This window comes from Streptomyces sp. NPDC050997, from assembly GCF_040660135.1.
In the GTDB taxonomy this organism is placed as follows: Bacteria; Actinomycetota; Actinomycetes; order Streptomycetales; family Streptomycetaceae; genus Streptomyces.
The window spans coordinates 56,520-112,428 of the sequence record NZ_JBFAGK010000006.1 but is presented as its reverse complement, the minus strand read 5'-3'; the positions used below and the strand labels follow the sequence as shown (position 1 = coordinate 112,428).

At 70.6% G+C, this 55,909-nt stretch carries 55 protein-coding genes (2 of these 55 only partly in view); 27 read left to right on the top strand and 28 right to left on the bottom strand.

From position 1 onward, the window contains the following. The 5 genes from AB0H86_RS15715 to AB0H86_RS15695 all read right to left on the bottom strand — a co-directional run. Positions 1–531: the 5' portion of a S8 family serine peptidase gene (locus AB0H86_RS15715; protein WP_362438513.1), read on the bottom strand. Its footprint begins 2,706 nt before the window's first position; the window shows 531 of its 3,237 coding nt (coding positions 1–531); the start codon lies at positions 529–531; the stop codon falls past the left edge of the window. A gap of 326 nt (positions 532–857) precedes the next feature. Continuing rightward, positions 858–1,541 (bottom strand): ABC transporter ATP-binding protein, encoded by a 684-nt coding sequence (locus tag AB0H86_RS15710; RefSeq protein ID WP_362437558.1) that lies wholly within the window; start codon positions 1,539–1,541, stop codon positions 858–860. An 83-nt stretch (positions 1,542–1,624) separates the two neighbouring features. Further along, positions 1,625–3,121: an ABC transporter permease gene (locus tag AB0H86_RS15705; RefSeq protein ID WP_362437556.1), complete on the bottom strand. Its 1,497-nt coding sequence runs from the start codon at positions 3,119–3,121 to the stop codon at positions 1,625–1,627. A gap of 135 nt (positions 3,122–3,256) precedes the next feature. Beyond that, on the bottom strand, positions 3,257–4,507 hold the full coding sequence (locus AB0H86_RS15700; protein WP_362437554.1) for an Ig-like domain-containing protein: 1,251 nt from the start codon (positions 4,505–4,507) through the stop codon (positions 3,257–3,259). Between the two features lie 220 nt (positions 4,508–4,727). Continuing rightward, positions 4,728–5,072 (bottom strand): hypothetical protein, encoded by a 345-nt coding sequence (locus AB0H86_RS15695; RefSeq protein WP_362437552.1) that lies wholly within the window; start codon positions 5,070–5,072, stop codon positions 4,728–4,730. 130 nt (positions 5,073–5,202) lie between these two features. Between AB0H86_RS15695 and AB0H86_RS15690 the strand changes: the two genes are divergently transcribed. Both AB0H86_RS15690 and AB0H86_RS15685 read left to right on the top strand, forming a co-directional pair. Further along, entirely contained in the window at positions 5,203–5,496 is a 294-nt protein-coding gene (locus AB0H86_RS15690; protein ID WP_362438510.1) for an LPXTG cell wall anchor domain-containing protein, read from the top strand. Between the two features lie 42 nt (positions 5,497–5,538). Further along, complete coding sequence (locus AB0H86_RS15685) at positions 5,539–6,339, top strand: hypothetical protein (protein WP_362437550.1); 801 nt, start codon at positions 5,539–5,541, stop codon at positions 6,337–6,339. A 39-nt stretch (positions 6,340–6,378) separates the two neighbouring features. On the opposite strand, the gene AB0H86_RS15680 is transcribed toward AB0H86_RS15685, so the two are convergent. Continuing rightward, the gene (locus AB0H86_RS15680) at positions 6,379–7,599 is read right to left on the bottom strand and encodes a transposase (RefSeq protein WP_362437548.1); all 1,221 of its coding nucleotides are present in this window, start codon (positions 7,597–7,599) and stop codon (positions 6,379–6,381) included. A 365-nt stretch (positions 7,600–7,964) separates the two neighbouring features. On the opposite strand from AB0H86_RS15680, the gene AB0H86_RS15675 reads away from it, so the two are divergent. Both AB0H86_RS15675 and hutH read left to right on the top strand, forming a co-directional pair. After that, complete coding sequence (locus tag AB0H86_RS15675) at positions 7,965–9,110, top strand: sensor domain-containing diguanylate cyclase (protein WP_362437546.1); 1,146 nt, start codon at positions 7,965–7,967, stop codon at positions 9,108–9,110. A 135-nt stretch (positions 9,111–9,245) separates the two neighbouring features. Continuing rightward, positions 9,246–10,784 carry a histidine ammonia-lyase gene (gene hutH / locus AB0H86_RS15670; RefSeq protein WP_362438507.1) on the top strand — a complete coding sequence of 513 codons (1,539 nt, stop codon included), beginning with the start codon at positions 9,246–9,248 and terminating at the stop codon, positions 10,782–10,784. Positions 10,785–10,954: 170 nt separating this feature from the next. Here the strand turns inward: hutH and AB0H86_RS15665 are convergent, their stop codons facing one another. Further along, positions 10,955–11,755, bottom strand: a complete 801-nt coding sequence (locus AB0H86_RS15665; RefSeq protein WP_362437544.1) for an enoyl-CoA hydratase-related protein — start codon at positions 11,753–11,755, stop codon at positions 10,955–10,957. Between the two features lie 242 nt (positions 11,756–11,997). Here AB0H86_RS15665 and AB0H86_RS15660 point away from each other — a divergent pair, with 242 nt between their 5' ends. Continuing rightward, the gene (locus AB0H86_RS15660; protein ID WP_362437542.1) at positions 11,998–12,765 is read left to right on the top strand and encodes a hypothetical protein; all 768 of its coding nucleotides are present in this window, start codon (positions 11,998–12,000) and stop codon (positions 12,763–12,765) included. A gap of 109 nt (positions 12,766–12,874) precedes the next feature. Here AB0H86_RS15660 and AB0H86_RS15655 read toward each other — a convergent pair whose 3' ends face one another. Together AB0H86_RS15655 and AB0H86_RS15650 are read right to left on the bottom strand one after the other, a co-directional pair. Then, positions 12,875–14,038: an adenylate/guanylate cyclase domain-containing protein gene (locus AB0H86_RS15655; protein WP_362437540.1), complete on the bottom strand. Its 1,164-nt coding sequence runs from the start codon at positions 14,036–14,038 to the stop codon at positions 12,875–12,877. A gap of 240 nt (positions 14,039–14,278) precedes the next feature. Continuing rightward, positions 14,279–15,145: a biotin--[acetyl-CoA-carboxylase] ligase gene (locus tag AB0H86_RS15650; RefSeq protein ID WP_362437538.1), complete on the bottom strand. Its 867-nt coding sequence runs from the start codon at positions 15,143–15,145 to the stop codon at positions 14,279–14,281. 110 nt (positions 15,146–15,255) lie between these two features. Here AB0H86_RS15650 and AB0H86_RS15645 point away from each other — a divergent pair, with 110 nt between their 5' ends. The 4 genes from AB0H86_RS15645 (at position 15,256) to AB0H86_RS15630 (ending at position 18,040) form a co-directional block, all read left to right on the top strand. Next, entirely contained in the window at positions 15,256–16,866 is a 1,611-nt protein-coding gene (locus AB0H86_RS15645; protein WP_362437536.1) for an acyl-CoA carboxylase subunit beta, read from the top strand. A gap of 17 nt (positions 16,867–16,883) precedes the next feature. Continuing rightward, positions 16,884–17,093, top strand: a complete 210-nt coding sequence (locus AB0H86_RS15640) for an acyl-CoA carboxylase epsilon subunit (protein WP_362437534.1) — start codon at positions 16,884–16,886, stop codon at positions 17,091–17,093. A 162-nt stretch (positions 17,094–17,255) separates the two neighbouring features. Then, on the top strand, positions 17,256–17,384 hold the full coding sequence (locus AB0H86_RS15635) for a hypothetical protein (protein ID WP_362437532.1): 129 nt from the start codon (positions 17,256–17,258) through the stop codon (positions 17,382–17,384). A gap of 35 nt (positions 17,385–17,419) precedes the next feature. Next, entirely contained in the window at positions 17,420–18,040 is a 621-nt protein-coding gene (locus AB0H86_RS15630) for a nucleoside triphosphate pyrophosphatase (RefSeq protein WP_362437530.1), read from the top strand. A gap of 54 nt (positions 18,041–18,094) precedes the next feature. Here AB0H86_RS15630 and AB0H86_RS15625 read toward each other — a convergent pair whose 3' ends face one another. Further along, positions 18,095–18,586 carry a hypothetical protein gene (locus AB0H86_RS15625; protein WP_362438504.1) on the bottom strand — a complete coding sequence of 164 codons (492 nt, stop codon included), beginning with the start codon at positions 18,584–18,586 and terminating at the stop codon, positions 18,095–18,097. A 376-nt stretch (positions 18,587–18,962) separates the two neighbouring features. On the opposite strand from AB0H86_RS15625, the gene AB0H86_RS15620 reads away from it, so the two are divergent. Then, complete coding sequence (locus AB0H86_RS15620) at positions 18,963–20,735, top strand: biotin carboxylase N-terminal domain-containing protein (RefSeq protein ID WP_362437528.1); 1,773 nt, start codon at positions 18,963–18,965, stop codon at positions 20,733–20,735. 247 nt (positions 20,736–20,982) lie between these two features. Here the strand turns inward: AB0H86_RS15620 and AB0H86_RS15615 are convergent, their stop codons facing one another. Then, positions 20,983–21,945, bottom strand: coding sequence for a DeoR/GlpR family DNA-binding transcription regulator (locus AB0H86_RS15615; RefSeq protein WP_362437526.1), 963 nt, complete (start codon positions 21,943–21,945; stop codon positions 20,983–20,985). A 175-nt stretch (positions 21,946–22,120) separates the two neighbouring features. Next, positions 22,121–23,569: an NAD(P)H-quinone dehydrogenase gene (locus AB0H86_RS15610; RefSeq protein WP_362437524.1), complete on the bottom strand. Its 1,449-nt coding sequence runs from the start codon at positions 23,567–23,569 to the stop codon at positions 22,121–22,123. A gap of 129 nt (positions 23,570–23,698) precedes the next feature. Between AB0H86_RS15610 and AB0H86_RS15605 the strand changes: the two genes are divergently transcribed. The 3 genes from AB0H86_RS15605 to AB0H86_RS15595 all read left to right on the top strand — a co-directional run bounded on the left by AB0H86_RS15605 (position 23,699) and on the right by AB0H86_RS15595 (position 26,965). Next, complete coding sequence (locus tag AB0H86_RS15605; RefSeq protein WP_362437522.1) at positions 23,699–24,136, top strand: gamma-glutamylcyclotransferase; 438 nt, start codon at positions 23,699–23,701, stop codon at positions 24,134–24,136. Between the two features lie 128 nt (positions 24,137–24,264). Then, positions 24,265–25,089: a purine-nucleoside phosphorylase gene (locus tag AB0H86_RS15600; protein WP_362437520.1), complete on the top strand. Its 825-nt coding sequence runs from the start codon at positions 24,265–24,267 to the stop codon at positions 25,087–25,089. A gap of 241 nt (positions 25,090–25,330) precedes the next feature. Beyond that, positions 25,331–26,965 carry a phospho-sugar mutase gene (locus AB0H86_RS15595; protein ID WP_362437518.1) on the top strand — a complete coding sequence of 545 codons (1,635 nt, stop codon included), beginning with the start codon at positions 25,331–25,333 and terminating at the stop codon, positions 26,963–26,965. Positions 26,966–27,070: 105 nt separating this feature from the next. Here AB0H86_RS15595 and AB0H86_RS15590 read toward each other — a convergent pair whose 3' ends face one another. After that, complete coding sequence (locus AB0H86_RS15590) at positions 27,071–27,802, bottom strand: PH domain-containing protein (protein ID WP_362437516.1); 732 nt, start codon at positions 27,800–27,802, stop codon at positions 27,071–27,073. A gap of 417 nt (positions 27,803–28,219) precedes the next feature. On the opposite strand from AB0H86_RS15590, the gene deoC reads away from it, so the two are divergent. The 3 genes from deoC to AB0H86_RS15575 are packed head-to-tail and all read left to right on the top strand — an operon-like array spanning position 28,220 to position 31,543. Continuing rightward, complete coding sequence (gene deoC / locus AB0H86_RS15585; protein WP_362438501.1) at positions 28,220–29,173, top strand: deoxyribose-phosphate aldolase; 954 nt, start codon at positions 28,220–28,222, stop codon at positions 29,171–29,173. Positions 29,174–29,178: 5 nt separating this feature from the next. Beyond that, entirely contained in the window at positions 29,179–30,651 is a 1,473-nt protein-coding gene (locus AB0H86_RS15580; RefSeq protein ID WP_362437514.1) for an aldehyde dehydrogenase family protein, read from the top strand. Then, the gene (locus tag AB0H86_RS15575; RefSeq protein WP_362437512.1) at positions 30,644–31,543 is read left to right on the top strand and encodes an aldehyde dehydrogenase family protein; all 900 of its coding nucleotides are present in this window, start codon (positions 30,644–30,646) and stop codon (positions 31,541–31,543) included. The genes AB0H86_RS15580 and AB0H86_RS15575 overlap by 8 nt, the downstream gene beginning before the upstream one ends. 75 nt (positions 31,544–31,618) lie before the next feature. On the opposite strand, the gene AB0H86_RS15570 is transcribed toward AB0H86_RS15575, so the two are convergent. Next, positions 31,619–32,023: a hypothetical protein gene (locus tag AB0H86_RS15570; protein ID WP_362437510.1), complete on the bottom strand. Its 405-nt coding sequence runs from the start codon at positions 32,021–32,023 to the stop codon at positions 31,619–31,621. Between the two features lie 127 nt (positions 32,024–32,150). Between AB0H86_RS15570 and AB0H86_RS15565 the strand changes: the two genes are divergently transcribed. Next, positions 32,151–32,786, top strand: a complete 636-nt coding sequence (locus AB0H86_RS15565; protein WP_362437508.1) for a uridine kinase — start codon at positions 32,151–32,153, stop codon at positions 32,784–32,786. A 156-nt stretch (positions 32,787–32,942) separates the two neighbouring features. Here AB0H86_RS15565 and AB0H86_RS15560 read toward each other — a convergent pair whose 3' ends face one another. Further along, the gene (locus tag AB0H86_RS15560) at positions 32,943–33,722 is read right to left on the bottom strand and encodes a SigE family RNA polymerase sigma factor (protein ID WP_362437506.1); all 780 of its coding nucleotides are present in this window, start codon (positions 33,720–33,722) and stop codon (positions 32,943–32,945) included. A 255-nt stretch (positions 33,723–33,977) separates the two neighbouring features. Between AB0H86_RS15560 and afsQ1 the strand changes: the two genes are divergently transcribed. The 5 genes from afsQ1 (at position 33,978) to AB0H86_RS15535 (ending at position 37,782) form a co-directional block, all read left to right on the top strand. Next, positions 33,978–34,655, top strand: a complete 678-nt coding sequence (gene afsQ1, locus AB0H86_RS15555) for a two-component system response regulator AfsQ1 (protein WP_030682803.1) — start codon at positions 33,978–33,980, stop codon at positions 34,653–34,655. Continuing rightward, positions 34,652–36,214: a HAMP domain-containing sensor histidine kinase gene (locus tag AB0H86_RS15550; RefSeq protein ID WP_362437504.1), complete on the top strand. Its 1,563-nt coding sequence runs from the start codon at positions 34,652–34,654 to the stop codon at positions 36,212–36,214. The genes afsQ1 and AB0H86_RS15550 overlap by 4 nt, the downstream gene beginning before the upstream one ends. After that, entirely contained in the window at positions 36,214–36,816 is a 603-nt protein-coding gene (locus AB0H86_RS15545; protein WP_362437502.1) for a hypothetical protein, read from the top strand. Before AB0H86_RS15550 ends, AB0H86_RS15545 begins: the two co-directional genes overlap by 1 nt. 117 nt (positions 36,817–36,933) lie before the next feature. Further along, positions 36,934–37,485: a VanZ family protein gene (locus AB0H86_RS15540; protein WP_362437500.1), complete on the top strand. Its 552-nt coding sequence runs from the start codon at positions 36,934–36,936 to the stop codon at positions 37,483–37,485. A gap of 93 nt (positions 37,486–37,578) precedes the next feature. Next, a complete protein-coding gene (locus AB0H86_RS15535) occupies positions 37,579–37,782 on the top strand; it encodes a PspC domain-containing protein (RefSeq protein WP_362437498.1) in 204 nt (67 codons plus the stop codon). An 81-nt stretch (positions 37,783–37,863) separates the two neighbouring features. On the opposite strand, the gene AB0H86_RS15530 is transcribed toward AB0H86_RS15535, so the two are convergent. Further along, positions 37,864–38,196, bottom strand: coding sequence for an ATP-binding protein (locus tag AB0H86_RS15530; RefSeq protein WP_362437496.1), 333 nt, complete (start codon positions 38,194–38,196; stop codon positions 37,864–37,866). A gap of 139 nt (positions 38,197–38,335) precedes the next feature. After that, positions 38,336–39,499, bottom strand: a complete 1,164-nt coding sequence (locus AB0H86_RS15525) for an adenosine deaminase (protein ID WP_362437494.1) — start codon at positions 39,497–39,499, stop codon at positions 38,336–38,338. Positions 39,500–39,612: 113 nt separating this feature from the next. Between AB0H86_RS15525 and AB0H86_RS15520 the strand changes: the two genes are divergently transcribed. Then, a complete protein-coding gene (locus AB0H86_RS15520) occupies positions 39,613–40,374 on the top strand; it encodes a prolyl oligopeptidase family serine peptidase (protein WP_362437492.1) in 762 nt (253 codons plus the stop codon). Positions 40,375–40,475: 101 nt separating this feature from the next. Here the strand turns inward: AB0H86_RS15520 and AB0H86_RS15515 are convergent, their stop codons facing one another. Then, positions 40,476–41,438: a LysR family transcriptional regulator gene (locus AB0H86_RS15515; RefSeq protein ID WP_362437490.1), complete on the bottom strand. Its 963-nt coding sequence runs from the start codon at positions 41,436–41,438 to the stop codon at positions 40,476–40,478. A gap of 62 nt (positions 41,439–41,500) precedes the next feature. On the opposite strand from AB0H86_RS15515, the gene AB0H86_RS15510 reads away from it, so the two are divergent. After that, the gene (locus AB0H86_RS15510; protein ID WP_362437488.1) at positions 41,501–42,775 is read left to right on the top strand and encodes an MFS transporter; all 1,275 of its coding nucleotides are present in this window, start codon (positions 41,501–41,503) and stop codon (positions 42,773–42,775) included. 382 nt (positions 42,776–43,157) lie between these two features. After that, complete coding sequence (locus tag AB0H86_RS15505) at positions 43,158–44,168, top strand: sigma-70 family RNA polymerase sigma factor (RefSeq protein ID WP_362437486.1); 1,011 nt, start codon at positions 43,158–43,160, stop codon at positions 44,166–44,168. On the opposite strand, the gene AB0H86_RS15500 is transcribed toward AB0H86_RS15505, so the two are convergent. Further along, a complete protein-coding gene (locus AB0H86_RS15500; protein WP_362437484.1) occupies positions 44,052–44,438 on the bottom strand; it encodes an STAS domain-containing protein in 387 nt (128 codons plus the stop codon). The two genes, AB0H86_RS15505 and AB0H86_RS15500, sit on opposite strands and share 117 nt — an antisense overlap. 152 nt (positions 44,439–44,590) lie before the next feature. On the opposite strand from AB0H86_RS15500, the gene AB0H86_RS15495 reads away from it, so the two are divergent. Then, positions 44,591–45,514 (top strand): AEC family transporter, encoded by a 924-nt coding sequence (locus AB0H86_RS15495; protein WP_362437482.1) that lies wholly within the window; start codon positions 44,591–44,593, stop codon positions 45,512–45,514. Here AB0H86_RS15495 and AB0H86_RS15490 read toward each other — a convergent pair. From AB0H86_RS15490 to AB0H86_RS15455, 8 genes are all read right to left on the bottom strand, one after another. Then, entirely contained in the window at positions 45,418–46,095 is a 678-nt protein-coding gene (locus tag AB0H86_RS15490; RefSeq protein WP_362437480.1) for a Uma2 family endonuclease, read from the bottom strand. The genes AB0H86_RS15495 and AB0H86_RS15490 overlap by 97 nt on opposite strands. Before the next feature lie 75 nt (positions 46,096–46,170). After that, on the bottom strand, positions 46,171–47,448 hold the full coding sequence (locus AB0H86_RS15485; protein WP_362438498.1) for a thymidine phosphorylase: 1,278 nt from the start codon (positions 47,446–47,448) through the stop codon (positions 46,171–46,173). Between the two features lie 82 nt (positions 47,449–47,530). After that, positions 47,531–47,923 carry a cytidine deaminase gene (locus AB0H86_RS15480; RefSeq protein ID WP_362437479.1) on the bottom strand — a complete coding sequence of 131 codons (393 nt, stop codon included), beginning with the start codon at positions 47,921–47,923 and terminating at the stop codon, positions 47,531–47,533. Continuing rightward, positions 47,920–49,206 carry an ABC transporter permease gene (locus AB0H86_RS15475; protein ID WP_362437477.1) on the bottom strand — a complete coding sequence of 429 codons (1,287 nt, stop codon included), beginning with the start codon at positions 49,204–49,206 and terminating at the stop codon, positions 47,920–47,922. Before AB0H86_RS15475 ends, AB0H86_RS15480 begins: the two co-directional genes overlap by 4 nt. Continuing rightward, the gene (locus AB0H86_RS15470; RefSeq protein ID WP_362437475.1) at positions 49,206–50,333 is read right to left on the bottom strand and encodes an ABC transporter permease; all 1,128 of its coding nucleotides are present in this window, start codon (positions 50,331–50,333) and stop codon (positions 49,206–49,208) included. Before AB0H86_RS15470 ends, AB0H86_RS15475 begins: the two co-directional genes overlap by 1 nt. Further along, entirely contained in the window at positions 50,330–51,856 is a 1,527-nt protein-coding gene (locus AB0H86_RS15465) for an ABC transporter ATP-binding protein (protein WP_362438495.1), read from the bottom strand. Before AB0H86_RS15465 ends, AB0H86_RS15470 begins: the two co-directional genes overlap by 4 nt. Positions 51,857–52,051: 195 nt before the next feature. Beyond that, complete coding sequence (locus AB0H86_RS15460) at positions 52,052–53,113, bottom strand: BMP family ABC transporter substrate-binding protein (RefSeq protein WP_362437473.1); 1,062 nt, start codon at positions 53,111–53,113, stop codon at positions 52,052–52,054. Between the two features lie 296 nt (positions 53,114–53,409). Then, positions 53,410–54,633, bottom strand: coding sequence for an amidohydrolase (locus AB0H86_RS15455; protein ID WP_362437471.1), 1,224 nt, complete (start codon positions 54,631–54,633; stop codon positions 53,410–53,412). Between the two features lie 417 nt (positions 54,634–55,050). Here AB0H86_RS15455 and AB0H86_RS15450 point away from each other — a divergent pair, with 417 nt between their 5' ends. After that, on the top strand, positions 55,051–55,710 hold the full coding sequence (locus AB0H86_RS15450; protein WP_362437469.1) for a class I SAM-dependent methyltransferase: 660 nt from the start codon (positions 55,051–55,053) through the stop codon (positions 55,708–55,710). A 73-nt stretch (positions 55,711–55,783) separates the two neighbouring features. Here the strand turns inward: AB0H86_RS15450 and AB0H86_RS15445 are convergent, their stop codons facing one another. Further along, positions 55,784–55,909: the 3' end of a hypothetical protein gene (locus tag AB0H86_RS15445; RefSeq protein ID WP_362437467.1), read on the bottom strand. 963 nt of this gene lie beyond the right edge of the window; the window shows 126 of its 1,089 coding nt (coding positions 964–1,089); its start codon lies off the right edge, out of view — the gene reads right to left on this strand; the stop codon is at positions 55,784–55,786.

The following is a 55,909-nucleotide window of genomic DNA, read 5'->3' as shown; positions in this document are numbered from 1 at the left end:
CTTGTCGAGGGTGACCTTGCGGACGCCGTCGAGCCAGACGTGCGCGATGCCGGAGGCCGTCTTGTCGCCGTTGGTGACCGCGTCCCACAGGTCGGGCGCTTCCTGCTGCGGCGTCTGCACGGCGTCCGCGTTCAGGGACTTCAGGGTCCGGCGCAGGGTGCCCGCGTCACGCACATCGGCCTTGGTGGCGGCCGCGGCACCCCGGTAGCCGACGATGACCTTCAGGCCGTTCTTCTGGGAGGTGCGGGTCGCCGACTTGTTGAGCTCGGTGATGTCGAAGAGCCGCTCGTCGAGCTTGCCGGTGGCGACCAGCCGGGCCGCGTCGGCCGGTATCACGAGCGTGTGCCCGTTGGCCTTGCGGATCTGGACGGGTATGTGGCCGCGCCCCTTCGCCCGCTCCAGGCCGACCACGCGGCCCTTGGAGTCGACGGAGACACGGTCACCCGTGATGAGAGTGATGCGGTGGTGGGACGCGAGCGAGGCAGCGCCGGTCGCGCGCTGCTCGGGCTTCGCCGACGCCGGGCTGGTCATGCCGGCGGCGAGAGCGACGGCCGCGGCCGTGGCGACCGAGGCCGCGCACGCTCTTTTGACTTGTCTGCGCAAGATTCCCCCTTGCAGAAGGTCCGGGCGAATTCCCCGATTCACCCGGGCGGGGGTCATCTCGCACGCATGCGCGTACACCCCCCGAACACGCAGTATGCCGGGGGGTGATCAGACGCCTCAATACACAGGTGGCCGACAGGGACGGTCTGTTACACGATCGTCGGGAAAGCGGCCATCCCAGGCCACCCGAAACGCACCCGTCCGAACTCCCGCACAGGGAAGGAATGTTCAGAGAGGATGTTCAGGAGGGATGTTCAGCGGGCCGCGTTCTCCTTCACCGTGATCCGGCCCTTGCGGATCGTGGCCACGCGGGGGGCCTTCTTCGCGATCGAGGAATCGTGGGTGACCATGATGAAGGTCAGCCCGAACTCCTCCCACATGCGCTCGAGTACGTCCATGATCTCGTCGCGCATCGACTCGTCGAGGTTGCCGGTGGGCTCGTCGGCGAGCAGCACCTTCGGCTGCTTGACCAACGCGCGGGCGATGGCGACGCGTTGCTGCTGGCCGCCGGACATCTCGCCGGGCAGGTGCCCGAGCCGTTCGCCGAGCCCGACCGACCTGAGCGCCTCGGCGGCCCTCTCGCGCCGCTCCTTCCCCTTCACACCGAGGGGTACGAGGGCGGTCTCGACGTTCTCCTGCGCGGTGAGCGTCGGGATCAGGTTGAAGCTCTGGAAGACGAAGCCGATGTTCTCACTGCGCACCTTGGTGAGGCGGGCCTCGGAGAGCTTGGCCATGTCGGTGCCGTCGAGGACTACTTCACCGGAGGTCGGCCGGTCCAGCCCACCGAGCATCTGCAGGAGGGTGGACTTGCCGCCGCCGGTGGGGCCCTGGATGACGAGGCGGTCGCCGTCGGCGATGGTGAGGTCCACGCCGTCGAGGGCGTCGACGGTCTCCTTGCCTCGGGTGTAGCGCTTGGTGACGCTTCTGAGTTCGTACATGGTGGTTGCTCCTGGGTGGTTGGGGTGGCGCGGAGTGTCGTACGACCGCGAGTAGCGGGGGTGCCGCTACTCGACTCGTGCCGCTACTCCACGCGCCGCAGAGCGTCCGCCGGGCGCAGGCGTGACGCGCGCCAGCCGCCGAACGCGCCCGCGATCAGGCCGCCCGCGACCGCCAGGCCGACCGCGATCGCCACCGTCGTGGCGTTCACCGGTGCGGTCAGGGCCACGTCGAGGGTCTTCGCCGCCGCCTGTCGGCCGCCGCCACCGAAGCCGCCGCCCCCGCCGGGTCCGCCGGGTCCGCCGGTGCCGCCACCGCCGCCCCCGCCCAACTGCGCCTGCAGCGTGGGGCTGATGGCCGTCACCACATACGCTCCCGCGAGGCCGAGGGCGATGCCCAGCGCGCCGCCCAGCAGCCCGTTGACCATCGCCTCACCGACGACCTGCCGGGTCACCCGGCCCGACTTCCAGCCCAGCGCCTTCAACGTGCCGAACTCCCGCACCCGGCGCGACACCGCCGAGGAGGTCAGCAGCCCGGCGACCAGGAACGCGGCGATCAGCACGGCGATGGAGAGCCACTTGCCCACGCTCGTCGCCAGCGAGGACGCCGTGGACAGCGAGCCGGACACCGTGTCAGCGAGATCCGCCGAGGTCGTCACGGTCGTACCCGAGATGTTCTGCTGGATCTCGGACTTGACGTTGTCGATGCGCTGCGAGTCGGTCGCCTGCACATAGATGGTGGTGACCTTGTTCTTCGAGTCGCTGAGCGTCTGCGCCTGTTGGAGCGGGAGATAGACGTCGGCGGCCGCGTCACCGCTGTCGGCGGTCGCGATGCCGATGACCTTGTACTTGACGCTCTTCGCGGTGAGCGTGCTGCCGACCTTGAGCTTCTTCTCCTTGGCGTAGGCCGAGTCGAGGACCGCGACCTTGGCGTTCGTCTCGCTCGACGTGAACGTACGACCGCTGGTGATCTTGGAGGAGGTCAGCGGGCCGAGGGCCGGCTTGGTGACATCGGTGCCGTAGACGGAGTAGCTGTTGACGTCGAAGTCGGCGCCGCCGCCCTGCACCTCGCCCTGCGGCTGACCGCCGCCGCCGCCGTTGGCACCCGGCGCACCGCCCTGCCCGTTGCCGCCCTGCGCGTTGCCGCCCTCGCCGTTCTGCTGGAACTGGCCGCGGGTGAACTGGCCGCTGACCTTGACGACCTGGAGGCTCAGGCCGCCGACCGCGTCCGAGACACCGGTCTGCTTGCCGACCTTGGTGACGGTCGCCGTCGACAGGGTCTGGAAGCCCTGCACCATCACGCGGTCGGTGCTCTGTTCGGCGTCGGAGTCGCTGTCCTGCGCGTCGAACCGGAAGCGCGGCCGGTCGGAGGCGCTCGCCTGCGGCTGGGCGGCCTTGGTGACCGTCATGTCCGTGCCCAGGCCGTACAGCGACTGGAGGACCTTGTCCTGGGCCTTCCCCATGCCGGACGACACGGAGTTGACGACGATGACCAGCGCGATGCCCAGCGCGAGTCCGGAGGCGACGACGAGCGCCGCTTTTCTACGGCGGCGCAGCTCGCGCCTCAGGTAGGTGAAGAACATGGCCGCAAACTAGGTACACCGCGTGATGACTGAATAAGGCGGACATAAGAGAAGGATGAGAAGGCTGTGATTCGCCCCGGAAACACCGATGCCGCCCCTGAGGGCGGCATCGGAAAGCTGTGAACTCCGGGTCGGTCAGACCGCCGAACCGGCCTTCCAGTCGGCCCAGTTCAGGTTCCAGCCGTTGAGGCCGTTGTCCGGGGCGACGGTCTTGTCGCCGGTGTTCTGGACGATCACGACGTCACCGACGATCGAGTGGCTGTACATCCACGCGGCGGGCGTGTTCGGGTCGTTGGCACCCTTGGTGTCCGACAGGCCCACACAGCCGTGGCTGGTGTTCACGCTGCCGAAGATGGACTTGGCGCCCCAGTAGTTGCCGTGCATGAAGGTGCCGGAGCTCGTCAGACGGATGGCGTGCGGCACGTCCTTGATGTCGTACTCGCCCTTGCCGTCGTCGTCGGTGAAGCCCACGGTCGCGCCGTTCATGCGCGTCTCCTTGAACTTCTCCTGCATCACCATGATGCCTTCGTACGTCTTGTTGTCCGGCGAACCGGCCGAGATCGGGATCGTCTTGACGGTCTTGCCGTCCTGCGTGATCTTCATCTGCTTGGTCTTGGCGTCGACGTACGAGACCTGGTTGCGGCCGATCTTGAAGGTGACCGTCTTCTGCTGGACGCCGTAGAGACCGGAGGCGCCCTCGACACCGTCGAGCGCGAGCTTCAGCGTGACGGTGGAGTTCTCCTTCCAGTACTCGTCGGGCCGGCAGTCCATGCGCTGGGCGTTGAACCAGTGGCAGACGACTTCCTGGCCGCTGGTGGTGGAGACGGTGATGCCCTTCTGGACGGCCGCCTTGTTGGTGATCTCCTTGTCGAAGTTGATCGACACGGGCATACCGACGCCGACGGTGGAGCCGTCGTCCGGGGTGAAGGTGCCGATGAAGCTGTTCTTCGGGGAGACCGTGGTGAAGGAGGCGTTCTCGTGGGCGACGCGCCCGTCGGAGTCCTTCGCCTCGGCCGTCAGCTTGTAGGTGGTCGACCGCTCCAGCTGGGCGCTGGGCTTCCAGCTGGTCTTGTCCGCGGATATCTCACCGCTGACCTCGGTGCCCTCGGAGGTCGTCATCGCCACGTCGGTGAGCGTGCCCTTGCTGACCTTGACGGCGGCGGAGTTGTTGATGGACGCGTTGTCCGAGCCGTCCTTGGGTGTGATGGCGATCTGGGCCTCGGAGGCCTTCTTGGCCGCCGCCTCGTCGACCTTGGACTGCGAACTGTCGCCTCCGTCGCTTCCGGAGGCGTCGTCGCCGCCACTGGAACACGCCGAGAGCACGAGCACTCCGCCGAGCAGTGCGGACGCCATCGTCAGGCCCCTGCGCCGCTTGCTGACCGTCATCACACGCTTCTCCATCGTTGCCGAATCCCCTGAACCCCGAGAGTCCCCGTCAATCAAACTTCAACGCTACGACCGGTTCGTCCCGTTCCACATTTCCCGGATGTGTGGGGCACACCACGTCTGCCTTGGCAGCTGGTGCGGGTGTCGGTCCGTGCGCCCGTTGAGACGACGAAACCCCGGGCGGCGGTTGCCCCCCGGGGCCATGTTTTCCCCGGCGTGCTCAGCCTGCCGCCTCTTCGTCCTCGTCCTCGTCGCCATCATCCTCGTCGAGATCCCAGTCCGGCGAATCGGGGTCGTAGTCGATCTCCTCGCTGGACCAGGATGCCTGCGCGAGTTCCACTCCCGGCACGTCCTTGACCAGGTCGAACGGGTCCACCAGATAGGCGAGGGCCTCCGCGGTGTCTTCCGTCACAGCGCTCTCGGCATGCGCCCGCTCCTCGGCCGGCAGGTCGGCGTCGCCCGAGATCCGCCCCAGCGCGGCCCCGGCGACGGTGCCCGCGTCGCCGACCTCAAGGACGACTTCCACGCGAAGGCGTACAAAACGTGATGTCTCTGCAGTGCTCATGCCCGGAGAGTACGACCCAATCCGCCCGTGACTTTCCCGTGACCCGAGACTTTCACTAATATCGCTCCACACGGCCAATTCGCCAGCGCCACAAGGGGATCGATATTCCGTGTCATCCGTTCGCCGTCCGTTGCTGACCGCCACCGCCGCGGGGACCCTGCTGGGTGCCCTCTGGTTCGTCCCGTCCGCGAACGCGACAGACGACCACCCGGCCAGAACGGAGCCGTCGGCGACCCCGAGTTCCCAGGTCACGACCCAGGCACGAGTGGCGACCGAGACCTCGTCGACAACCGGCGAGGGCACCCGGCTCGCCGACACCGGCAGCTTCGACACCACGCCCTACCTCGTGGGCGGCACGACCTCCCTCGCCCTGGGCGCCGGGTTCGTCGTGTACTCCATAAGGCGAGAACGTCACGATTTTTGATACCACTTGACGTTTTCTTGACGATACCTTCATAGTCCGCTCATGAAGAGATCATCGAGGGCGCGCATAGGCGCCACGGCAGCCGTGAGCGCGCTGTCTCTCGCCCTCATCACCGGTTGCGGCGGGGATTCGGACGACGCGGACGCGTCCGCGGACTCGAACAAGCCCGCCTCCTCGCCGACCGCCGCCTCGGCCGCGAAGGCGCTGAGCGCGGCCGAGTTGGAGAAGCTCCTGCTGACGCGGAGCGACATCAAGGGCTACAAGGTCGCCTCGGGCGACGACACCCTGCCGAAGTCCAAGAGCCAGGTGAAGGTCGACAAGGCCGAGTGCGCGCCGCTCGCCCACGCCATGGCCGCTCTCGCGCCGGGCGACACCGACGCGAACGCGAGCAACAGCCTCACGGAGGAGCCCGCGGCGGACGCCGCCTCGAAGGCTCCCGAGGACATCACCGAAGAGGACTTCGAGAGCGCCTTCAAGGTCAACATGACCTTTGTGGGCCTCTCCTCGTACGAGGGCGACGGCGCGGAGAAGGCCGTCAAGGCTGTTTCTGACGGGGTCGAGTCCTGCTCCGGCGGGTTCCTCATCACGGCCCAGGGCGAGAAGCAGAAGATCACCAAGGTCTCCCCGGGGAAGGCCTCCGGCAGCGGTGACGAGTCGGTGGCGTTCTCCGTGGACTCCGACATGGACGGCGAGGGGACAGGCACCCTGAACACCGAGGTGGTGCGCGTCGGCAACACCGTCACCACGTACTACACGGTGGACTTCGGCACGCTGGCGTCCGGCGGCAAGGCGGCGGAGGTCCCGGCGGCCGTGATCGACGCCCAGGTGGCCAAGCTCAATTGAATCCTCCCCTCTCTGAAGTGAAGGGAGGGGATTCCTGGCTCAGGCAGCCTCCTGGAGCAGCGCTCCAGGAGGTCTTCCGCCATCGGCACCAGCCGGGTTGAGACCAGCCCGGACGAGCATCACGCGCGCGGAGTTCTTGTCCCGTGGGGACACGGCTCCGCACGCGGCGCAGGTGTAGGTGCGCTCACCCAGCGGCAAAGCGTGCTTGGCTCTCGCATCGCAGTGCGCGCAGTCCATCGTGGTGTACGCGGGGTGTACCAGGTACACGGCCCTGCCGTGCTTGCGGCCCATCTCCATCAGAGCGGCCTTGGTGGCGCCGATGGCGGCGTCAGCGGCCTTGCGGGCCATGGTGGTCCTGGCAAGGAACTTCGGGCGGAAATCCTCGACAGCGACGGCGTCGTGGTCGCGGACCACTTTCCTGGCCCACTTACGGCCGGTGTCCACACGCTGTCTCGCGGCCTTCTTGTACGCCTTCGCCCGCAGCTTCTTCGCCTCGCGGTAGCCCTTCGATCCGGGCAGGCCCTTCTTCGGCCTGCGGCGGGCCATCATCCGGTCGTACCGGGTCAGCTTCGCCTGAGCCTTCTGGCCGTGCCCGGCGTGCGGCAGGTCGTGCGCGTCGGACGTGGTGGTCGCGGTCTCCCTCACACCCCAGTCCACACCCAGTACGCGACCGGTCCTGGGCAGGGGCTGGACCTGGGCGGGGACGACGAACGAGCAGTACCAGTGCCCGAGACTGTCCTGGCAGAGGCGCACCGAGGACGGCTCGGCCGGCAGTTCCCGCGACCACACCACCGTCACGACGATGCCCCCGGCCAGGTGCAGCCGGCCGTCCTTCAACCGGAACCCGCGCTTCGTGTAGTTGAGGGTCGCCAGCGCCTCGCGCTTGGTCTTCCACTTCGGCATCCCCGCCCGGCGCGCCATGGGCAGGCGCTCGCGGATGTCCTTGTGCGCCTTGGCACGGGAGCGGCCGAAGTCGCGGATGATCTGCTGCTGGGGGACGGACGAGCCCTCACGCAGCCACGGCGTACGGGCGCGGGCCTCGGTCAGCATCCTGTCCAACTGCGCCGGACCACACGTCTGCTTCTCCCCGGTCGCCTTGTTGTGCAGATGCACCGCCCTGGACTTGGCGACACATTCGTTCCACACCCACCGGCACCGGTCCCACTCCACCGCCAGGACGGTGCGAACGGTGGACGACACACGCAGCCGGTAGGTGTACCGGGCATGCCCACCCTCCACAGCCACCGTCACCTGCGCCATCTCGCCCCCTCACGGTTCCCGGCCGGAACACCGTGCCGTCCCGAACCCTCCGAAGGACCGTATGTACGACAGTCGCACAAACGCACCCCAATCCCCCATGGCCACCACTCCGACCAGCGATCACAGGTACACGTGTTCGCATCACTTCGGCGATGCCGACAGCGGTAGGGCGCTCCGCGCCCTGAACCGGACGCGGCGACGCCCCGCAGTGGCCGGGGGGAGTGACGGGCGGCCCCGCGGCGACGAGAAGCGGAGGCCGGAGTGGCCCGGGGAGTAGCGGGCCGCCCCAGATGCCCACCGAACCCCGGTCACCCCACCGGCGCATCAACTGACCGGTTCGTCCCGAACCTCCCTAGCCTGGAGTGATGGGTGAGGACAGTCGGCTCACGGGCATCGTCGCGCTGGCGCAGGGCATGGCCGCGGCCCACAGCTCGCGGGAGGTGTGGCGGGCCGCCGCGAACGGGGGGTGCCGTGCGCTCGGCGGGAGTTTCGCCGCGCTGTCGGTGTGGGAGCGGGAGCTGGGGCGACTGCGGGTGCTGGTCAACGTCGGGGAGCGGGCCGAGGGGGAGGAGGAGTTCCCCGAGAGAGAGGCCTACCCGGTGCATCAGTTCGCCGAGATCACCGAGTTCCTGCACGAGCGGTGGGCGGGGGGCGGTGAGCCCAACGCCTGGGTGGAGACCGCGGAGGGACCCGCCGCCGGGCGCCGGCCCGGTTACGTCCATCAGCGCGTCGCCGCCCTGCGTCGCCGGGGGCGCGGCTGCTGCGTCGTCGCGCCGATCGTGCTGCACGGGCTGGCGTGGGGCGAGCTGTATGTGGCCCGCCCGGTCGGCGCTCCCGTCTTCGACCGCGGCGACGCCGACTTCGCCACCGTCCTGGCCTCCGTCGTCGCCGCCGGTATCGCCCAGACCGAGCGGCTGGAGGAGGTGCGGCGGCTGGCGTTCACCGACGCCCTCACCGGCCTGGCCAACCGCCGCGCGGTCGACGCCCGCCTGGACGAGGCCGTCGAACGGCACCGTACGGAAGGGGTCGTCGTCAGTCTCGTCGTCTGTGATCTGAACGGACTCAAGCGCGTCAACGACACCCGCGGACACGCCGTCGGTGACCGACTCCTCGAACGCTTCGGGTCCGTCCTGTCGCTGTGCGGCGCCATGGTGCCCGGCGCTCTCGTCGGGCGCCTCGGCGGGGACGAGTTCTGTCTGCTCGCGGTCGGGCCGCCCGCCGACGAGGTGGTCGACGCGGCCGAGGAACTCTGCCGCCGGGCCGACGAGTTGGAGCTGGGCGAGGGGGTGGCCTGTGGGGTCGCGTCCACCGCGGACCCCATCGGGCCCGTGCCGTCCGCCCGCCGGCTGTTCCGGCTCGCCGACGCGGCCCAGTACCGGGCCAAGGCGGAGCGGGCCACCCGGCCGGTGGTCGCCGGGCGCGGAGGCCCCGACGATCCGGTCGTACGGCTGGCCGACGAGCCCGCCGCCGAGCGGACCGGCGAACGCCGACGGTTCCGGGGGCGCCCCTGACGCGGGTCGCCGCGCGGCGGGGGCTCGCTGACGCGGGTGTCGCCGTCGCCCGGGGTGTGGCGCATCGGTAAGGGGTGAACCCGGCCCCCACTGGTGACATCCTTGAATTCACTGCGTACGCTCCTGAATATGGATATGCACACTGTGGTGGTGGGGACGTCCGGGGTGACCGCGTCCGACGTTCTCGCCGTGGCGCGCGCCGGCGCCCGGATCGAGCTCTCCGAGGAGGCGGTCGCGGCCCTCGCCGCCGCTCGCGGAATCGTGGACCAGCTCGCGGCCAAGCCCGAACCCGTCTACGGCGTGAGCACCGGCTTCGGCGCCCTGGCGACCCGGCACATCAGCCAGGAGCTGCGGGCCCAGTTGCAGCGCAACATCGTCCGCTCGCACGCCGCCGGGATGGGACCGCGGGTCGAGCGCGAGGTCGTGCGCGCGCTGATGTTCCTGCGGCTGAAGACCGTCTGCTCGGGGCACACGGGCGTGCGGCCCGAGGTCGCGCAGACCATGGCCGACGTCCTCAACGCCGGCATCACCCCGGTCGTCCACGAGTACGGCTCCCTCGGCTGCTCCGGCGACCTGGCCCCGCTGTCCCACTGCGCCCTGACCTTGCTGGGGGAGGGCGACGCCGAGGGCCCGGACAGTGTCGTACGCCCGGCCGGTGAGCTGCTCGCCGAGCACGGCATCGCCCCCGTCGAACTGCGCGAGAAGGAGGGCCTCGCCCTCCTCAACGGCACCGACGGCATGCTCGGCATGCTGGTCATGGCCCTCGCCGACCTGGACACGCTCTACAAGTCCGCCGACATCACCGCGGCCCTGTCGCTGGAAGCCCTCCTCGGCACCGACAAGGTCCTCGCCCCCGAGCTGCACGCCATCCGCCCGCACCCCGGGCAGGCCGCCGCCGCCGCCAACATGCTGGCCGTACTGGCGGGTTCGGAGCTCACCGGCCACCACCAGGACGACGCCCCCCGCGTCCAGGACGCCTACTCCGTGCGCTGCGCCCCGCAGGTCGCCGGCGCCGGACGGGACACCATGGCGCACGCCCGCCTGGTCGCCGAGCGCGAGCTGGCGTCGGCGGTGGACAACCCCGTGGTGCTGCCCGACGGCCGCGTGGAGTCCAACGGCAACTTCCACGGCGCTCCGGTGGCCTACGTCCTCGACTTCCTCGCCATCGCGGCCGCCGACCTCGCCTCCATCGCCGAGCGCCGTACCGACCGGCTGCTCGACAAGAACCGCAGCCACGGTCTGCCGCCGTTCCTCGCCGACGACCCGGGCGTGGACTCCGGGCTGATGATCGCCCAGTACACGCAGGCCGCCCTGGTCAGCGAGCTGAAGCGGCTGGCCGTACCGGCCTCCGCGGACTCGATCCCGTCCTCCGCGATGCAGGAGGACCACGTCTCCATGGGCTGGTCGGCCGCCCGCAAGCTGCGCACCGCCGTCGACAACCTCACCCGGGTCGTCGCCGTCGAGCTGTACGCCGCCACGCGCGCCGTGGAGCTGCGCGAGGGGCTGGCCCCGGCGCCGGCCTCCCGGGCGGTCATCGAGGCCGTACGGAAGGCGGGGGTGCGGGGTCCCGGCCCCGACCGGTTCCTGGCGCCCGACCTGGCCGCGGCGGACGCGTTCGTGCGGGACGGGCGGCTGGTCGCGGCGGCGGAGACGGTCACCGGACCGCTGCGGTAGACGCCTGCGGGGAGTCGTACCGAGGGGCCCTGCCGAACCGACGGCGGGGCCCCGAACGATCAGCGGGTCACCTTAGTTCTTGTGAGGATGCCCGGGCGTCCACGCCGGGGAGGGATCGCATCAGGGTGTCGCGTCGTGGCTTGCGCTTCTCATGGCCGCGGGGCGGCCCGTCACTCGCCCGGCCACTGCGGCTTCCGCTTCTCGTTGAACGCCGCGACTCCCTCCGCCCGGTCCCCCGAGAACGCCACCGACCGCCATGCCGCGTCCTCCACCTCCAAACCGGCCCGCAGATCCAGCCCGTGCCCCAGCCGCAGCGCCCGCTTCGCCGCCCGCAGACCCACCGGGGAGTTCGCCGCGATCCGCCCCGCCGTCGCCAGCGCCTCCTCCCGGTCCCGCCCCGCCTCCACCAGCTGGTCCACCAGCCCCAACTCGCGCGCCTCCGCGGCCTCCACCCGCCGGGCCGTGAAGATCAGCTCGGCCGCCCGGGCCGCCCCCACCCGCCGCGGCAGCAGCTGTGTGCCGCCGCCGCCCGGAATCACCCCGACCGACACCTCCGGCAGCCCCACCACGGCCGTGCGGTCCGCCACGATCAGGTCGCAGGCGAGGGCCAGCTCGAAGCCGCCGCCCAGCGCGAACCCGTGCACCGCCGCGATCGTCGGCACCGGCAGCTGGAGGACGCCGGTGTACGCGCCCCGGGTCACCGGTCGCTGCCGCACCAGATCGGCGTCGGAGAAGGAGTTGCGCTCCTTCAGGTCGGCGCCGACGCAGAACGCCCGCTCATGGGTCGAGGTCAGCACGACCACACGTACGTCCCGGTCCTCGCCCAGCGCCGTACAGGCCGCCGTGAGGGACCGGGCCATCTCAGTCGAGACCGCGTTCATGGCCTTGGGCCGGTCCAGGGCCAGCTCCGCGACATACCCCTGCTCATGCCGCCGCACCAGCACGAACTCCCCGAACCGTTCCTCACTCATGACACCCTCCCGGTCGATGGTCGACGACTCGATGGTTAACGACGGTTAACATCCCGCACCCCGATCATCGCAGCCCGGCCTCCCAGGGGAAAGAGCGGGCGCGGCCACCGGTTCCCGCGACCGCGCCCGACACCCCGTTCGAGTGAACATCTCGCCCAACCCCCATCGCACCGCCCACAAGAGCGCATAACGTGCGTCCGCCACTGCGCACCGGGGGCGCGAGCGCATGGAGGGGGAACGCGATGACGACGACGTACCGGCCGGCCGAGCCGAAGAGAGCCACCGCACCATGGGCCGCGACCGCACCACAGGGCGCCACCAGGCCACCCGAGCCGTACGGCCCCGACGGTCGCGCCGGCAGCGGTACAGCTACCGGGCCCAGGCCCGGACCCGGGCCCCGGCTCTGGGCCCCCCGGGGCCGTCACCGCAAGGCCCGCCCCCGCAAGGTGCTGCTCGCCGCGGGAGGTCTGGCGCTGGCCGCCGGTGTGCTGAGTCTCGTACGGATGACGCCCGAGTCGGGGGTCGCCGAGCTCAGCACCGCGGAGGCCGAACCCCGCCCGGACAGCCCGGACAGCCCGGACAGCCCGGGCACCGCCACCGGCACGGACCGGGCGACCGACGCCGCCGCGACCGTCGGGGCCGTCCCCGAGGTGAGCCCCTCGGCGACCGCCGCCCTTGGCGGGGCGAGCGCGACCCCACTCCGCGGGGTGTCCCTGGCCTCCACGTCGTCCACGACCACCGCACCACCGACCTTCGCGCCGGACATCACGACCATCCCGGACGCCCCGAACCGCCCCGGCACCCCGGCGCCCGCCGACACCCCCCGGCCACCGGCACCCACCGCCCCCACGGCCCGGCGACCGGCCGCGACGCCGACCCCGACCCCGAGCCACACCTCGGCCACCTCACCGACCCCGGCACCCCAACAGCCCGGGCAGACCGGGCAGACCCACCGGCCGGGCCTGTGCCTGCCGATCATCGGCGTATGCGTGGACCCGCTGAACCACTGAGACGGCCCCCGTAGGCCCCACAGGGCCCACGGACACCAGATCCCCGGTCAGACCCCCAGCCGGCCTCAGAGCCCCGCAGGAGAAGCCACAGCGCCACTGAAGGGCGCGGTCAGGACGTCGTCCCGTCCCGGCGTGTGAGCAGCCACGGTTCGACCACGCCGAGCCCGCGCACCGGCCGCTGCCACATCGGCTGCAGCGCGAAGCGGTACGTCGGCGGCTCCTCGCCCTCCTTCTCGGCGGTCGCCGCGGCCTCGGCCGCCTCCGCCTCCGAGGCCGGGGCCTCAGCGGTATGGATCAGCTCCTCCGCGAGGGCGCTGTCGACGAGGACGGCGTCACGGGGAGCTATCGACGTCAGCCGGGAGGCGAGGTTCACCGTCGTACCGAAGACATCGCCCATGCGAGTGGTCACCGTGCCGAAGGCGATGCCGACCCGCAGCTCGGGCATGGTCTCGTCGTTCGCCATGGTCTCGATGAGGCGCAGTGCGATCTCGGCGGCCACGCCCGCGTCGTCGGCGGCGTACAGCACCTCGTCGCCGAGGGTCTTGATGAGCCGTCCGCCGTTCGCCGCGACCAGGTCGGCGGCGGTGGTCTCGAAGGCCTCGACGAGTTCGCCGAGTTCCTCCTCCTCCATGCGTCGGGTCAGCCGCGTGAACCCGACGAGGTCGGCGAAGCCGACGGCGAGACGCCGGTCGACCATCTCCTCGTCGTCGGCGGCCTGCACGACCCGGCCGGCCGAGGCGGCGAGCTGGCGGCGCCAGACGTAGACGAGGAACTCCTCCAGCTCGGGCAGGAGCAGCTCGACGATCGGGTACGTCACCTCGGTGCGCGTCATGCCCGGCTCGGGCGGCTCGGTCAGTCCCTCCAGGAAGGAGTCCATCTGCCACTCGGCCAGCCGGGCCGTGGTCTGGCCGGTGGACCGGGCCACCTGCACGGCCATCGCCTCGCTCAGCAGTCCGGCCTCCACGAGACCGGCGAGCCGGCGCAGGGCCAGAACGTCCGCCTCGGTGAGCGCCTTGGCCTGGCCGATGTCGGCGAAGCCCATCGCCCGCCAGAAACGCGAGGCCAGCTCCATGGAGACACCGGCGCTGCGGGCCGCCTGGAAGGGGGTGTAGCGCCGCTCGGCGCCGAGAATCAGATGTTCGAGGCGCAGGGCGAGCGGGTTCCCGACGGGGTCGGAGGCGTCAGAGTCTCCCCGCTCGAACGAAGTCGAGAGCGGTGGAGGCTCCTCCGGGCCGTCCGCGTCCGCGCCGGAGCCCGTGTCGTCGACGGTCACGCCTGTTGCCCTTCCGATCTGCCACGGCCAGGTATCGACCGGCCTTCACTTTACGGCAGGTGTGCGCCAGCTCACTCCGTTAGGTGGGCCGACGGTCCAGTACTGCCGTCTCGTACGCGGTCTGCCTCGGGGTGGGCCCACCTGGGGCTGCCGCCCCGGACCCCCGCCCCGGGCCCCGCCCCGGGCCCCCGCTTCGGCCTCCGCGGCCTCGTCCTCGGACGCCGGACGGGCCGCGTGTCCTCACGCGGGTCGCAGGTGCACGATGTCTCCCGCCCCCACCGGCTGCTGCACACCCGCCCCCGTCGCGATCACGAGTCTGCCGTCCCCGTCGACCGCCACCGCCTCGCCCACGATCGACCGGTCCCCCGGCAGCTCCGCCCGAACCGTACGGCCGAGCGTCGCACAGCCCGCCGCGTACGCCTCCTGCAAGCCGCTGAGGCCCGGGTCCCCGCCCGCCTCCCGCCACGTCCCGTACCACTGCTCCACGGAGCGGAGCACGCCCCGCAGCAGCGGATCCCGGTCCGTGCTCACCGCCCCGGCCAGCGCCAGGGACCCGGCCCGCGGGACCGGCAGCTCCTCCGCGCGCAGGGTGACGTTGATGCCGACGCCGACGACGACCCCGTCGTCCCCGGCCCGCTCCGCGAGGATCCCGCCGGCCTTGCGTTCCTCGCCGTCGACGGTGACCAGCAGGTCGTTGGGCCACTTCAGTGCCGTGTCCACACCGGCCGCCCGCGCCAGCCCGGCCGCCACCGCCACCCCGGTCAGCAGCGGCAGCCAGCCCCAGCGGGCCACCGGCACCTCGCTCGGCCGCAGCAGGACGGAGAAGAACAGGCCCGAGCGGGCCGGTGCCGTCCACTGCCGGTCGAGGCGGCCCCGCCCGGCCGACTGCTCCTCGGCGACCAGGACGGCGCCCTCGGTCGCCTTGCCCGCTGCCGCGAGGGCCACCAGGTCGGAGTTGGTGGAGCCGGTCCGCGGCACCACGTCCACCGCCGACCACAGCCCGCCCTCCCGCACCAGCCCGCGCCGCAGCGCGGCACCGTTGAGGGGCGGCCGGTCCAGGTCCGACCACCGGCTGTCGTTCGCGTCAGAACCATCTCGCGGCGTCATGCAACCCACCCTAGGTGTGGTAAACGCCGCACTGCCGAACGAGGGGCACCCCACTACTCTACGGATGAGTAACCGTCCCCCCTTTTGAGCAGGCAGGGAGCCCCATCCCGATGTCCGAGCCGGAAGAGCGTCAAGAGATCCCAGAGATCGACATCCACACCACCGCGGGCAAGCTCGCGGATCTCCAGCGCCGTATCGAGGAAGCGACGCACGCCGGCTCCGCACGCGCCGTCGAGAAACAACACGCCAAGGGCAAGTTGACGGCTCGTGAGCGGATCGACCTGCTGCTCGACGAGGGATCGTTCGTCGAGCTCGACGAGTTCGTCCGGCACCGCTCCACCAACTTCGGCCTGGACGCCAACCGCCCGTACGGGGACGGCGTCGTCACCGGGTACGGCACCGTGGACGGCCGTCCGGTCGCCGTGTTCTCCCAGGACTTCACGGTCTTCGGCGGCGCGCTCGGCGAGGTCTACGGCCAGAAGATCGTCAAGGTGATGGACTTCGCCCTGAAGACCGGCTGTCCCGTCATCGGCATCAACGACTCCGGCGGTGCCCGCATCCAGGAGGGCGTGGCCTCCCTCGGCTTGTACGGCGAGATCTTCCGCCGCAACACCCACGCCTCCGGGGTGATCCCGCAGATCAGCCTGGTCGTCGGCCCGTGCGCGGGCGGCGCGGTCTACTCCCCCGCCATCACCGACTTCACGGTCATGGTCGACCAGACCTCGCACATGTTCATCACCGGCCCGGACGTCATCAAGACGGTCACCGGCGAGGACGTCGGCTTCGAGGAGCTGGGCGGTGCCCGCACCCACAACTCGACCTCCGGCGTGGCCCACCACATGGCCGGGGACGAGAAGGACGCCGTCGAGTACGTCAAGCAGCTGCTGTCGTACCTGCCGTCCAACAACCTCTCCGAGGCCCCGGCCTTCCCGGAGGAGGCGGACCTCACCGTCACCGACGAGGACCGCGAGCTGGACGCGATCGTCCCGGACAGCGCGAACCAGCCGTACGACATGCACACGGTGATCGAGCACGTCCTGGACGACTCCGAGTTCTTCGAGACCCAGCCGCTGTACGCGCCGAACATCCTCACCGGGTACGGGCGGGTCGAGGGCCACCCGGTCGGCATCGTCGCCAACCAGCCGATGCAGTACGCGGGTTGCCTCGACATCAAGGCCAGCGAGAAGGCGGCCCGCTTCGTGCGGACCTGCGACGCCTTCAACGTCCCGGTGATCACCTTCGTGGACGTCCCCGGCTTCCTGCCCGGTGTCGACCAGGAGCACGACGGCATCATCCGGCGCGGCGCCAAGCTGATCTACGCCTACGCCGAGGCCACCGTCCCGCTCATCACCGTCATCACCCGCAAGGCCTTCGGCGGCGCCTACGACGTCATGGGCTCCAAGCACCTGGGCGCCGACCTCAACCTCGCCTGGCCCACCGCCCAGATCGCCGTGATGGGCGCCCAGGGCGCGGTCAACATCCTGCACCGCCGCACGATCGCCGAGGCCGACTCGAACGGCGACCTGGAGGCGACCCGGGCCCGGCTCATCCAGGAGTACGAGGACGCCCTCCTCAACCCCTACATCGCGGCCGAGCGCGGTTACGTCGACTCCGTGATCATGCCTTCGGACACCCGCCGTCATGTCGTACGGGGCCTGCGGCAGCTGCGTACCAAGCGCGAGTCGCTGCCGCCCAAGAAGCACGGCAACATCCCCCTCTAGCCCGACAGGGAGCCGTCATGAACATCAAGGTCGTACGGGGCAATCCGACCCCCGAGGAGTTGGCCGCCGCCCTGGCGGTGGTCCGAGCCCGCGCCGCGGCGGCGGCCTCGGTACCGCCGCGCGCGGCGCGGGACAGGGACTCCTGGTCCGACCCGGCCAGGATCGCGGCCCATCGCCTGCCCCAGCCGGGGGCGACGTCCTGGGCCCGTACCTTCTGGCCGGGCTGAGTGACACGTCCTCAGGGACACGGGGCCGTATCCGACATGCGGCTCCGCCGCGTGGGCGCGACAGGCCCCGCCGGCCCGCGGCCGGATCACGACGACCGCGGGCCGGCAACTTGAGTACGCGTACTCAGGCGTCCTCCACGAAATCGCCGCACGCTGGTAACCATGCTGTGGTCCGACCCCGACAACGAGCCGCCCAAGGAACTGCGTGACACGCAGGACATGCTGCGGCGGCTGGGCGTTCTCGTGGCTTTGGCCATGGTGCTGGCGATGATCGTCCTCGGGGTGCGGTGAGACCACGTTCGCCGGGCCGCCGATACGCTGACCGCATGACTGCTCAGCCGCGCCGCCGACTCGTCCTCGCCTCCCAGTCCCCCGCCCGGCTCGGACTGCTGCGTCAGGCGGGACTCGACCCCGAGGTGATCGTGAGCGGTGTCGACGAGGACGCCGTCACCGCGCCGACCCCCGCCGAGCTGGCGCTCGCCCTGGCCGAGGCGAAGGCCTCCGTGGTCGCGGCGAAGCCCGAAGTCGGGGGCGCCCTGGTGATCGGCTGCGACTCGGTGCTCGACCTGGACGGTCAGGCGCTCGGCAAACCGGCGGACGCCGAGGAGGCCACCGCCCGCTGGAAGGCGATGCGCGGGCGCGTCGGGACCCTCCAGACGGGCCACTGCGTCTACGACACGAGCAGCGGCCGGTACGTCTCCGCCACGGCCTCCACCGTGGTCCGCTTCGGTGAGCCGACCGATGACGAGATCGCCGCGTACGTCGCCTCGGGCGAACCGCTGTATGTCGCCGGGGCGTTCACCCTGGACGGCCGCTCGGCCCCGTTCATCGACGGCATCGACGGCGACCACGGCAACGTGATCGGAATCAGCCTGCCCCTCGTTCGCCGACTGCTGGCCGAACTGGGCGTCGGGATCACGGAGCTGTGGGCGCCGCCGGAGAAGTGACCGGCACGGTGGACGTGACCCGCGCGGTGGACGTGACCCGCGCGGGAGACGTGGTCAGGGCGTGCTGGGTGTCGGCGGCGGTGTGATCGGGGAGCCTGCGTCGCCCCTGGTGCCGATCGGGGTGCCACCGGCCGGCGGCGCGTCGGCGGGCGCGCCCGGGCTGTCGTACGTCATCAGCAGCAGCACGATCAGGCCCAGCACCAGGACCATGAACAGGAACTGGGGCCAGCCCATCAGCCCCCACGCGAACGCGCCCAGCAGCCCGTGCACCACGGCCGCGCTGATCAGCAGGATGCGGCCGAGCCCGACGGGCGCACGGTCGCGCAGCGCCACCAGCAGCGCGACCAGGCCGCAGAAGCCGAAGTAGAGACCGAAGACGATCCCGCCGATCTTCGATGACGTGGACATCGTGTCGGGGTCGAGGCCGGCCAGGGACATGTCCTGCCGGTCGACGACGATCCCGAGAAACCAGTTCAGCGCGGCGACGCCGAGCGCCTCCACGAAGAGCACGATCGCCACGATCCACGCCACCGGCCTGCGCACCACCACCGGTCCACCCACCTTCGACTGCGACCCGAGCAAGGCTGCTGTGGCCTGAAGTACGTTCGAGACATCATGAACGCTACTAACCGGTAAACGTGGGGACAAGAGTCCGGCGGCGGGCAAAGAATCATTGGGCCATTCGTAGGGACTCCACAAAGAAACGGAGTGGGCCGCAGCACGCCACCACAGAGACCTTGAGCACACAGGACGGCTAGGGTTTCCGGGAGGAGTCCTGCGTACCAAGGTGTGACAAGGGATTTCACCGGTCGAGCAAGCCTCGTATAACGCTCCGTGTGGGCAAGCTCACCAAGGGGGACGGGTCGAAGTGCCGTGTCGGCTGTCCCTAAACTCGGCTTGTTTCAAGGAGGGAGCCTCAATCGTGCGCAAGGTGCTCATCGCCAACCGTGGCGAAATCGCTGTCCGCGTGGCCCGGGCCTGCCGGGATGCCGGTATCGCCAGCGTGGCCGTATACGCCGACCCGGACCGGGACGCTCTGCATGTCCGCGCCGCGGATGAGGCGTTCGCCCTGGGCGGTGACACTCCCGCGACCAGCTATCTCGACATCGAGAAGGTGCTGAACGCCGCGCGCGAGTCCGGCGCCGACGCCATCCATCCCGGATACGGCTTCCTCTCGGAGAACGCCGACTTCGCGCAGGCGGTCCTGGACGCGGACCTGATCTGGATCGGCCCGCCGCCGCAGGCCATCCGCGACCTCGGCGACAAGGTCGCCGCCCGGCACATCGCCCAGCGGGCCGGCGCACCGCTGGTCGCCGGCACGCCCGACCCCGTGTCCGGCGCCGACGAGGTCGTGGCCTTCGCCCGGGAGCACGGCCTGCCCATCGCGATCAAGGCCGCCTTCGGTGGCGGCGGCCGCGGTCTGAAGGTCGCCCGCACCCTCGAAGAAGTCCCCGAGCTCTACGACTCCGCCGTCCGCGAGGCGGTGGCCGCCTTCGGCCGGGGCGAGTGCTTCGTCGAGCGCTACCTGGACAAGCCCCGGCACGTGGAGACCCAGTGCCTGGCCGACAGCCACGGCAACGTGGTCGTCGTCTCCACCCGCGACTGCTCGCTGCAGCGCCGCCACCAGAAACTCGTCGAGGAGGCCCCGGCGCCGTTCCTGTCCGAGGCGCAGGTCGCCGAGCTGTACGCCTCCTCGAAGGCCATCCTCAAGGAGGCCGGCTACGTCGGCGCCGGCACCGTCGAGTTCCTCGTCGGCATGGACGGCACGATCTCCTTCCTGGAGGTCAACACCCGACTCCAGGTGGAGCACCCGGTCACCGAGGAGGTCGCCGGCATCGACCTCGTACGCGAGATGTTCCGCATCGCCGACGGCGAGGAACTCGGCTACGGCGACCCCGAACTGCGCGGCCATTCCTTCGAGTTCCGCATCAACGGCGAGGACCCGGGCCGCGGCTTCCTCCCGGCCCCCGGCACGGTCACCACGTTCGCCGCGCCGTCCGGCCCGGGCGTGCGCCTGGACGCAGGTGTCGAGTCCGGCTCGGTCATCGGCCCGGCCTGGGACTCGCTGCTGGCCAAGCTGATCGTCACGGGTGCCACCCGCGCGCAGGCCCTCCAGCGCGCCGCCCGCGCCCTTCAGGAGTTCCAGGTCGAGGGCATGGCCACCGCCATCCCCTTCCACCGCGCGGTCGTCACCGACCCGGCGTTCGCCCCCGAACTGACCGGCTCCACCGACCCGTTCACGGTCCACACCCGCTGGATCGAGACGGAGTTCGTCAACGAGATCAAGCCCTTCGCCGCCCCCGCCGACGCGGACACGGACGAGGAGCCGGGCCGCGAGACGGTCGTCGTCGAGGTCGGCGGCAAGCGCCTCGAGGTCTCCCTCCCGGTCTCGCTCGGCATGTCGCTGGCCCGCACCGGCCTCGCCGCCGGGGCCAAGCCCAAGCGCCGCGCGGCCAAGAAGTCCGGCCCCATGGCCTCCGGCGACACCCTCGCCTCCCCGATGCAGGGCACCATCGTCAAGGTCGCCGTCGAGGAGGGCCAGGAGGTCAAGGAGGGCGACCTGGTCGTCGTCCTCGAAGCGATGAAGATGGAACAGCCGCTGAACGCGCACAAGTCCGGCACCATCAAGGGCCTGTCCGCGGACGTCGGCGCGTCCCTCACGTCCGGCGCGGCCATCTGCGAGATCAAGGACTGACACCGGGTGTACGAAGGCGCCCGGCGGACTGACTTCCTCAGTCCGCCGGGCGCCTTCGTGTCAGCGGGACCCTCCGGGCGGGGCGCTCCCCCGTCGCACTCCCCCTACGCACTCCCCCTACAGAGAACCCTGGAGTTCAGCCGTACGCCCCGATCCCACCGGCGCCGGCGATGTCACCGAGCCCGCGGAGCCGACCGACCCCGCCGAGCCCAGGGCGTCCATCGATCCCACGGAGCGCACCGCCCCTTCAGCGGCGGCGGAGGTCCGCCACCCGCGCCCGTTCCGCGCCGGGGGCCTGCTCGCCGAGGGCGGTGGCCGTGCGCAACCCCGGTCCGCCGCCGGGGACCTGACCGCGGCGCGGGCCCGGAACGGGCACGTCCCGACGCTGTTGCCGGCGCGCCGGGACCTGATCACCCCCCGGGTTCTCCGACGCCCCGGCCACGGCGATCTGCACCCCCTGGTCGGCGAGGGCCTGGAGTTCGGTGGCCGCACGGTCGTCGTGGGCGGGCGGTTCGTCCGTGACGAGGCGGGTGATGAGCTCGGTCGGCACGGTCTGGAACATGGTGTCGGTGCCGAGCTTGGTGTGGTCGGCGAGGACGACGACCTCGGCGGCGGCCTGCACCAGCGCCCGGTCGACGGACGCCGACAGCATGTTGGACGTGGACAGCCCACGCTCGGCGGTCAGCCCGCTCCCGGACAGGAAGGCCCGGGAGACCCTGAGCCCCTGCAGGGACTGCTCGGCACCGCTGCCGACCAGGGCGTAGTTGGAGCCACGCAGGGTGCCGCCGGTCATCACGACTTCCACCCGGTTGGCATGGGCCAACGCCTGGGCCACCAGAAGCGAGTTGGTGACGACGGTCAGCCCGGGCACCCGCGCGAGCCGGCGGGCCAGCTCCTGCGTGGTGGTACCCGCCCCGACCACGATGGCCTCGCCTTCTTCGACGAAGCTCGCGGCGAGATCGGCGATGGCCGTCTTCTCGGCGGTCGCGAGATGAGATTTCTGCGGAAAGCCGGACTCCCGCGTAAAACCGCCCGGCAATACCGCACCGCCATGTCGGCGGTCGAGGAGTCCTTCTGCCTCCAGTGCGCGCACGTCCCGCCGTACGGTCACTTCGGAGGTCTGGACGACGCGGGCGAGTTCACGGAGCGACACGGCCCCGTTCGCTCGCACCATTTCGAGGATCAATTGGCGACGTTCTGCAGCGAACACGAAACTGACAGTAACCCCAACGACCGTCTGGTTTCAGCAGTTTGCGGCGAATAACAGAAGTTGTTCGCACAGCAGGACGGCGAGTGGTATAGGGCCCATTCCTCCCGACTATGCCGCACGCATGCTCGACAACTCCCTGTGACCAGCGAGGAATCGGTTTCGGCCGTCGCGACGGTCAGCCTCCGTCGTCCTCCTTGCGGGTGTGCAACTGGCGGGCGACCTCGGCGATCGAGCCCGAAAGGGAGGGATAGACGGTGAAGGCGTTCGCGATCTGCTCGACGGTCAGATTGTTGTCGACGGCGAGCGATATGGGGTGGATCAGCTCCGAGGCGCGGGGCGCCACGACGACACCACCCACCACGATCCCGGTGCCGGGCCGGCAGAAGATCTTGACGAAGCCGTCCCGGATGCCCTGCATCTTCGCGCGCGGGTTGCGCAGCAGCGGCAGCTTCACGACCCGGGCGTCGATCTTCCCGCCGTCGACGTCGGCCTGGCTGTAGCCGACGGTGGCGATCTCGGGGTCGGTGAAGACGTTGGACGAGACGGTCTTCAGGTTCAGCGGGGCCACCGCGTCGCCCAGGAAGTGGTACATGGCGATACGTCCCTGCATGGCCGCCACCGAGGCGAGCGCGAACACCCCGGTCACGTCACCGGCCGCGTACACCCCGGGAGCCGAGGTCCGGGAGACCTTGTCGGTCCAGATGTGACCGGACTCGCGCAGCCTGACCCCGGCCTCCTCCAGCCCCATCCCGGCGCTGTTCGGAATGGCGCCGACGGCCATCAGGCAGTGCGAGCCGCTGATGACCCGGCCGTCCGCCAGCGTGACCTCGACGCGATCCCCGACCCGCTTCGCGGACTCGGCCCGGGAGCGCGCCATGACGTTCATGCCCCGGCGCCGGAAGACGTCCTCCAGCACGACCGCGGCGTCCGAGTCCTCACCCGGCAGCACCCGGTCCCGCGACGACACCAGCGTGACCTTCGACCCGAGCGCCTGGTAGGCCCCGGCGAACTCGGCACCGGTGACACCGGAGCCGACCACGATGAGCTCCTCGGGCAGCTCGGTGAGGTCGTACACCTGGGTCCAGTTGAAGATCCGCTCGCCGTCGGGCTGGGCGTCGGGCAGCTCGCGAGGGTGCCCGCCGGTGGCGATGAGCACGGCGTCCGCGGTGAGCGTCTCCTCGCTCCCGTCGGCGGCCCGCACGACCACCTTCCGCGACCCGTCGAGGGACTGCATGCCCTCCAGCCGTCCACGCCCGCGCAGCACCCGGGCGCCGGCCCGCGTCACGGACGCCGTGACGTCGTGCGACTGAGCCAGCGCGAGCCGCTTCACACGGCGGTTGACCTTCCCCAGATCGACCCCCACCACCCGAGCGGCCTGCTCCATGGGTGGGGTGTCGTCGGCGACGATGATCCCCAGTTCCTCGTACGACGAGTCGAAGGTGGTCATCACCTCGGCCGTGGCGATCAGGGTCTTCGACGGCACGCAGTCCGTGAGGACCGACGCCCCGCCCAGACCGTCGCAGTCGACGACGGTCACCTCCGCGCCGAGCTGAGCGGCCACCAGGGCCGCTTCGTATCCGCCGGGTCCGCCACCAATGATCACGATCCGAGTCACATGCTCCATTGTCCCGCACGCCCCACCGTGCCACCGCGCCGGGGCCCCGACGGGACGACCGCGGCTGGTGACCGGCGCTACCGCAGGTACGTATGAGACGACTGAGGCACCCGCGCCCACCTGCCGTACCCTCGACCCATGTCGCTCTATGCCGCGTACGCCGGCAACCTCGACGCGAGGCTGATGACGCGCCGCGCCCCGCACTCTCCGCTGCGCGCGACGGGCTGGCTGAACGACTGGCGGCTGACCTTCGGTGGCGAGCACATGGGCTGGGAGGGCGCCCTGGCGACGATCGTGGAGGCCCCCGGTGCCCAGGTCTTCGTCGCGCTGTACGACCTCGCACCCCTGGACGAGGACTCCATGGACCGCTGGGAAGGCGTGGGCCTGGACATCTACCGCCGCATGCGGGTACGCGTGCACACCCTGGAGGGCCAGGAAGCGGCCTGGGTCTACGTCCTCAACGGCTACGAGGGCGGCCTGCCCTCGGCCCGCTACCTCGGGGAGATCGCCGATGCCGCCGAGTCGGCGGGAGCACCGCACGACTACGTGATGGAGCTGCGCAAGCGCCCCTGCTGACGGCGGCGGACAGGGTCGGACCCGGATACGCCTGGGTCGGACCTGATTGGAAACGACAAGACAACGATCGCCATCCGGTGAGCTCAGTCATCTACGCGCGTAGGCCCAGACCGGCTACCCTCAAGCGCGTGAACGCATCTCTTCTTCCGGACGACATCCAGGGCGACCCCCACGCCGCCGCCGACGCCGCGGCCACGCGCCTGCGCGAACTGACCGGCGCCGAGACCCATGACGTCGCCCTCGTGATGGGCTCCGGCTGGGCGCCGGCCGTGGGCGCCCTCGGTGCTCCCGATGCCGAGTTCCCGGTCACCGAGTTGCCCGGGTTCCCGCCGCCGGCGGTGGAGGGCCACGGAGGCAAGATCCGCTCGTACACGATCGGCGCGAAGCGCGCCCTGGTCTTCCTCGGCCGTACGCACTTCTACGAGGGCCGAGGCGTGGCCGCCGTAGCGCACGGCGTCCGCACCGCCGTCGCCGCCGGCAGCAAGACGATCATCCTGACCAACGGCTGCGGCGGCCTCCGCGAGGGCATGCGCCCCGGCCAGCCGGTCCTGATCAGCGACCACATCAACCTCACGGCCACCAGCCCCATCGTCGGCGCCAACTTCGTCGACCTCACCGACCTCTACTCCCCCCGCCTGCGCGCCCTGTGCAAGGAGGTCGACCCGACACTGGAGGAGGGCGTCTACGCCCAGTTCCCCGGCCCCCACTACGAGACCCCGGCCGAGATCCGCATGGCCCGCGTCATCGGCGCTGACCTTGTCGGCATGTCGACAGTCCTGGAGGCCATCGCCGCACGCGAGGCGGGCGCGGAAGTACTCGGCATCTCCCTGGTGACCAACCTCGCGGCAGGCATGACAGGCGAACCCCTCAACCACGAGGAGGTCCTCCAGGCAGGCCGCGACAGCGCAACCCGGATGGGTTCCCTACTGGCGCAGGTACTGAACCGCCTGTAAGCCCCCACCACAGCCCAAGGCACCCTGTGTCCGCACCCGCGTACGGCGCCAAGGGGACGGGTCGGGGGTGTCCGCCCGCAGCGGTTGTCGCGTCAACACCGCCCAGCCAACAAGAAACCGATTCCGCGACGTTCCGAGGACGGACACCCCCGACCCGTCCCCGCCCCACCCCAAACCGCAGGCGCTCCACACAGCCCCACCACCCCCGCACAGGCGCCGCACAAGGAGAGGTTGACCGAACGTGCCGCACGACGATCTCATCGCACGGGCCAAGGCATGGCTGGCCGAGGACCCCGACACGGAAACCCGTGACGAACTCGCCAAGCTCATCGACGCCGAGGCCGTCACAGAGCTCACCGCACGCTTCAGCGGCACCCTCCAGTTCGGCACCGCGGGCCTACGCGGCGAACTAGGCGCGGGCCCGATGCGCATGAACCGCTCGGTCGTCATCCGAGCCGCCGCCGGCCTCGCCGCGTACCTCAACGCCAGGGGCCACCGCGGCGGCCTCGTCGTCATCGGCTACGACGCCCGCCACAAGTCCGCCGACTTCGCGCAGGACACCGCCGCCGTCATGACCGGCGCGGGCCTCCGCGCGGCCGTGCTCCCCCGCCCCCTCCCGACCCCCGTCCTCGCCTACGCCATACGGCACCTCGGCGCGGTCGCCGGCGTGGAGGTCACCGCCAGCCACAACCCGCCCCGCGACAACGGCTACAAGGTGTACCTCGGCGACGGCTCCCAGATCGTCCCCCCGGCGGACGCCGAGATCGCCGCGGAGATCGACGCCGTCACCACCCTCGCCGCCGTCCCCCGCCCCACCACCGGCTGGGACACCCTCGACGACTCCGTCCTCGACGCCTACCTCGCCCGCACGGACGCCGTCCTCGCCGCCGGCTCGCCCCGCACCGCCCGCACGGTCTACACGGCGATGCACGGCGTGGGCAAGGAAACCCTCCTCGCCGCCTTCGCCCGCGCCGGCTTCCCGGCCCCCGCCCTGGTCACCGAACAGGCCGACCCGGACCCGGACTTCCCCACCGTCGCCTTCCCCAACCCGGAAGAGCCCGGCGCGATGGACCTCGCCTTCGCGAAGGCCCGCGAGACCAGCCCGGACCTGATCATCGCCAACGACCCGGACGCGGACCGCTGCGCCGTCGCCGTCAAGGAACGCGGCGACTGGCGCATGCTCCGGGGCGACGAGGTCGGCGCCCTCCTCGCCACTCACCTGGCCCGCCACGGAGTCCAGGGCACCTTCGCCGAGTCCATCGTGTCCTCCTCCCTCCTCGGCCGGATCGCGGAGAAGGCCGGCCTCCCCTACGAGGAGACCCTCACGGGGTTCAAGTGGATCGCCCGCGTGGAGGGCCTGCGTTACGGCTACGAGGAGGCCCTCGGGTACTGCGTGGACCCCGACGGCGTACGCGACAAGGACGGCATCACAGCCGCCCTGCTGATCACGGAGCTCGCCTCCGGCCTCAAGGAGGAGGGCCGCAGGCTCCTCGACCTCCTGGACGACATCGCGGTCGAGCACGGCCTGCACGCCACCGACCAGCTCTCGGTCCGCGTCGAGGACCTCTCCCTGATCGCCGACGCGATGGGCCGCCTGCGCGAGCACCCCCCTACCGAGCTGGCGGGCCTGCAGATCACCCGCACCGAGGACCTCACCCGGGGCACCGACCGGCTCCCGCCCACCGACGGCCTGCGCTACACCCTCGACGGCGCCCGGGTCATCGTCCGCCCCAGCGGCACGGAGCCGAAGCTGAAGTGCTACCTGGAGGTGGTCGTCCCGGTCGCGACGCACGCCGACCTCCCGGCCGCCCGCACGAAGGCGACGGACCTCCTGACGGCCATCAAGCGGGACCTGTCGGCAGCGGCGGGCATCTGACCGTACGTTTGGGGTGCCCCGACCCAGCGGCACCCCAACGCGGCGGGTACATGGCGCTGGTATCGCCCTGATTCACCGCGAACCGCGCAACCCCTCTCCGCGCCCTCAGCCGATCGCGATCAGGATCGCCAGCAGTACGGCTCCGGCGGCCGCGGGCCCCATGACCTCGTAGGCCCAGCGCACGGTCACCTCGCCCTGCGCGGACCGTACCGTCGCCCGGGTCTCCATCAACTCGCGCAGGTCGTCCATGACCTGGTCGCTCTCCGCCCGCACGGGCCCGTCCGACCCCGCCCCGCGCCCACCGGACAAGCCACCACGAGATCCGCCCCGCAATCCGCCGCGCGTTCCACCGAGCCCACCGCCGAGCCCGCCACCACCCCCGGTGCCCATCAGCCCGCCCTCCTGCGCGCTGCGCCGGGCCTCCCGCCGTGCCGCCCTGTTACGGGCCCGCAGCGAGACGGGAACGGCCCACAGCTGGAACTTGCCGTCGGCCTTGGTGAGGACCTCGTTCGAGTAGCCGGAGCGCAGCGCCTCGACCTGCCCCCAGGGGAGCACGACGATCCGGAACGGGTTGCGGATGCGCAGCCGGTCGTCGCCCACGTACACCGCGGGCCGCAGCGTGAAGGCGACGATCAGCGGCACCACGAGCAGCAGGGCGGCGAGCGCTCGCCAGGGTGTGCTGCCCTCCCCGGCGACGATCGCGTCGAGACCGAGCCAGCAGGCGATGCCGAGCAGCAGGACACCACCGGCGATGCCCGCGCCGGACCGGTGCACCCGGTCCTTGTACTCGGGGACCGACGGCTGCGGCGCGGGTGACTGGGGGTCCGGGGTCGTCATACTCCCGATTCTGCCCGACAGCCGGAGCCACCCCACACCACAAGCCGGAGCCGCCGCCCCACACGACAAGCGGAAGCCGCCCCACACGACAAGCCGGAGCCGCCGCCCCACACGACAAGCGGAAGCCGCCCCACACGACAAGCCGGAGCCGCCGCCCCACACGGCAAGCGGAAGCCGCCCCACACGACAAGCCGGAGCCACCCCACACGACAAGCGGAAGCCGCCCCACACGACAAGCCGGAGCCACCCCACACGACAAGCGGAAGCCGCCCCACACGACAAGCCGGAGCCGCCGCCCCACACGGCAAGCGGAAGCCGCCCCGCACGACAAGCCGGAGCCACCCCACACGACAAGCACCCGATAAGTACGCTTGGCTGTACAGCTGCTACGCGCGTAGATATGCTCGTCTGGTGACCATGTCCACTGCTGCACCTCTCGCTCTCGCCGACGTCACCGCGTCCGACAGCACGCTGCGCCGCTTCCTCCATGGGCTGCCCGGCGTCGACGCGGTCGGACTGGAGGCGCGCGCCGCCTCGCTCGGCACCCGTTCCATCAAGACGACCGCGAAGGCGTACGCCATCGACCTCGCCATCTCGATGGTCGACCTGACGACGCTGGAAGGCGCGGACACCCCGGGCAAGGTCCGGGCGCTCGGCACCAAGGCGGTCCGCCCCGACCCGACCGACCGGACGGCCCCGGCGACCGCGGCCGTCTGCGTGTACCCCGACATGGTGGCCACCGCCAAGGCGGCGGTCGCCGGCTCCGACGTCAAGGTCGCCTCGGTGGCCACCGCCTTCCCGGCGGGCCGCGTCCCGATCGCCGTGAAGCTGGCGGACGTCCGCGAGGCCGTCGCGTCCGGCGCCGACGAGATCGACATGGTCATCGACCGCGGCGCGTTCCTCGCGGGCGACTACCTGAAGGTGTACGACCAGATCGTCGCCGTACGGGAGGTCTGCGGGACGGACGCCCGCCTCAAGGTCATCTTCGAGACGGGCGAGCTGTCGACGTACGACAACATCCGCCGCGCGAGCTGGCTCGGCATGCTGGCCGGGGCGGACTTCATCAAGACCTCGACCGGCAAGGTGGCGGTGAACGCCACGCCCGCGAACACCCTGCTCATGCTGGAGGCCGTCCGCGACTTCCGGGCGCAGACCGGAGTACAGGTGGGCGTGAAGCCGGCCGGCGGCATCCGCACCTCCAAGGACGCGATCAAGTTCCTCGTCCTGGTCAACGAGACCGTGGGCGATGACTGGCTGGACAACCACTGGTTCCGCTTCGGCGCCTCCTCGCTCCTGAACGACCTGCTGATGCAGCGTCAGAAGCTGGCCACCGGCCGCTACTCCGGCCCCGACTACGTGACGGTGGACTGATCACCATGACCACGGACAAGACCACGGACAACACGAACAACCATTCATCCGCCTTCGAGTACGCCCCGGCGCCGGAGTCCCGCGCGATCGTCGACATCGCGCCCTCGTACGGCCTGTTCATCAACGGCGAGTTCACCGAGGCCGCCGACGGCAAGGTCTTCAAGACCGTCAGCCCCGCCAGCGAGGAGGTCCTCGCCGAGATCGCCCAGGCCGGCCCCGAGGACGTCGACCGCGCGGTCGGGGCGGCCCGCAAGGCCTTCGAGACGTGGTCGGCGCTGCCGGGCTCCGAGCGCGCCAAGTACCTGTTCCGTATCGCCCGGATCATCCAGGAGCGCAGCCGCGAGCTCGCCGTCCTGGAGACCCTGGACAACGGCAAGCCCATCAAGGAGACCCGCGACGCCGACCTCCCCCTGGTCGCCGCGCACTTCTTCTACTACGCGGGCTGGGCCGACAAGCTCGACCACGCCGGGTTCGGCTCCGCACCGAAGCCCCTCGGTGTCGCCGGCCAGGTCATCCCGTGGAACTTCCCGCTGCTGATGCTGGCGTGGAAGATCGCCCCCGCGCTGGCGACGGGCAACACGGTCGTCCTGAAGCCCGCCGAGACGACCCCCCTCTCGGCGCTGTTCTTCGCGGACATCTGCCGCCAGGCGGGCCTGCCCAGGGGCGTCGTCAACATCCTCCCCGGCTACGGCGACACGGGTGCCGCGCTGGTCGCGCACCCGGACGTGAACAAGGTCGCCTTCACCGGCTCCACCGCCGTCGGCAAGCAGATCGCGCGCACGGTCGCGGGCAGCCGCAAGAAGCTCACTCTCGAACTCGGCGGCAAGGGCGCCAACATCGTCTTCGACGACGCCCCGATCGACCAGGCCGTCGAGGGCATCGTGAACGGCATCTTCTTCAACCAGGGGCAGGTCTGCTGCGCCGGCAGCCGGCTGCTGGTCCAGGAGTCGATCCAGGACGAGCTCCTCGACTCCCTCAAGCGCCGACTGTCCACCCTGCGCCTGGGCGACCCGCTGGACAAGAACACGGACATCGGCGCGATCAACTCCGAGGAGCAGCTCTCCCGGATCACCACGCTCGTCGAGCAGGGTGAGGCGGAGGGCGCCGAGCGCTGGTCCCCGGCCTGCGAACTCCCGTCCTCCGGTTACTGGTTCGCCCCGACACTGTTCACGAACGTCACCCAGGCGCACACCGTCGCCCGTGACGAGATCTTCGGCCCGGTGCTGTCCGTCCTCACCTTCCGCACCCCGGACGAGGCCGTCGCCAAGGCCAACAACACCCCGTACGGCCTCTCGGCGGGCATCTGGACGGAGAAGGGCTCCCGCATCCTCGCGGTGGCGAACAAGCTCCGGGCCGGTGTCGTCTGGTCCAACACGTTCAACAAGTTCGACCCGACGTCGCCGTTCGGCGGTTACAAGGAGTCGGGCTTCGGCCGCGAGGGCGGTCGCCACGGCCTGGAGGCGTACCTCGATGTCTGACCGCACCAACGAGCGTCTGAGCGTCTTCAAGACCTACAAGCTGTACGTCGGCGGGAAGTTCCCGCGTTCCGAGAGCGGCCGGGTGTACGAGGTGACGGACTCGCAAGGCAAGTGGCTGGCGAACGCCCCGCAGTCCTCCCGCAAGGACGCCCGTGACGCCGTGGTGGCGGCCCGCAAGGCGTTCGGCGGCTGGTCCGGCGCGACCGCGTACAACCGCGGCCAGGTCCTCTACCGCGTCGCGGAGATGCTGGAGGGCCGCAAGGCGCAGTTCGTACGTGAGGTCGCCGACGCCGAGGGCCTGTCGAAGTCCAAGGCCGCCGTGGTCGTGGACGCGACGATCGACCGCTGGGTCTGGTACGCGGGGTGGACCGACAAGATCGCCCAGGTGGTCGGCGGCGGCAACCCGGTGGCGGGCCCGTACTTCAACCTGTCGTCCCCGGAGCCGACGGGCGTGGTCGCGGTCCTGGCCCCGCAGGAGTCGTCGTTCCTCGGCCTGGTCTCGGTCGTCGCCCCGGTGATCGCCACGGGCAACACCGCGGTCGTGGTGGCTTCCGAGAGGTCCCCGCTCCCCGCCCTCTCCCTCGGCGAGGTGCTGGCCACCTCCGACCTGCCGGGCGGTGTCGTCAACGTCCTCTCCGGCGGTACGGCGGAGATCGCGGCGCCCCTGGCCGCGCACCAGGACGTCAACGCGATCGACCTGGCCGGCGCCGACGATGACCTGGCGAAGGAACTGGAGATCGCGGCGGCGGACAACCTCAAGCGCGTCCTTCGTCCACAGCCTGTGGACGACTGGTCGGCGACTCCCGGCATCGACCGCCTGACGGCGTTCCTGGAGACGAAGACGGTCTGGCACCCGACGGGTTCGCTGGGCGCGTCCGGCTCGGCGTACTGAGGGCCCGTAGGACCGGAGAGCCGCGCCTTCCCACCGTCCGGGGGAAGACGCGGCTCTCCGCCGTGATCCCGCCCCTCAGCCGCCCAGCCGCCCCGCCGCCTGCCCCACCACCGGCAGGCCGCCGATCGACTGGGCCTGCGTCACCGGGCCGGTCAGCGCCCGCGAGGTGAGCGGCTCGAAGTCGGCGAGCTGGGTGCCGACGCCGTTGTCGAGCGGGTCGACGCCGGTGCCGGCGAGCGGGTTGGGCTTGAGACCGGCGACCGGGCCGGTGGCGTGGCCGACCGTGCCGGTGAGGGGCTGGAGGCCGGACTGCGGGTCGACGTGACCGAGTGAGGCGGGGTGGGAGCGCGTCACGTCGGCGACCGGCTCGGTGGCCGCTGACGCCGTCGCCGCGCCTGCCCCGAGGGCCACACCGGCGGTCGCGAGGGCGACCAGGGCGCGCTGGACGGTCGGATTCTGGGAGGACGCGTGTCGGGCCATCACTTCTGCCACCTTCTGCAGCACAGGGTCATGAGGTCGACACGTAGGGTAGTTGACGTGTGACGCGCGCTTCAAAGCCGGCCCACGGGGTCGGCAGGGCGTACGGAATGCGTCAAACTGGTGTCCCGTGAGCATCCTTCCCCCGCCATCCGCCCGTGTCGTGCTGCTCTGCGGCCCCTCGGGATCGGGCAAGTCCCTGGTCGCCGCCCGTTCCGGGCTTCCCGTGCTGCGCCTCGACGACTTCTACAAAGAGGGCACCGACCCGACGCTGCCCCTGGTGCCCGGAAGCTCCGACATCGACTGGGACCACCCGGACTCGTGGGACACGGACATTGCGATCGACGCGATCCTGGACCTGTGCCGTACCGGCCGCACCAAGGTTCCCGTCTACGACATCTCCTTGAGCGCCCGCACCGGCGAGGAGTCGGTCGACGTGGGGCGGACCCCGCTGTTCATCGCGGAGGGCATCTTCGCCGCAGAGATCATTACGCGCTGCCGGGAACTGGGTGTGCTGGCCGACGCGTTGTGCCTGAACCGCGGCCCGGCCCGCACCTTCCGCCGCCGCTTCCTGCGCGATCTGAGGGAGGGCCGCAAGTCGGTGCCGTTCCTGCTGCGCCGCGGCTGGCGGCTGATGCGCGCCGAACGCTCCATCGTGGCCCGCCAGACGGCACTGGGCGCGTACGCGTGCGACCGGGACGAGGCCCTCGGCCGCCTCGCCGCCGCCGCGGTGGGGCGCCGCCCGGCGGCCACCCCGGCGGGCTGAAGGAGTACGGCCCCACACGAAAGCGGGACTGGACGGACCCCCCGGCCCTCCAGTCCCGCTTCTGGTGCTCCCCCGTGCTTCCCCCGTTGGTCCCCCGTGACCCCCGTTGGTCCCCCCCCTGTTACCGCTCCCCCGTTACTTGCTCCCCCCGGACCTTCAGGCGACGAGCTCCCCGAAGGCGTCCTCCTCGTCACGGCCGAAGCTGAGGACCTCGTCCTCGCGCAGCCGGCGGAGCGACCGCCAGATGCTGGACTTCACCGTGCCGACACTGATGTCGAGGATCTCCGCGATCTCCGGGTCCGTGCGGCCCTCGTAGTAGCGCAGGACCAGCATGGTGCGCTGGAGTTCGGGCAGCCGGGCGAGCGCCTGCCACAGGACCGCACGCAGTTCGGTGCCGCGCATCGCGTCCGTGTCGCCGGGCGTCTCCGGCAGTTCCTCGGTCGGGTACTCGTTCAGCTTGCGGCGGCGCCACGCGCTGATGTGCAGGTTGGTCATGGTGCGGCGGAGGTATCCGCCGACCGCGGCCTTGTCACTGATCCGTTCCCACGCCCGGTACGTCGAGAACAGCGCGCTCTGCAGCAGGTCCTCGGCCTCGAAGCGGTCACCGGTCAGGTGGTAGGCGGTTGCGTACAGGGAGGCGCGGCGCTCCTGGACGTAGGCGGTGAACTCCACCTCCGACAGCGAACGACGCTCCCCCGAGTCCTCCCCGTACGCGGCTCCCCCGTGAGCCTCCCCCGTCTGTGCGTCAACCACCGACATGTACGTGGTGTGCTGACGCCCGGTGCCGCGAGCGCACCCCCGCCCTCCCCCACGCTCGAATCCGCTCGCGCGGGAGGGACCCCCATCCGCACCGGACTTCTCGGAACCCCGGCCCCCGTTCACGTCGTGGAGACGCGTGATCACTGCGCTAGTGCTGGTGCTGTGCAGCGTGTTCATCTCGCGCCCCCCGTCGTGGACTTCCGGTGTTTCGCCTTGCTTCCTTGCCTGTGCCGAGAAGCTTGCCCGGGCCACTTCATGACCGTGTCCGCCGACTGTCACAGAGCTGTCACAGGGGCCCTCCTCGGATGTCGCTCCCAGACGTGGGACAGGGCCCACACAGACAGGAGCGCTACCGGCCCGTTCAGATACAGGTGACGGCCCTACGGGGGGCAGGTGTCGCAGCCCCACCCCGCCATGGGCCAGAATGAGCCCGTGCCTTCCCTGTTGCTGATCGAGGACGACGACGCCATCCGTACCGCCCTGGAGCTGTCTCTTACGCGCCAGGGCCACCGGGTTGCCACCGCTGCCACCGGCGAGGACGGCCTGAAGCTGCTGCGGGAGCAGCGGCCGGATCTGATCGTGCTGGACGTGATGCTGCCCGGTATCGACGGGTTCGAGGTGTGCCGGCGCATCCGGCGCACCGACCAACTGCCGATCATTCTGCTGACCGCGCGCAGCGACGACATCGACGTGGTCGTCGGACTGGAGTCCGGTGCCGACGACTATGTGGTCAAGCCGGTGCAGGGGCGGGTGCTGGACGCCCGGATCCGGGCCGTGCTGCGGCGCGGGGAGCGGGAGGCGAACGACGCGGCGTCGTTCGGTTCGCTCGTCATCGACCGTGCGGCCATGACCGTGACGAAGAACGGCGAGGACCTCCAACTCACCCCGACCGAGCTCCGGCTGCTGCTCGAACTGAGCCGCCGGCCGGGCCAGGCGCTGTCCCGGCAGCAGTTGCTGCGGCTGGTGTGGGAACACGACTACCTGGGCGACTCGCGACTGGTGGACGCCTGTGTGCAGCGGCTGCGCGCCAAGGTCGAGGACGTACCGTCGTCGCCGACGCTGATCCGTACGGTCCGTGGTGTCGGCTACCGGCTGGACACTCCTCAGTGACCCAAGCGCACGGGGGGATCCGCGGTTGGACCGCGGATCGCAAGGGAGTGTGGTCGCGGCTGCGGCTCACCAGCCTGCGGCTCCGGCTGGTGGTCGTGTTCGGGCTGGTGGCGCTGACCGCCGCGGTGTCCGCGTCCGGGATCGCGTACTGGCTCAACCGTGAGGCGGTGCTCACGCGCACCCAGGACGCGGTGCTGCGCGACTTCGAACAGGAGATGCAGAACCGGGCGGGCTCGCTGCCCGGGAACCCCTCACAGGACGAACTGCAGCACACCGCCGGTCAGATGGCCAACAGCAGCCAGCGCTTCAGCGTGGTGCTGGTCGCCGACGACGCCAGCGGCAAGACCGTGTACGGCAACTCCGGTGCCCTGAACGGCTTCACGGTGCAGGACGTGCCGTCGTCACTGCGTGCGGCGGTGAACAAGCGGCAGTCGGTCAGCTCCGCCAACAAGTACCCGTACCACCTCTACTGGCAGCGGGTGACCATCCACGGTTCCCCCTATCTGGTGGCCGGCACGAAGGTGATCGGGGGCGGGCCGACCGGCTACATGCTCAAGTCGCTGGAGCCCGAGGCGAAGGACCTCAACTCGCTGGCCTGGTCGCTCGGTATCGCCACCGGGCTCGCGCTGATCGGCTCCGCGCTGCTCGCGCAGGCCGCCGCGACGACCGTGCTGAAGCCGGTGCAACGGCTCGGGGTGGCGGCGCGCCGGCTCGGCGAGGGCCGGCTGGACACCCGGCTGCGGGTGTCGGGGACGGACGAACTCGCCGATCTCTCCCGGACGTTCAACAACGCCGCCGAGGCGCTGGAGAAACGGGTGGCCGACATGGCCGCGCGGGACAACGCCTCCCGCCGGTTCGTGGCCGACATGTCCCATGAACTCCGGACGCCGCTGACCGCCATCACCGCCGTGACGGAGGTGCTGGAGGACGAGCTGGAGATGGAGTCCGGCAGCGTCGATCCGATGATCGAGCCCGCCGTACGGCTGGTAGTGAGCGAGACGCGGCGGCTGAACGACCTCGTCGAGAACCTCATGGAGGTCACCCGTTTCGACGCGGGCACCGCGCGGCTGGTCGTGGACGACGTGGACGTCGTCGACCAGCTCACCGCGTGCATCGACGCACGGGCCTGGCTGGACGCGGTGGATCTGGACGCCGAGCGCGGTATCCACGCCCGGCTCGATCCGCGCCGCCTGGACGTGATCATGGCCAACCTCATCGGCAACGCGCTCAAGCACGGGGGTTCGCCGGTGCGGGTCGCGGTGCGTAAAGCCGCCGAGGAGGTGGTCATCGAGGTCAGGGATCACGGGCCCGGCATCCCCGAGGACGTCCTGCCGCACGTCTTCGACCGGTTCTACAAGGCGAGCGCCTCCCGGCCGCGCTCCGAGGGCAGCGGCCTGGGCCTGTCGATCGCCCTGGAGAACGCCCACATCCACGGCGGTGAGATCACCGCCGCCAACTCCGCCGAGGGCGGCGCGGTGTTCACGCTGCGGCTGCCGCAGGACTCGTTGCCCCTCGACGAGGAGCCCGACGACGACGAGAAGGCCGAGGGGGACGCCTGATGAACGTACGCCGAGCGTTGGCGCTCCCGGTGCTGGCCGCGCTGCTCACCGGGTGCGGGATACGGGCCACCGAGGTGCCGACCGACTTCGGGCCGGCGCCCTCGCGGGTGCGGTGTTCGCTGTCCGAGCCGGACGTCTCCACGCAGGCCTCGCGCGGGCTGCCGGTGCGGGTGTTCCTGCTGTGCGGTTCGTCGCTGGTGGCCGTCGACCGGACCGTGCGCGTCCCGGACGGTACGGCGGACTCCGAGCGCCGGGTGCTGGTGGCGCAGGGGCTGCTGGACGAGCTCGCCGCGACGCCGTCGGCCGCGGAGAAGGAGGCCGGGTACACCACCGACGTACGCGGCGGCATGACGGTGCGGGGCCCGAGGCCCGGGGACCCGGCGGACGCGCTCCGGCTGAGCAACCGGCCCGGGGACCTCACCTCGTACGCCCTCGCCCAGTTGGTCTGCACGTTCTCCGACTCGGCCGCGGCGGAGGGGGACGGCTCTGTCGTCCTCGGTGGCCCGGACAGCGACCCGCTGCGCCGCTACGCGTGCACGGACGAGGTCCGCACCCGTCCCGGCAGCACGGAGCCGCCGTCGAGCGAGGCGACCGAAGGCTGACGGGGGCGTGTCCCGGGGGCGAACGGCGTCCCGGGCGACGCGGTGTGGCGCATGCCTCATTCACGTACCCGTGGGTATCCCGGAACCGATCGTGCCGGAGGCCGCGTCTTGGGATGCGTGCAGCGTGAAGGCTCCATCGGCGGCAGCGCCGCGATCAACGTCCGTGTGGCAGGGGGTGTCCTCCTTGTCGCACACCTCGCGTTCGTCGCCTGGCTCACGCTGCGGCCGCTGGACGTTCCGTGGGTGATGCCCGCCAATCTGCATCCGCTGGCCAGTATCCGGTCCGATCTGGACCTGGGCTGGCAGGAGGCGACCCGGCGCATCGTGGGCGGGCTCGGGCTGCTGACCCCGCTGGGTGTGCTGTTCCCGCTGGTGCACGGCAGGCTCGCCGTCTCGCCGCTGGCCTCACTGCTGCGTACGACCGCTGCCGGCGCCCTGATCTCGCTGGGCATCGAGCTGCTGCAGACCGGGGTGCCCGGGCAGCGTGTGGACATCGACTCGCTGCTCCTGAACACGGTGGGCGTGGCTCTCGCGCACGCGCTCCTGGTACCGGCGGCCCGCTCCTGTCTCCGTCGCAGGAACGAGCGCGCCGACGGACGCTCCGTCCGCCAGGAGGACCCCGCTCAGGGTCTGACCCCGACGATTCCCAGGGTCGGGATCGCCCCGTAGAGCGATGCTTCGTCCCCTTCGTGTCCGTAGTTTTGGAATCAGACGAGGCGGTCACCCGGACAGCCTCCGACAGACGCTCACGAAGGAGCCGCAATGTCCCGCCTCGCCCGCCCCACCAACGGCCGCATGATCGGCGGAGTGTGTGCCGCGCTGGCACGGCGCTTCGGCACCTCCGCGACGACGATGCGCGTGATATTCGTACTGTCCTGCCTGCTGCCGGGCCCGCAGTTCCTGCTCTACATCGCGCTGTGGATCCTGCTCCCGTCGGAGGGGAAGGCCGCGAGCACGGCCTGGTGACCGCGCGTACGCCGATACGCCGGTGGGGCGCACCCCGTGTCCAAGGGTGCGCCCCACCGGCGCGTTCGTATGCGGCGCGGATCAGCCCAGCGGGAGGCCCTTCACGGGCAGGCCGCCCTTGACCGGCAGGCCCTTGCCGGCCGCCAGACCGCCGAGCAGGCCGGTGACCTGGTCGGTGGGGCCGTCGGCCTCCGGCTGCGCCACGGGGAGCGCCGACCGCGCCTGGCCCAGCGCCTCATCGGCGCCCGGCAGCGACTTGGTGACGTTCTCCGCCGGCAGCGTCCGGGAGACACCGCTCAGCGCCTGGGTGGCGTCCGGGGCGGCCGGGGCGGCGTTCGCGGCGCCCGCGGCGGTGGCGGCGAAGGCGGCACCGAGAGCGGCGACACCGAGGGTCTTGACAGCAGACTGCTTCATGAAATGCGTCCTCGACATGGAGTTACGGAAATGTGAGCGGTTCATGACCGTAAACATGCCGAGGCGCCCACCGCAAACATCGAAACGCGGACGAATTGCGAAAGCCCGCCCGCGTTCCGCACCCTCGGATTCCGTCGAATCAGTCCTGCGATTCTACAGAACCGCTGGTGGAGGCGGTCTGCTGGAACAGCCATTCGGACTTCAGCTCGGCATATCCGGGCTTGATGACGTCATTGATCATCGCGAGTCGTTCATCGAAAGGAATGAATGCTGATTTCATCGCATTGACGGAGAACCACTGCATGTCATCGAGCGTGTAACCGAATACCTCGACAAGGTGCTCGAATTCCCGGCTCATGCTGGTGCCGGACATCAGGCGGTTGTCGGTGTTCACGGTGGCCCGGAAATGCAGCCGACGCAGCAGCCCGATCGGGTGCTCCGCGTACGAGGCCGCGGCCCCCGTCTGGAGGTTGGAGCTGGGGCACAGCTCCAACGGGATCCGCTTGTCCCGTACGTACGAGGCGAGCCGGCCGAGCTTCACCGTGCCGTCCTCGTGGACCTGGATGTCGTCGATGATGCGTACCCCGTGACCGAGCCGGTCGGCGCCGCACCACTGGAGGGCCTGCCAGATGGACGGCAGCCCGAAGGCCTCTCCGGCGTGGATGGTGAAGTGGTTGTTCTCCCGCTTGAGGTACTCGAAGGCGTCGAGGTGCCGGGTGGGCGGGTACCCCGCCTCCGCGCCCGCGATGTCGAAGCCGACGACGCCCAGATCCCGGTACCGGTTGGCGAGCTCGGCGATCTCCAGGGCGCGGGCCGCGTGCCGCATCGCGGTGAGCAGGGCGCCGACCCGGATCCGGTGGCCGTTCTCGCGGGCCAGCCGCTCCCCTTCCCGGAAGCCCTCGTTGACGGCCTCGACGACCTCTTCGAGGGTGAGCCCGCCGTCGAGGTGCTGCTCGGGGGCGTAGCGCACCTCGGCGTACACGACGCCGTCCTCGGCGAGGTCCTCGGCGCACTCGGCGGCGACCCGGACCAGCGCGTCCCGGGTCTGCATCACGCCGACGGTGTGCGAGAAGGTCTCCAAGTACCGTTCCAGGGAACCGGAGTCGGCGGCCTCGCGGAACCAGACGCCCAGCTTGTCCGGGTCGGTCTCGGGGAGATGGGCGTACCCGGTCTCCCGGGCGAGGTCGACCATGGTGCCGGGACGCAGCCCGCCGTCGAGATGGTCGTGCAGCAGAACCTTGGGCGCTCGGCGGATCTGGTCCGAGCTCGGGGTGTTTCCCATCCGGTCAGTCTGGCTCGTCATTTCCGAACTCTAACTCCTACGCGCGTAGATCGCCCGGTGTACGAATCCGTCGATACGTAACGGTGACCGCGCGGACCAGTGTCGTACACCCACGCTTCTGACACTGTTCTGTCATGGCACAGCAAGCGACGCCGGTTCGCACGGCCCGGCTGGGGCGGGCGCTCGGTCCGGAGCCGACAGCGGTGAGTGGAGTGGTCCTGCTGCTTCCCGGAGGCGACGAGGTATCCCATCGCAGACCCTCTCCCATCATGGCAGCCGCGTCCGTACGCGCCCTGGGCCGCCGGATCACCCGCGCGGGACGCGACGCGGGACTGGCGACACACGTGGTCCACTACCGCTGTCGCGGCTGGAACGGCAGCGCGGCACACCTGGCACAGGACGCGAGTTGGGCGATCGAGGAGGCCGTACGACGTTACGGCGATGTCCCCGTGTGCCTCGCCGGTGTCGACATGGGGGGCCGGGCAGCACTGCACGCCTGCGGACACGAGGCCGTCAACTCCGTGGTGGCACTGGCCCCTTGGCTGCCGGAGGAGGACGTGGCCGCGTCCCCCGAACCGGTGCGACAGCTGGCCGGGCGGCGGGTGCTGATCGTCCACGGCACCAATGACCAGCGTACGGACCCGGAGTTGTCGTTCCGGCTGGCGGCGCGGGCGAAGAAGGCGAACCGGGAGGTGTGCCGGTTCGAAGTGCACTCCGACGGACACGGGTTGCATCAGCATCGGGACGAAGTGCACGCGCTGGCTGAGGACTTCGTGATGGGCGCGTTGTTCGGGAGGGCGTTGTCGCGGCCGGTGCTGGACGCGCTCGCGGCTCCGCCTCCCCTGGGGTTGCGGATGCCGCTCGCCTCCGGCTTCGGGCGGTCACTTCGCCGTTGATCCTCAGGTCCGGTGGAGGAGTGCGGGTTGTGTGGGGCTGGTCGTGCCCGCGTGGCGGAGCCGCATATCGATACGGCCCCGCGCCCCTTGGTGGGTGCCCCTCACGTCGGCAGCAAGTTGCCGCGTCTCGAGAGCAGGAACTTCTTGAAGGCGGCCACCGGGGGTGTGTCCGGGTGGCCGTCGAGCCAGGCCACGCCGATCTCGCGGGCCGCTCGGGGGGCTGTGACCGTCAGTTCCACCACTCCCGGGCGTGGGAAGGCCGGGGGTGGCAGAAGGGCCACTCCCAGGCCGGCCGCCACCAAGCCCCTCAGGGTTTCCGCCTCCTCGCCCTCGAAGGCGATACGGGGCCGGAATCCGGCCTCCTGACACAGGTCGTCGGTGATGCGACGGAGGCCGTAGCCGGGTTCCAGGGTGACGAACACCTCGTCGGCGGCCTCGGCGAGCCGGATCCGGCGGCGGGCGGCGAGGCGGTGGTCGACCGGGACGACCAGGCGGAGTTTCTGTTCGTCGAGACGGCGGGCGACCAGGTCGGGGGCGTCCGGGACTGGGGAGGTCAGACAGAGGTCCAGTTCGCCGGCGCGCAGGCGCTCGATCATCGCCTCGCCGTAGTTCTGGACGAGGCTGAAGCGGACGCGGGGGTGATCGGCGCGGAAGGCGTGCAGGAGGCCCGGCACGGTCTCGGCGCCCATGGTGTGCAGGAAGCCGAAGGCGACCTTGCCGGTGGCCGGGTCGGCGTCGGCACGGACCTCGTCGGCGGCGCGCTCGATCTCGGCGAGCGCGCGTTCGACGGAGGTGAGGAAGGTGCGGCCGGCCGGGGTGAGGGAGACGGTGCGGCCGTGGCGGGCGAACAGGTCGACGCCCAGGTCCTGTTCGAGCCGGACCATGGCCCGGGACAGGGTCGACTGCGGGACGTCCATCTCCTGGGCGGCCCGGGTGACGTGCTCGGTACGGGCGACACCGGCGAAGTAGGCGAGCCGCGGGGCGAGCAGTCTCGACATGCCCGCCATGTCTTCTGTGTCACTGGACGGTGACAGGCGATCCTGTGACCTCTGCTGATGCACCATGGGAACGATTATGACGATTCCATGCATTGGACGGATGACCGGGGCGTACGTAGCTTCGAAGCATGTCTCCCGCCGGTACCGGGGCGTCCACCATCGTGGCCGCCGCACCCTCTGCTCCTGCCGTCGACTCCCGGATGGCCCCGGGCGGCCCCGGCTACCGCCGGATGAGCTTCGCCCTCTTCCTCGCCGGTGTCGCGACGTTCGCCCTCCTCTACTCCACCCAGGCGCTGCTGCCGCTGATCTCCGGCGAGTTCGGAGTGGCGGCGAGCGAGGCCAGCTGGACGGTGGCGGCCGCGACCGGCGGACTGGCGCTGTTCGTCCTGCCGATGAGCGCCCTGTCGGAGCGTTTCGGACGCCGTACGGTGATGACGGCCTCGCTGGCGGTCGCGGTGACCGTCGGGCTGCTCGTGCCCTTCGCGCCGTCGCTGACCGCGCTGGTCGTGCTGCGGGCGGTCCAGGGTGCGGCACTGGCCGGTCTGCCCGCCGCCGCGACGGCCTACCTCGCGGAGGAGGTCACGCCCAAGGCGCTGGTCACCGCGATCGGCCTGTTCGTCGCCGGCAACAGCGTCGGCGGGATGAGCGGCCGGGTCATCACCGGCTGGGTCGCGCAGGAGTGGGGCTGGCGGGTCGCGGTCGGTGTGATCGGCGCGATCGCCGTGGCCTGCGCGGTGGTCTTCCGGGCGCTGCTGCCCACGCCGAAGCACTTCGCGACGGGCTCGCTGCGACCCCGGGTGCTCGCCCGCACGGTCCGCGACCACCTGTCCAACCCGCTGCTGCGCCGCCTGTACGCGATCGGCGCGCTGTTCATGACGGTGTTCGGCGGCGTGTACACGGTCATCGGCTACCGCCTGACCGAGGCCCCCTTCGGCCTCCCCCAGGGCATCGTCGGTTCGATCTTCCTGGTCTACCTGGTGGGCACGGTGTCCGCGTCGACGGCCGGCCGGCTGGTGGGCCGCCTGGGTCGCCGGGGCGCGCTGTACGCGGCGGGCGGTACGACGGCGACGGGCCTGCTGCTGTCCCTGGCCGACTCCCTCCCCCTCGTCCTCCTCGGCCTGGTCCTGATCACCGGCGGTTTCTTCGCGGGGCACGCGGTCGCCTCCTCGGCGGTCAGCAAGACGGCGACCCAGGGGCGGGCGCAGGCGTCGGCGCTCTATCAGTCGGCGTACTACATCGGCTCCAGCGCGGGCAGCTCGGTGGGCGCGGTGGCGTTCCACGCGGGCGGCTGGTCCGGGACGGTGAGCGTCGGTCTGCTGGCGGTGCTGGGCGTGGTGACGATCACGGTGTTCGGTACGCGGGCGGCGCGGGTCGCCGCGCGGCGGGAGCCGGTGGCGGCGTAGGTCAGCACCGGCCCCGCGCGACTTGGTCCTCGTTGTCAGACCCCTGCGTTGACGCCCTCACCTGCGTGAACGCAGGTGATTCCGGTCAGCACCGCTACGCGGTGCTCCCTCGGGTTCCTGCTTCACGGGCCCCCGCCACCCGAGGATGGTCTTACAAGGCCTCCACAGGCCTGACTTCCCACCCGTCCGGCGGTAGGTCCGCCAACTATGTTGTCGGACGAAGCGACTTTAACAGTGGTGCCGCGCCCCATCGGACCGCCAGGGCGACGATGCCCCACACCTCCACCCTGAAGAGTGGAGCACCGGGCAAGTGTCCGGTAGCTTCCAAGTGCTGGGCGCAATGCGGCGCCCGGCAGGAAACGGCCACAGGGGTGGGTGGACGATGGGCGGCACAACGGCGACGGACCTCGACCTCAGACTGGAGAAGCACCGGACCGAGCTGACCGGGTACTGCTATCGCATGCTCGGCTCATCCTTCGAGGCCGAGGACGCGGTGCAGGACACCATGGTCCGGGCGTGGCGCAGCTTCGAGAAGTTCGAGGGCCGCTCCAGCCTCCGCTCCTGGCTCTACCGCATCGCGACGAACGTCTGCCTGGACATGCTGACCGCCGGCAACAAGCGCGCCCGGCCGATGGACCTCACGGAGTCCACCCCCCTGGCCCAGGCCGCCCTCTCCCCCCGCCCGGACCACACCTGGCTGGAGCCCATGCCGGACGCGCGCGTGCTGCCCACGACCGAGGACCCGGCGGAGCGGGCCGTCGCCAAGGAGTCCGTGCGGCTCGCCTTCATGGCGGCCCTGCAGCAACTCCCGCCCAAGCAACGCGCGGTGCTGATCCTGCGCGAGGTGCTGGCCTGGAAGGCGAGCGAGGTCGCCGAGCTGCTCGGTACCTCGGTCGCGTCGGTCAACAGCGCGCTGCAGCGGGCCCGGGCGACACTCGCCGAGCGGGAGGAGCACGGCGCCGACGCGGCCGTGTCCGACCCGCTGGACGAGGAGCAGCAAAAACTCCTGGACCGCTATGTGGCGGCGTTCGAGGGCTATGACATGACGGCGCTGACGGCTCTGCTGCACGAGGACGCCATCATGACGATGCCACCGTTCGACCTGTGGCTCACCGGCCACGACGACATCACCGGCTTCATGACGACGCTCGGCGCCGCCTGCGCGGACTCCCGCCTGCTGCCGGTCCAGGTCAACGGCCTGCCCGGGTTCGCCCAGTACAAACCGGACCCGGAAAAGGGCGGCTTCGCCCCTTGGGCGGTCCAGGTCCTGGAGATCTCAGACGGCCGGATCACCGGGTTCCACTGCTTCCTCGACACGCAGCGCTGGTTCCCCCTGTTCGGCCTGCCCCTCCATCTCGATGCGGAGGCCGACCAGGTCGAGGAGGGCGTGTAGGGCGGGAGCGGGGTCACGCAGCCGGATCCGGCCTCCGGCCCGTCTGGCGGTGAGCTCCAGGCGCGCCAGCAGGTCGACGGCTCCGAGCCCCGGCGGTCCCAGTCCCGCGACGTCGCACACCACCGTCCGGGCGCCGGTGGTGTCCAGCAGCGTCCGCACGTCGTCGCACAGCCCGGTCACCTCGTCGCGGGTGACGGGGCCGACCAGCGTGAGCACAGCGGGTGTCATGGCGTCCACGATCGGTAGACCGGGCAGGCGGGCGTAACTCATCGCGGTCCGCGACCCCGGCCGCGGCAGTCGGTTGCCCACCGATCGAGATCACATTGACCTGCGGCCCTCCTTCCCCGGAGGGTTTGCTGTATGCCCCACGCATCAGCACCACCCTGGATACCGCACGCTCTCCTCGCCATTGCGGGGGTCCCGTGCAAGGGGTGCTGACCGGGTTCGCGGTCATCGCGGTCGTGATCGGCGTCGGCTATGTCATCGGGCGGGGTGGCCACCTCGGCGAGCACGGCCGCGAGGTACTGACCAAGCTGGCCTTCCACGTGGCGTCACCCGCCCTGCTGTTCACCACACTCGCCCGGACCGACCTGTCGGTGATCTTCTCCAGCCGGCTGCTGGTGACCGCGCTGAGCACGGCAGCGGCGGCTGGGGTGTTCGTCGCGGTGGGTGTCGTACGCGGCTGGGGTATGGGCCGTACGACGATCGGCGCGCTGTGCTCCAGTTACGTCAACTCGGGCAACCTCGGCATCCCGATCGCCGTGTACGTCCTGGGCGACGCCTCGCTGGTGGCCCCGGTCCTGCTGTTCCAGCTGCTCCTGCTCACCCCGGTCGCCCTGACGATCCTGGACCTGTCGGGCAGGGACGGCGAGAAGGGCCCGCTGTGGCGGCGCCTGCTCATCCCGCTGCGCAATCCGATCGCGCTGGGCTCACTGGCCGGGGTCGCGGTCTCGGCGTCCGGTCTGCACGTCCCCGCGCCCGTCATGGACCCCGTGACCCTGATCGGCAACATGTCCGTCCCGGCGGTCCTGCTCGCCTTCGGCATCTCCCTGTCCGGCAGCACGATGCCGGGCCGGGGCCCCGACCGACACCTCGTGCTGCTCTCGGTCGCGTTGAAGGCGGTGGGCCAGCCGGCGGTGGCCTGGGCGCTGGCGGCGGGGGTGTTCGGTCTGCACGGCTCCCCGCTCCTCGACGTGGTGGTGACCTCGGCCCTCCCTGCCGCGCAGAACCTCTTCACCTACGCGTCGCGTTACGGGGTGGGCGAGCGGTTGGCGCGGGACTCGATCCTGGTGTCGACGGTGTTGGCGGTGCCGGTGCTGGTGGTGATCGCGGCGGTGCTGGGCTGAGGGAACCCACTCGTGTCGAGGCTGAGATCGAAGGGCCACGGCAGAAGGACCGGGGCACCGAACTCACCGGCCCACAGGACTCGGTAGCCGTCGGCCTCCGGTTCGCCGTACAGCGTGCTGGTGGGGCCGCCGGGGGCGAGCGCATCGATGAGGAGGTAGAGCGGGACACCGGCTTCGGCGTAACCGGCGGCTTTGTGGACCCGGTCGTTGCTCGCGGTGGGCTTCGACGTGATCTCCACTACGAGTTCGGCTTCACCGGCGGGGACGAAACCGTCGTTCCCCGTCCGCAGCTCCAGGCGCGGCACCACGGCGAGGTCCGGTACATAGAGTCCGAGCCGAGAAGGCGTGGCCAGGCCCAGCCACTGGTAGACACCCCAGTCCTGCGGAATCACCTCGTAGAGGCGCCGCGTCATGCGCCCGGTGACGGCGTGGTGCGCGATGGCGGACAGGGGGGTCACGGTGATGAGCCCCTCGATGATCTCGATCTTGCAGCCCTTGGGGGCGTCCGTCTGCTCCCAGACCCAGACGAGTTCGTCCCACTCGTTGTCGGCCCTGATGTAGTCGCCGTCGATCACATCCACGTGGACAGTCGAACACGCCGAACGGGACCGGTGGCGGTCCACCGATCCCGTTCACCCGAACGTGGAAACTCCAGGTCAGGCGATGCGTTCCAGCACCACCGGCGACGCCGTGAAGGCCGTTCCCGGCGCCGCGACGTCGTAGGAACCCTCGATCGACTGGAGGGCGTACTCGAAGCGCTCGGGGGTGTCCGTGTGGAGGGTCAGGAGGGGTTGGCCCTCCTTCACCGTGTCGCCGGGCTTGGCGTGGAGTTCCACGCCCGCGCCCGCCTGCACCGCGTCCTCCTTGCGGGCACGCCCCGCGCCCAGACGCCAGGCGGCGACGCCGATGTCGTAGGCGTCGAGGCGGGTCAGGACGCCCGTGGTCGGGGCCTTGATCACGTGCTGCTCGCGTGCCACCGGCAGCGCCGCGTCCGGGTCGCCGCCCTGGGCCGCGATCATGCGGCGCCACACGTCCATCGCGGAGCCGTCGGCCAGGGCCTTCGCCGGGTCGGCGTCCTTCACGCCGGCCGCGTCCAGCATCTCGCGGGCCAGCGCCAGCGTCAGCTCGACCACGTCCGACGGGCCGCCGCCCGCCAGGACCTCCACGGACTCGCGGACCTCCAGCGCGTTGCCTGCGGTGAGGCCGAGCGGGGTCGACATGTCCGTCAGCAGGGCGACCGTGTTCACTCCGTGGTCCGTGCCCAGGCCCACCATCGTCGACGCCAGCTCGCGGGCGTCCTCGATGGTCTTCATGAAGGCGCCGGTACCGACCTTCACGTCCAGGACCAGCGAGCCCGTCCCCTCGGCGATCTTCTTCGACATGATCGAGGACGCGATCAGGGGGATCGCCTCGACCGTTCCCGTCACGTCCCGCAGCGCGTACAGCTTCTTGTCCGCCGGGGCGAGGCCGTCGCCGGCCGCGCAGATCACCGCGCCGGAGCCGTCCAGCACGGACAGCATCTCCTCGTTGGAGAGCAGTGCCCGCCAGCCCGGGATCGACTCCAGCTTGTCCAGGGTGCCGCCGGTGTGGCCGAGGCCGCGGCCCGACAGTTGCGGGACCGCCGCGCCGCAGGCGGCGACCAGGGGCGCCAGCGGGAGGGTGATCTTGTCGCCGACGCCGCCCGTGGAGTGCTTGTCGGCCGTCGGGCGGGACAGCGACGAGAAGTCCATGCGCTCGCCGGAGGCGATCATCGCGGCCGTCCAGCGGGCGATCTCCCGGCGGTTCATGCCGTTGAGCAGAATGGCCATCGCGAGCGCGGACATCTGCTCGTCGGCGACCTCCCCGCGGGTGTACGCGTCTATGACCCAGTCGATCTGCTCGTCGCTGAGTTCACCGCGGTCCCGCTTGGTGCGGATGACGGAGATGACATCCATCGACAACAGCGTCATGGCTTTCCTTCCGGACGTTCACATGCGCGGCCCCCCTGAGCAGCAACTCAGGGGGGCCGTACGGGAGTTACTTGGCGAGATGGCCCGGCCCGAAGGCCTGCGGCAGCATCTGAGAGAGCGGCAGAATGCCCGCCGGGGTCTCCAGCAGCAGGTCGGGCCCGCCGAACTCGTACAGCAGTTGGCGACAGCGGCCGCACGGGACGAGGATCTCGCCCCGGCCGTCCACACAGGTGAAGTGCGTGAGACGGCCGCCGCCCGTGTTCTGCAGCTGGGAGACCAGCCCGCACTCGGCGCACAGGCCGAGACCGTACGAGGCGTTCTCGACGTTGCAGCCCGTGACCGTACGCCCGTCGTCGACCAGGGCCGCCACGCCGACCGGGTAGCCGGAGTACGGGGCGTAGGCCCGCGCCATGGCGTCCCGGGCGTCCGCACGCAGGTGCTCCCAGTCGACGTCGGTCATTTTCCTTGTCCCTTCCGGTACCGCATACCGTCCGCCTTGGGCATCCGCAGCCGCTGCGCCGACAGCGACAGCACCAGCAGCGTGACGACGTACGGGGTGGCGCCCACGAAGTCGCTCGGCACCTCGTCCGTGAACAGGTACCACAGCAGGACGAGCCCGCCGACGAAGAGGCTGATCCCGGCCTGCCAGTGTGCCTTGCGGTACAGCTTCCAGCCGGCCAGCCCCGCGAGGAGGACGACCAGCAGGAGCAGCAGCGCGTGGACGGTCTCGCCGCCGTTGCGCAGTTGCAGCGCGTCGGAGTAGCCGAACAGGCCCGCGCCCATGGCGAGGCCGCCGGGCCGCCAGTTGCCGAAGATCATGGCCGCGAGGCCGATGTAGCCGCGCCCGCCGGTCTGGTTCTCCAGGTAGGTGTGCGAGGTGACCAGCGCGAGGAAGGCACCGCCGAGGCCGGCGAGGCCGCCGGAGACGGCCACGGCCGCGTACTTGTACCGGTAGACGTTGACGCCGAGGGACTCCGCGGCGATCGGGTTCTCACCGCAGGAGCGCAGCCTGAGGCCGAACGGGGTGCGCCACAGCAGCCACCAGCTGCCGATGAACAGCAGGATGGCGAAGAGCGTCACCACGGACAGGTCGGTGACCAGGCCGCCGAGGATGCCGGCGATGTCGGAGACCAGGAACCAGTGGTGGTTCTCGAGGGACTTGAGGCCGTCCGAGAGACCGGGCACGTCGATGGTGGGCAGCGAGTCCACCGGCGGGGACTGCTTGGGGTTGCCGCCCGCGTCCGCCGCGCCGCCCTCCGAGAAGAAGAGCTTGGCGAGGTACTGGGTGGCGCCCAGTGCGAGCAGGTTGACGGCGACACCGGAGACGATGTGGTCGACGCCGAAGGTGATCGTCGCGACGGCGTGCACCAGGCCGCCGAGGACACCGAAGCCGATGCCGCACAGCAGGCCGAGCCAGGGGTTGGACTGCCAGCCGATCCAGCCGGCGCCGAAGGTGCCGAGGATCATCATGCCCTCGAGACCGATGTTGACCACGCCGGACCGCTCGGACCACAGGCCGGCCAGACCGGCGAGACCGATGGGTACGGCGAGGCCCAGGGCGGCGGAGACCTGGCCCTCGGAGGTGAGCTGGTTGGCGCCGGTGATGACGCGGACCGCCGCGACGAGCAGCAGCGCGCCCGCGACGATCATGAGGATCTGGCCGACCGAGCGGCCCGACCGGGCGGCCGCGGTGTCCGCCTTGGGTGCCGCCGGGGGCGGCGTGTCGGTCATCGTGGCAGTCATCACGCCACCTCCTGCTTCTGGGTCGGGGCGGCGGCCTGGGCGGCGAGTTCGGCGCCGACCCGCTGCTGCTGACGCTTGAGCCCGTAGCGGCGTACGACCTCGTAGGCGATGACGACGCACAGGACGATCAGGCCCTGGATGACGCCGAGGATCTCCTTGTCGTACCCCTCGAACTCGAGGTGGTTGGTGGTGCGCTCCAGGAAGCCCCACAGGAGCGCGCCGAGCGCGATGCCGACCGGGTTGTTGCGGCCGAGCAGGGCGATGGCGATGCCGGTGAAGCCGATGCCCGACGGGAAGTCGTTGCTGAACTGGTGGCTGTCGTTGAGCAGGGTCGGCATGCCGATCAGGCCGGCCACGGCGCCCGATATGATCATGCTGGTGGCGACCATCTTCTTCACGGAGACACCGCTCGCGGTGGCCGCGCTCTCGGACTGGCCGACGGTGCGCAGGTCGAAGCCGAACTTGGTGCGGCCGAGCACGAACCAGTACGCGACGCCGACGAGCACGGCGACGACGATGAAGCCCCACAGCACGCCGGCCGGGCCGGTGTCGATGCTGAAGAAGTACGAGGACTTCGGCAGCGGCTTGGTGGAGATGACCGTGCCGCCGCTCTGGAGTTCGGCGAGCTTCCCCGGCTGCAGCAGGTAGGCGATGATCGCGGTGGCGATCGAGTTCAGCATGATCGTCGAGATGACCTCGCTGACGCCGCGGGTCACCTTCAGGATGCCCGCGATGGCCGCCCACAGGGCGCCGGTCGCCATGGCGCACAGGATGACCAGCGGGATGGCGATCCAGCCGGGGACGGTCAGCGCGCCGCCGAGGACGGCGGCGAAGAACGCGGCGATCCGGTACTGGCCGTCGACGCCGATGTTGAACAGGTTCATGCGGAAGCCGATGGCCACCGCGACACCCGCCAGGTAGTACGTCGTCGCCTTGTTCAGGATGTAGACCTGGCTGTCGCTGGCGGAGCCGTAGGTCAGCATGTCGCTGAAGGCGGAGCCCGGGTTCTTGCCGGTGGCGAGGATGACCAGGGCGGTGACGACGAGGGCGGCGACGATCGCCAGCAGCGGCGCCGCGATACCGAGGAGCAGCCGCTCCCTGTCGATGCGTTGGGTCAGCTTCTTCATCGGTCGTCGTCCTCTGCGTGCTCCAGGTGGCCGGTGGCCGCGCCCGTCATGGCGGAGCCCAGCTCCTCGGGGGTGATCGTGGCGGGGTCGGCGTCGGCGACCAGGCGGCCGCGGTACATCACCCGCAGGGTGTCGGAGAGCCCGATGAGCTCGTCCAGGTCGGCGGAGATCAGCAGCACGGCCAGGCCCTCGCGGCGGGCCTCGCGGATGTGGTCCCAGATCGCGGCCTGCGCGCCGACGTCCACGCCGCGGGTGGGGTGGGCGGCTATCAGCAGCTTGGGCGCGTGGCTCATCTCGCGGCCGACGATCAGCTTCTGCTGGTTGCCGCCGGACAGCGAGGCGGCGGTGACGTCGATACCGGGCGTGCGGACGTCGTACGCCTTGATGATGCGCTCGGTGTCCGTGCGGGCGGCCTTGATGTCGAGCAACTGGCCGCGGGAGTTGGGCCGTTCGCTGACGTGGCCGAGGATGCGGTTCTCCCACAGCGGTGCCTCGAGGAGCAGGCCGTGGCGGTGGCGGTCCTCGGGGATGTAGCCGACGCCCGCTTCGCGGCGGTGGCGGGTGGGGGCGTGCGAGATGTCGGTGCCGTCGAGGGTGATGGCGCCGGCGTCGGGGTCGCGGATGCCCATGATCGCCTCGACCAGCTCGGACTGGCCGTTGCCCTCCACGCCGGCTATGCCGAGGACCTCGCCCTTGTGGATGGTGAGGGAGATCGCGTCGAGGATGATCCGCTCGACGCCGTCGAGGTCCGTCTGGCTCAGGTGCAGCTTGTCCACCTTGAGCAGCGGGACGTCCGTGACGGTGGACTCCTCGGTCTCCGGCGTGGGCAGTTGGCTGCCGACCATCAGCTCGGCGAGCTGCCTGGGGGTGGTGTCCGCCGGCTCGACCGTGCCGACGGTGGTGCCGCGCCGGATGACGGTGATCTCGTCGGCGACGGACAGCACCTCGCCCAGCTTGTGGGAGATGAAGATGACGGTGAGCCCCTCGGCCTTCAGCTCGCGCAGGTTGTCGAAGAGGGCCTCGACCTCCTGCGGCACCAGGACGGCGGTGGGCTCGTCCAGGATGAGGGTCTTGGCGCCGCGGTAGAGGACCTTGAGGATCTCCACGCGCTGGCGGTCGGCGACGCCGAGCTCCTCCAGGAGGACGTCGGGCCGGACGTTCAGCCCGTACGCGTCGGAGATCTCCTTGATCCTCGCGCGTGCTCTCGCGCCGATGCCGTGCAGCTTCTCCGCGCCCAGGACGACGTTCTCCAGGACGGTGAGGTTGTCGGCGAGCATGAAGTGCTGGTGCACCATGCCGATGCCGCGCGCGATGGCGTCGGCGGGGTTGTGGAAGGTGACCCGCTCGCCGTTCACGGTGATGGTGCCCTCGTCCGGCTGCTGCATGCCGTAGAGGATCTTCATCAGGGTGGACTTGCCGGCGCCGTTCTCACCGCACAGGGCATGGACGGTGCCCGTGCGGACGGTGATGTCGATGTCGCGGTTGGCGACGACGCCAGGGAATCGCTTGGTGATGCCGCGCAGTTCGACGGCAGCGGGAGGGCTGGACGCGTTGATGGCGCACTCTCCTGGGGGAAGGGGCTGCTTCGGAGGGCAGGCGTCGGCGACGCTAGCGCGGCAACTCCATGCTACACGCGTAGAGTTGACACATTGTTATGGCCCGGCGAGGGGGTGTTCGAACGCCCCTCGCCGAGCCCGGGTCCGGCGGGAACCGTCAGGTCACGGGGTGGTCTTGACCTTGATGGTGCCGTCGACGATCTTCTTCTTGGCCGCGTCCAGCTTGGACTGGATGTCGTCGATGAAGCCACCGCTGGTGGCCAGCGAGACACCGTTCTTGGCGAGGGTGTAGTTGTTCTGGCCCGCCAGCGGCTTGTCGTCGTGGACGGACTTGATGAAGTCGTAGACACCGACGTCGACGTTCTTGACCATCGAGGTCAGGATCGACTTCTTGTACTTGGCCAGACCGGGGATGTTGTACTGGTCCGAGTCCACGCCGATCGCCCAGGTGCCCTTGGCGCCGGAGACGGCCTCGATCGCGCCGTTGCCGGAGGAGCCGGCCGCCGCGTAGACGACATCGGCGCCGTTGTCGAGCATGCCCGACGCGGCCTCCTTGCCCTTGTCGGGGCTGGAGAAGCCGGAGAGGTCGGAGCCGTGGGTCAGGTACTGGACGTCGACCTTGACCTTCGGGTTGGTGTCCTTGGCGCCCTGGACGTAACCCGCCTCGAACTTCTTGATCAGCGGGGTGTCGACGCCGCCGATGAAGCCGACGTGGTCCTTCTTGGTCTTCAGCGCCGCGGCCACACCGGCCAGGTAGGAGCCCTGCTCCTCGGTGAAGGTGATGCTGTCGACGTTCTTGGCGTCCACCACCGAGTCGACGATGCCGAAGCTGACCTTCGGGTACTTCGCGGCTATCTTGGCCATCGACGTGGCGTAGGAGAAACCGACACCGACGATCGGGTTGTAACCGGCGTCGGCCAGGTCGGTCAGGCGCTGCTCCCGGTCGGCCTCGGTGTCGGAGGTCTTGGCGGTCAGCTCCTTGATCGAGCCGCTGAACTCGGACTTGGCCTTGTCGGCCCCGCGTGCGGCGGAGTCGTTGAAGGAACGGTCACCACGGCCGCCGACGTCGAAGGCGAGGCCGATCTTGACGCCGTCACCGCCGGAGGAGGACGAGGAACCCTTGTCCTCGGATTTTTCGGAGGAGGTGCTGCCACAGGCTGTGGCAGTCAGTGCGAGAGCTGCGGATGCGATACACGCAGCGGAAAGCTTGGCTACCCGGCGCACGGGAGGCTCCTTCACCTGACCTGAGCGCCGGCTTCGGCGCTTCATGTGAGCACCCTGGTGAGTGCTCGGGCCCGGACGCCCCTGCGGCGTCGGCTTCGCGGCATCGTAACGCGCGTAGATGTCAGAAAAAGACCTACTCCAAAGCCGTTATCGATTCGAGGCAAACGGCATCTGAACTCAGGTCTTGCGGCTTCACGCCGCTTGTTGCGGGCAGTTCACGATTGGCTTACAACTGGGTTGCACCGGACGGCGGAACAGCCCTCGAAGGGGCCGTCCGCCGTCCGGCACTCCCCGCGTCACCGCTCGGTCGCGTCCAGCAGCGCAGCCGCCGTGAACAGCTCCACGCCCACCGTGATCGCCGACTCGTCGGCGTCGAAGTCACCCTGGTGGAGGTCGCGCACGGCGCGCTCGCCGGGGGTGCGGACGCCGAGGCGGGCCATCGCGCCGGGGACGTGCTGGAGGTACCAGGAGAAGTCCTCGCCACCGAGGCTCTGCTCGGTGCCCTCGACGGAGTCGGCACCCCGGCGGGCCGTCATGGCGTCGCGGAGAAGTGCGGTCACCTCGGCGTCGTTGACCACGGGCGGGACGCCGCGGACGTAGTTGATCTCCGACTTGGCCCGGTGCAGATTGGCGACCTCGTCGATCGCGGCGACCACGATGTCGGGGGCCTGCCGCCAGGCGTCGATGTCCAGGCAGCGCACGGTCCCGGAGAGCTCGGCGTGCTGGGGGACGACGTTCGGGGCGTGGCCCGACTCGATCCGGCCCCAGGTGACGGCCAGTCCCGCGCGGGTGTCGACGCGGCGGGCGACCAGCGCGGGCACGTCGATCGCGACCCGGGCGGCGGCCGTGACGAGGTCGGTCGTCAGATGGGGGCGGGCGGTGTGACCGCCGGGGCCGTCGAGGGCGACCTCCAGCCGGTCGCAGGCGGAGGTGATGGCACCCTCACGCAACCCGATACGCCCGGCGTCGACGCGGGGGTCGCAGTGCACGGCGATCATCCGCCCGACGCCTTCGAGCACCCCGGAGTCGATGGCGTCGGCGGCGCCGCCGGGCAGCACCTCTTCGGCGGGCTGGAAGATCAGCCGAACCGGCCGGGGCAGCAGGCCCTGCCGGTTCAGCTCGGCGAGCACCAGGCCGGCGCCGAGTACGACGGTCGTGTGCACGTCGTGGCCGCAGGCGTGGGCGCGGTCCGGCACGGTGGAGCGGTACGCGCACTCCGTCTTCGTGTCCGGGATGGGCAGGCCGTCGATGTCGGCGCGCAGAGCGAGCAGGGGGATGCCCCCGTCCGAGGCGCCGATGTCACACACGAGCCCGGTCCCGACGGCGAGCACCCGCGGTTCCAGTCCGGCCTTCTCGAGCCGTTCCTTGATCGCCGCAGTCGTGCGGAACTCCTGGTTGCCGAGCTCGGGGTGCATGTGCAGGTCGCGCCGGAACGCGACGAGCTCGGCACGGAGCGCCTCGGGGAGCGCTCCGGGAAGCAGGGCTTCCCCAGGAAGATCGACCTCGGACTCTAGCGACATCAATTGCTTCACCCTCTGAAGGGTAGGACGCCCGACCGGTCAACTGACCCTCGATCAACAAAGTTCAGCCCCTTAGGGGAAGAAAATCTGATCGCCGGACGCATATGTACCGTTCGGGATGGGTACACTCGCCGGATTTCCGGCCGAGCGCTGCCGTACGGCATCCATCCCTTCCTTCACGGATACCACGCCTGCCGGATTTGAGACCGGTCTGTTCACCTGTCGGACGAATGGGGTCGATGCCCCGAAGGGCCGATCACACCCCCTTCACCCCGGTAAAACCCCAGGTCGAACGGTCGAGTGAGACGAACGCGGCGGCTCGTCCCGCCAAGGGGCAGTGTGTACGACCCCACACTGCGCCGGCACTCCGGCGAAGAGGTGGGTGGCGCTGTCGGCGCGGCGCTAGTGTGCGGCAGCGTGAGTGCTGATGATCCGGAGTTCATAGCGGCCGCTCGAAGCTCGTACGACGCCATCGCCGGTGCCTACCGCGAGCAGCATCCCGACGGTCTGGGCGACAGACCGCTGGAGCGCGGGCTGCTCACCGCGTTCGCCGAGCTGGTGCGGGCCGGGGGGACCGCGCCCGTGGCCGACCTCGGCAGCGGGCCCGGGTATGTCACCGCCCGGCTGCACGCCCTCGGTGTGCCGGTCTTCGGGGTCGACGTCTCGCCCCGGACGGTGGAGCTGGCCCGCCGGTCCCACCCCGGGCTGCGGTTCCACGTGGGGTCCCTGACGTCCCTGGATCTGCCGGACGGGTCCCTCGGCGGGATCGTCGCCCTGTACTCGATCATCCACGTCCCGGACGAACACCTCACGGAGACGTTCGCCGGGTTCCACCGGGTCCTGGAGCCCGGCGGGCATGTGCTGCTCGCCTTCCAGTCCGGGGACGAGGACGACCGGTTGCGTCTCACCGAGCGCTTCGGCCAGGCGATCTCGCTCGACTGCTACTGGCGTACACCGGAGACCGTGGCCGACCACCTGACCAAGGCCGGTCTGCTCCTCAAGGCCCGGGTGCTGCGTGAGCCGGAGGAGGACGAGACCCGGCCGCGTGCCTTCCTGCTGGCGAGGAAGCCGGCGTAGGAGCCGTAGGAGCCGGAGGAGAGGCGGCGAGGGCAGGTGTTCGGGGTGGGCGGACGAGGAAGCCCAGGGGCGCTCAGACCGCGGTGACCGCCGACAGCCGGTGCACGTCCGGGGCCGTGCCCGTAACCCCGGACAGGAACCCCTGGGCCCGCGGTGAGGCGTTCTCGGTGAGCCACGCGGGGTCGATGTCGCAGACCGC

Coding starts and splice junctions, on each gene's coding strand:
- AB0H86_RS15710 (WP_362437558.1), bottom strand. CDS start 1,541: ATGTACGAACTCAGAAGCGTCACCAAGCGCTACACCCGAGGCAAGGAG.
- AB0H86_RS15705 (WP_362437556.1), bottom strand. CDS start 3,121: ATGTTCTTCACCTACCTGAGGCGCGAGCTGCGCCGCCGTAGAAAAGCG.
- AB0H86_RS15700 (WP_362437554.1), bottom strand. CDS start 4,507: ATGACGGTCAGCAAGCGGCGCAGGGGCCTGACGATGGCGTCCGCACTG.
- AB0H86_RS15695 (WP_362437552.1), bottom strand. CDS start 5,072: ATGAGCACTGCAGAGACATCACGTTTTGTACGCCTTCGCGTGGAAGTC.
- AB0H86_RS15685 (WP_362437550.1), top strand. CDS start 5,539: ATGAAGAGATCATCGAGGGCGCGCATAGGCGCCACGGCAGCCGTGAGC.
- AB0H86_RS15680 (WP_362437548.1), bottom strand. CDS start 7,599: ATGGCGCAGGTGACGGTGGCTGTGGAGGGTGGGCATGCCCGGTACACC.
- AB0H86_RS15675 (WP_362437546.1), top strand. CDS start 7,965: ATGGGTGAGGACAGTCGGCTCACGGGCATCGTCGCGCTGGCGCAGGGC.
- hutH (WP_362438507.1), top strand. CDS start 9,246: ATGCACACTGTGGTGGTGGGGACGTCCGGGGTGACCGCGTCCGACGTT.
- AB0H86_RS15665 (WP_362437544.1), bottom strand. CDS start 11,755: ATGAGTGAGGAACGGTTCGGGGAGTTCGTGCTGGTGCGGCGGCATGAG.
- AB0H86_RS15660 (WP_362437542.1), top strand. CDS start 11,998: ATGACGACGACGTACCGGCCGGCCGAGCCGAAGAGAGCCACCGCACCA.
- AB0H86_RS15650 (WP_362437538.1), bottom strand. CDS start 15,145: ATGACGCCGCGAGATGGTTCTGACGCGAACGACAGCCGGTGGTCGGAC.
- AB0H86_RS15645 (WP_362437536.1), top strand. CDS start 15,256: ATGTCCGAGCCGGAAGAGCGTCAAGAGATCCCAGAGATCGACATCCAC.
- AB0H86_RS15640 (WP_362437534.1), top strand. CDS start 16,884: ATGAACATCAAGGTCGTACGGGGCAATCCGACCCCCGAGGAGTTGGCC.
- AB0H86_RS15635 (WP_362437532.1), top strand. CDS start 17,256: ATGCTGTGGTCCGACCCCGACAACGAGCCGCCCAAGGAACTGCGTGAC.
- AB0H86_RS15630 (WP_362437530.1), top strand. CDS start 17,420: ATGACTGCTCAGCCGCGCCGCCGACTCGTCCTCGCCTCCCAGTCCCCC.
- AB0H86_RS15610 (WP_362437524.1), bottom strand. CDS start 23,569: ATGGAGCATGTGACTCGGATCGTGATCATTGGTGGCGGACCCGGCGGA.
- AB0H86_RS15605 (WP_362437522.1), top strand. CDS start 23,699: ATGTCGCTCTATGCCGCGTACGCCGGCAACCTCGACGCGAGGCTGATG.
- AB0H86_RS15590 (WP_362437516.1), bottom strand. CDS start 27,802: ATGACGACCCCGGACCCCCAGTCACCCGCGCCGCAGCCGTCGGTCCCC.
- deoC (WP_362438501.1), top strand. CDS start 28,220: ATGTCCACTGCTGCACCTCTCGCTCTCGCCGACGTCACCGCGTCCGAC.
- AB0H86_RS15580 (WP_362437514.1), top strand. CDS start 29,179: ATGACCACGGACAAGACCACGGACAACACGAACAACCATTCATCCGCC.
- AB0H86_RS15575 (WP_362437512.1), top strand. CDS start 30,644: ATGTCTGACCGCACCAACGAGCGTCTGAGCGTCTTCAAGACCTACAAG.
- AB0H86_RS15570 (WP_362437510.1), bottom strand. CDS start 32,023: ATGGCCCGACACGCGTCCTCCCAGAATCCGACCGTCCAGCGCGCCCTG.
- AB0H86_RS15560 (WP_362437506.1), bottom strand. CDS start 33,722: ATGAACACGCTGCACAGCACCAGCACTAGCGCAGTGATCACGCGTCTC.
- AB0H86_RS15545 (WP_362437502.1), top strand. CDS start 36,214: ATGAACGTACGCCGAGCGTTGGCGCTCCCGGTGCTGGCCGCGCTGCTC.
- AB0H86_RS15535 (WP_362437498.1), top strand. CDS start 37,579: ATGTCCCGCCTCGCCCGCCCCACCAACGGCCGCATGATCGGCGGAGTG.
- AB0H86_RS15530 (WP_362437496.1), bottom strand. CDS start 38,196: ATGAAGCAGTCTGCTGTCAAGACCCTCGGTGTCGCCGCTCTCGGTGCC.
- AB0H86_RS15525 (WP_362437494.1), bottom strand. CDS start 39,499: ATGACGAGCCAGACTGACCGGATGGGAAACACCCCGAGCTCGGACCAG.
- AB0H86_RS15520 (WP_362437492.1), top strand. CDS start 39,613: ATGGCACAGCAAGCGACGCCGGTTCGCACGGCCCGGCTGGGGCGGGCG.
- AB0H86_RS15515 (WP_362437490.1), bottom strand. CDS start 41,438: ATGGTGCATCAGCAGAGGTCACAGGATCGCCTGTCACCGTCCAGTGAC.
- AB0H86_RS15510 (WP_362437488.1), top strand. CDS start 41,501: ATGTCTCCCGCCGGTACCGGGGCGTCCACCATCGTGGCCGCCGCACCC.
- AB0H86_RS15505 (WP_362437486.1), top strand. CDS start 43,158: ATGGGCGGCACAACGGCGACGGACCTCGACCTCAGACTGGAGAAGCAC.
- AB0H86_RS15500 (WP_362437484.1), bottom strand. CDS start 44,438: ATGAGTTACGCCCGCCTGCCCGGTCTACCGATCGTGGACGCCATGACA.
- AB0H86_RS15485 (WP_362438498.1), bottom strand. CDS start 47,448: ATGGATGTCATCTCCGTCATCCGCACCAAGCGGGACCGCGGTGAACTC.
- AB0H86_RS15480 (WP_362437479.1), bottom strand. CDS start 47,923: ATGACCGACGTCGACTGGGAGCACCTGCGTGCGGACGCCCGGGACGCC.
- AB0H86_RS15475 (WP_362437477.1), bottom strand. CDS start 49,206: ATGACTGCCACGATGACCGACACGCCGCCCCCGGCGGCACCCAAGGCG.
- AB0H86_RS15470 (WP_362437475.1), bottom strand. CDS start 50,333: ATGAAGAAGCTGACCCAACGCATCGACAGGGAGCGGCTGCTCCTCGGT.
- AB0H86_RS15455 (WP_362437471.1), bottom strand. CDS start 54,633: ATGTCGCTAGAGTCCGAGGTCGATCTTCCTGGGGAAGCCCTGCTTCCC.